Raw genomic sequence first — 57,350 nt, 5'->3', positions numbered from 1 at the left:
TGTTCGTGGTGCCGGGACTGGTCGGCGCGGAGTCGAACCTCGCCCTGTTCAAGCTGGTCGTGGACTCGCTGCCCGCCTGGGCTGTCGGGATCATCGGGGTCGCCGCCGCACTGTCCTCGATCGTTCCCATGGCCGTCTTCATGCTGGTCATCGGCACGATGTGGGGGCGCAGCGTGCTCTCGCTCGTGCCGCGCTGGGAGCAGCGGCAGAAGGGGGCCGCGCAGGTGGTCGTGGTGGTGGCGGGCGGCCTCGCGCTGCTGCTCACGTACACCGCGCCGAACACCCTCGTACGGCTCTCCCTCATCTCGTACGAGGGGATGGCGCAGCTGCTGCCCATGGTGCTGCTGGCGCTGGTGTGGCGGAGGCTGACCCTTGCCGGGGCGTTCAGCGGGCTGGCCGTCGGGGTGGCCGTGGTCTGTGTGCTCGTCTTCACGGGGAACGATCCGGTGTGGGGGGTGAACGCCGGGCTGGTCGCGCTCGCCGCGAACCTGGCCGTCGCGCTGGCCGTGACGTTCGCGGGACCGCGCGACCGGGACGAGCGGCCCGATGACGACGTGCTGGCGAAGGACGAGCTGGAGCCACCGGCGGCCCGTACGGTCCGGGCCTGAACGTCCAGCACGGCTCCGGCGTGACGGGTGCCATCGTGTATAACGAACGGAGTAGCGGATACGCGTACGCGCGTCCGGACACGTCAGACAGCGCAACGAGAGGAGGGGCCGATGCGGGACACGAACCGTCTGCACGGCGCCTTCCCGCGGCTGCTCCGGCCCATCGGCCTGCTGGTCCTCTTCCTCACCGAGGTGCTCCTCGCCGAAGGCGGCAGCCTCTCCGCCGCCGTCGCGCTCGCCGCCACCGCCGCCGCGGGCTCCGCACTCCTCGCGTGCTCCGTCATCAGCGCCCGTTGCGCCGCTCCGGTGCCCCGCACCCGGGTCCGTACCGCCATCAGGGACCGGGAGAAACGCACCGCGTTCCTGCCCCAGCGGGACCCCGACGCCAGGGGCCGCACCAGGCCCCGAGCTCCCGGCCGCGCCCTCCTGACGGCCGCCGCGTAGGGCTTCCCTTCCTCTTTTCCGCAACGGACGCACCCCGCGCGGGCCGTCATGCCGAGTTCGTCTCATCCCGGCACGACGAGACCCCCGGAGGGCTCACCCATGTCCGCTTTCATGTCCGCCTTCGCGAGCCTGGTCGGCTCGCTCGCCGATCTGCTCCAGCCGCTCTTCCAGGGCGCGTCCGCGGCCGCCGCGATCGTCCTGTTCACCGCCCTCGTACGGCTGGCCGTGCACCCGCTGTCGCGGGCCGCGGCACGCGGGCAGAAGGCCAGGACCAAGCTCCAGCCGCAGATCGCCGAACTGCGCAAGAAGCACGGCAAGAACCCCGAGCGGATGCAGAAGGCCCTCATGGAGCTGCACGCCAAGGAGAAGGTCTCGCCGCTCTCCGGCTGCCTGCCGAGCCTGCTCCAGATGCCCGCGTTCTTCCTGCTGTACCACCTGTTCTCCAGCCGGAACATCGGCGGTGAGCCCAACGAACTGCTCGGCCACCAGCTCCTGGGGGCGCCGCTCGGCGAACGCTGGCACGACGCGCTCTCGGACGGCGGGGCCTTCGGCGCGTCCGGCCTGGTCTACCTGGGGCTCTTCGCGATCGTCGCGGCCGTCGCCACCTTCAACTACGGGCGGACGAAGCGCCAGATGGCCGCCAACCCCATGACGCCCGCCACCGGCCCCGACGGACAGCCGGTGCCCGGCATGGGGGCGATGACCAAGCTGATGCCGCTGATGTCCTTCGCGACGCTGTTCACCGTCGCGGTCGTCCCGCTCGCCGCCGCCCTGTACGTGGTCACGAGCACCACCTGGACCGCCGTCGAGAGGGCCTGGCTCTACCGCGACCTGCCGGCCGCCGGTGCCGCCATGGCCCCCACGATGTAGGGCGCGGGGCGGGTGCGCGGGGAGGTACGCAGGTCCGGTGCGCGGAGAGGTACGCAGGTCCGGCGCGAAGAGGGGCACGCGGTCCAGTGTGTGAACAGGGTCTTGCGGAGTGATCCGATGTCTTGGAGGATCGACCAAGCCTTTCGCTGGCCGCAACCCACCGACGGGCTCGATCTCGACCAAGGGGAGTTGGACCGTTGAAGCTGCTTCGAGTCGGTACGGCGGGTGCGGAACGACCCGCGCTTCTTGACCGCGACGGGACCCTGCGCGACCTTTCGGGGATCATTCCGGACATCGACGGCGATCTGCTCGCCGACGACGCGGCGCTCGCCCGGGTCCGGGAGGCCGCCGCCGCGCCCGGTGAGCTGCCCGCGCTGGACGCGGAAGGGCTGCGGGTCGGTCCGCCGCTCGGCCGGATCGGCAAGATCGTGTGCATCGGGCTGAACTACCACGACCACGCCACCGAGACCGGCGCGGAGATCCCGGCCGAGCCGATCCTGTTCTTCAAGGCACCGGACACCGTCGTCGGACCCGAGGACACCGTGCTGGTGCCGCGCGGCAGCCGCAAGACGGACTGGGAGGTCGAGCTCGCCGTGGTCATCGGGCGCACCGCCCGCTACCTGGACTCCGCCGAGGAGGCGCTCGGGCATGTCGCGGGCTACGCCACGGCGCACGATGTCTCCGAGCGGGAGTTCCAGATCGAGCGCGGCGGCACCTGGGACAAGGGCAAGAACTGCGAGACGTTCAACCCGCTGGGCCCCTGGCTGGTGACGGCCGACGAGATCCCCGACCCGCAGGCGCTGCCGCTGCGGCTCTGGGTCAACGGCGAGCTGAAGCAGAACGGCACCACCGCCGACCAGATCTTCCCGGTCGGCGAAGTGGTCCGCTATCTCAGCCACTTCATGACGCTGTACCCGGGTGACGTGATCAACACCGGTACGCCGGCCGGGGTCGCCCTGGGGCAGCCCGAGCCGAAGCCGTACCTGAAGGCGGGCGATGTCGTCGAGCTGGAGATCGAGGGGCTGGGGCGGCAGCGCCAGGAGCTGAAGGACGCCTGATCGGCCCGTGGTGGACGGAGGGGGGGCGGGTACCGCGGACACATCGCGGCACCCGCCCCTTTCCCGGCCCGCCCGTACCTTGCCCGGCCCTTTCCCGGCCCGCCCGTACCTTGCCCGGTCCGCCACGCCTCTCCCGGTCCGTCCGCCTCTCCCGGTCCGGGAAAGGCGGACGGCCGCCCCCGATCAGGCGCCCAGCGACGAGACGAACCGGTCCAGCGCCTCGGTGACCAGCGCGTGGTCCTCGGCCTGCGGCAGGCCGGAGACCGTGACCGTGCCGATCACCCCCGCGCCCTCGACCGCGATCGGGAACGAACCGCCGTGCGCGGCATAGACGTCCGGGTCCAGCCGCGAGGACTCCTCGAACGTCGTCCCCTTCGCCCGGAACCGGGTGCCGACCAGGTACGAGCTCTCGCCGTACCGCTCCACGACCCGGCGCTTGCGGTCGATCCACGCGTCGTTGTCCGCGCTGGATCCGGGCAGCGCGGCATGGAAGAGCTGCTGGGCGCCGCGCCGGATGTCGATCGCGACCGGGGCGTGCCGCTCGCGGGCCAGCGCCACCAGGAGAGCGCCGAGGGCGTACGCGTCGTCGTAGCCGAAGTGCGGCAGCCGCAGGCTCCGCTCCTGGGCGATGAGCTCGGAAATGGTCGGAGCACCGGTGCTCATGCGGACAGCTCCTCGTCGGTGAACGCGTTCTCGTCGTGGTGCGGCAGCAGGGTGACGGAGACGCCCTCGCGGGCCGAACGGCGGGCGGCCTCCAGGACGTCCAGCGCGGCGGCGGCCTGCGGGGCGGTCACCGGGTTCGGGCCCGTGCCGCGCACGGCGGCGGCCACGGCGGCGTAGTACGCGGGGTAGTCGCCCGGCAGCGTACGGACCGGGTCGCCGCCGCCCGTCAGCGGGGACTCGCCCGAGCCCAGGCGGCCCCACAGCGCCTCGGGCTCCTCGCCCCAGGGCTCGCCGGCGGCCGGACGCTGGCCCGCGCGCAGGGCGGCCTCCTGCGGGTCCAGCCCGTACTTCACATAGCCGGCCGTCGAGCCGAGCACCCGGAAACGCGGGCCGAGCTGGGCCGCGGTGGCGCTGACGTACAGATGCGAGCGGACCCCGTTGGCGTGGGTGATCGCCAGGAACGTGTCGTCGTCGGCGGCGGCACCCGGACGGCGTACATCGGACTCCGCGTACACCTGCACGGCCGGGCCGAACAGGAAGAGCGCCTGGTCCACGACATGGCTGCCCAGGTCGTACAGCAGACCGCCGATCTCGTCCGGGTCACCGGACTCGCGCCAGCCGCCCTTGGGGTGCGGACGCCAGCGTTCGAAGCGGGACTCGAAGCGCCGCACCTCACCCAGCGCGCCGTCGCCGATCAGCCGGGCGAGCGTACGGAAGTCGTTGTCCCAGCGGCGGTTCTGGAAGACCGAGAGCAGCAGCCCCCGCTCCTTCGCCAGCGCAGCCAGCTCCCGGGCCTCGGCGGCGGTGCCGGCCAGCGGCTTGTCCACGACCACCGGCAGACCCGCTTCGAGCGCGGCCGTCGCGAGCGGCACATGCGTCCTGTTCGGAGTGGCGATCACGATGAGGTCCAGTTCGTCCGCACGCCCCCAGAGCTCATCGGGCGAGGCGGCGAACCGCACCCCGGGGAACTCGGCGCGGGCCTGCGCCTGCCGCTCCTCGTTCGATGTCACGACCGTGTCGAGGGCCAGGCCCTCCGTCGCGGCGATCAGGGGGGCGTGGAAGACGGAGCCGGCCAGACCGTAGCCGACAAGGGCGACGCGAAGGGGAGCGTTGGCAGTCATGCGATCCACTTAAGCAACGCTGTTGCCAAAGTGCAAGCGACAGGGACAATGGTGTGGTGAACAGGAGCGATACGAGGAACGACACCAGGAACGGAGCCGGGGCCAACCTTCCGACGCTGCGCCACCACAACGCCGCGCTCGTGCTGGACCTGCTGCGGGCGGCGGGCGCGGCGGGTATCAGCCGCCTCGAACTCGCCGAGCGCACCGGGCTCACCCCGCAGGCCGTCAGCAAGATCACCGCCCGGCTCCGGGCGGAGGGCCTGGCCGCCGGGGCGGGCCGCGGCGCCCCCACGGGCGGGAAGCCCCGCACCCTGCTGCGGCTCGTCCCGGAGGCGGGATACGCGGTCGGGCTGCACCTGGACCGCGACGAGCTGACCGCCGTCCTGGTCGACCTCGCCGGTACGGCCGTCGTGGCCCGGACGGCGCCGCTGGACCTCGGAGCCCCGGCCGACGAAGTGCTCATGGGCGCGGTCGAAGCGGTACGGGGGGTGGGCGCCGCCGGCCCGGAGCGGCGGGTGCTCGGGGTGGGCGTGGCCATGCCCGGCCCCCTGGACCACCGCGAGGGAGTGCTGCACCGCGTCACGGGCTTCCCGCAGTGGGACGGGTACCCGCTGCGGGACGTCCTCGCCCGGCGCACCGGGCTGCCCGTGGTCCTCGACAAGGACACCAACGCCGCCGCCCTGGGACTCGCGCTGGGAGCGCCGGACGCGGGTGACTTCGCCTACCTGCACCTGGGGACCGGGCTGGGCGCGGGGCTCGTCCTCGGCGGTGAGGTGCACCGGGGGGCGCGCACGGGGGCCGGGGAGTTCGGGCACCAGACCCTCCTGCTCGACGGGCCCGTGTGCGGCTGCGGCGGGCGCGGCTGCGTCGAGGCGCTGTGCCTGGCCGCAGAGGCCCGGGGTGACCGGGCGGAGGCCGCGCGGGTGCTGGGGACCGGGGCCGCCAATCTGGTCGGGCTGCTCGACATCGACCGGGTGGTGCTGGGCGGGCGCACGGTGGCCGCCGACGAGGACGCGTACGTACGCGGGGTGCGCGCCGTGATCGAGGAGCGCGCCCGGCGGGACGGGACCGGGCGGCCCGTACCCGTCACCGTCGCCGGGGGAGGCGACCGGCCGGTCGCGGAGGGCGCCGCCCAACTGGTGCTCGCGCCGCTGTTCGGACGGGTGGGCAGCGTGGGGGACTTCGCGGGGCCGGGTCCGGACCCGGGGCCGGTTCCCGGTCCGCGGCCCCTGGGTGGCACGGTGACGCGGGGCGGCCGGGCCGCCGGACGGGACACCGAGCCTATGGGGGTGGGGTCGTGGGAGTGATCGAGCGGTTGTGGGCCGCCGGGGAGATGCCGTACACCGACGCGCTCTACCGGCCGGACGACACCGCCGTGGAGGTGTGTGCCGACAGCCCCGGGGCCTACCACCCGGACGCCGGGCAGCCGATCCCCTTCCGGCTCGGCGGGCCGGTCGACGTGGCCGGCGCCATCGAGGAGGACGGCACCACCGAGGCGGACACGTACTTCGACAGCCCGCTTCCGGACGGATCGGGCTGGATGTGCGGCGGCGGCAGCGGGATGGGCAACGTCGGCTACCTCGCCCGCCTGAACGCCGACCGCTCCTTGCGGTGGGTGGCCGTGATGTGGAGCTCCAACCCCTTCCTGGGGGTGCGCTACGAAGGGGCGACCGCCGTCTTCACCAACGACTGGGGAAACCTGCTGACGCTCGACCTGACGGCCCCCGCCCTGGCCTGATCGCGCTCCGGCGGCCGGAAGGTCCCCTCCGGCCCGGTCCTGCCCGTGCCCGGTCCTGCTCCCGTCCGCTCCTGGTCCTGCTCTCCCGCCCGGTCCTGCCCGCTCCTGCCCGTGCCCGCCGTACGGGCGACGCCCCGGCATGTCGCCACCGTGTCACCGCGCGCGCGTGGCAGCGTCGCCGTCCACAGCCGGTGGCCCCCGCCCCGGCCGTTCGCGAGCAGCAAAGGGTGTCCCCCTATGCCCCCCAATCCCCCCGCACGACTGCGCGACGGCCGTGCGCTCACCACCTTCGGACTGGCCGCCGGACTCGCCGTGCCCGCCGCACTCCTCGGCGGCACTCCGGCCGCCGCCCACACCGACCGGGCCGTCCGCCCCGTCGCCGCTTCCGCCCCCGCCTCCTCCGCCGGGCGGCAGTCCGCCTGCGGTGACCGGACGGCCAAGGACTTCCCCATCGACACCCGGATCCACGGCGGCCCGGACACCTACGCCTCCGGCGGCGGCTACGGCACCTGGTACCTGGACCTCACCAACACCACCTCCGAGCCGTGCCCCGCCATCCACCCGGTGCTGGTCCTCACCGACCAGGACCGGAGGCTGACCGCCGACCAGATCCAGCTGAAGTTCTCCGAGCGCACCGGCCCCGGCACGGAGCACCGGGTGACCTGGGAGACCACGGACCGGGACGAGCAGATCGGGGTCTTCGGCGGCGGTGAGTCGGACGAGGAGTTCTCCGGCTTCACCGTTCCCGCCGGACGTACCGTCACCGTCCGGGTCCGTATGGCCTTCACCTCCGACACCCGGCCCGGCAGGGTGACCGCCAACGCCGCCGTCGTCCAGCGCCATCCCGGCAGGACCACCGGCAAGGCGACCGGCAGGGCCCCCGGCACGGTGGACGGGGACTGGGTGGGGGAGTCGGACGACTACCCGTTCGCGATCGTCGAGGGCGGCCTCGACGGCGGCCGTGAATCCGGCGGCACCGGAACCGACACCGGTGCGGACGCGGACCCGGGTACGTCGGACACGGTCACCGACCCCGGCGCCCCCCTCCGTGACGCCGCCGGAAACCCCCTGCCCGAGCTCGCCCGCACCGGGCAGAACGGGACGGTCGGCGCCGGGATCGCAGCGGGCGCGCTGTTCGTCGGCGGGTCGGCCATGGTGGTCCGGGTCCGGCGAACGCGCCGCACCCACGGCTGAGCGCGCGTACCTCCCTGTTCATATACGTCTGCCACCATCAGGCCGTGGACTACCCGAACGACCAGGCACCTGGCGCACCGATCCGCTCCGGCATCCCGGAGCACGGACGCATCCCCAAGTACTACGCCGTCAAGGCCCGTATCTCGCTCCTGGTGGACGAGTTGGGCGAAGGCGGCGCGCTGCCCACCGAGCGGGATCTCGCCCTGCGGTACGAGGTGTCGCGCGAGACGGTGCGTCAGGCGCTGCGCGAACTCCTGCTGGAGGGGCGGCTGCGCAGGCGGGGGCGGGGCACCGTGGTCGCCGGGCCCAAGCTGGAGCAGCCGCTCTCGCTGGCCAGTTACACCGAGGGCGTCCGCCGCCAGGGCCGGCGGCCCGGCCGTCATCTCATCGGCCTCGACCGCTTCCCCTGCCCGGAGGCCATCGCCACCGAGATCGGGGTCACGCGCGGCGAACCCGTCTGGCACCTGGAGCGCGTGCTGCTCGCCGACGACGAACGGGTCGGCCTGGAGAGCACCTACGTCTCCGTCGCCCGCGTTCCGGAACTGGACACGCGGTTCGACCCGGACTCCTCCTTCTACGCCTACCTCCACGACCGGCTCGGGGTCTCCTTCGGGGACGCGGACGAGCGGATCGAGACCGTGCTGGCGACCCCGCGCGAGGCGCTGCTGATCGGTACGCCGCCCGCGCTGCCGATGCTGCTGCTCCACCGGCTCTCGCGGGACACCGAGGGGCGCCCCCTGGAGCGGGTGCGGACCCTGTTCCGCGGTGACCGGTTCTCCTTCACCGCGCACCTGGGCAGCCGGGGCTGACCCGACCCGGCCTGTCGCGACCTGACCCGACCCTGCACGGCCTGACCTGCCGCGACCCGCGCCGTACGACCGGCCGTACGACCGGCACCCGTTGATAACGAGAACGTAACGGGTCTAGTCCAACCTTGGGTGGTCGTTCACCGTCCCGTTGCCGTACGGATCCGTACGGGTCACCGGCCCCGAGGAGCGTTGCCGCCGTGAGAGTCATCGTCGTAGGAGCCGGCGTGGTGGGAACCATGCACGCCTGGCACGCAGTGAACCGCGGCCACGAGGTCGTACAGATCGAGCGCGAAAGCGAGGCGCGCGGGGCATCGCTCCGCAATTTCGGACAGATATGGGTCAGCGGCCGGGCCGGTGGCGAGGAGCTGGATACCGCGCTGCGCGCCCGGGAGCTGTGGGAGGGCATCGGGGAGCGGGTTCCCGGCCTGGGCTTCCGGGCCTGCGGATCGCTCACCCCCCTCCGTAACGAGCTGGAGACCGCGGTCGCCGAGGCGGCCGTCGCCCGGCCCGACGCGGCGGCCCGCGGCTACCAGCTGCTCACCGCCGACGAGGCCCGCGCGGCCAACCCCGCCCTGCGCGGCACCTTCACCGGAGCCCTGTGGTGCGGGCGGGACGCGGCCGTCGAGCCGCGCACCGCCCAACTGGCCCTGAAGGAAGCGTTGCTGGCCTCCGGCCGGTACACCTTCCTCGGCGGCCGCGAGGTCCGGGAGGTGGTCGGCACCGCCTCCGTGCGCGACGACCACGGCGACGTCCACACCGGTGACGCCGTCATTCTGGCCACCGGCGCCTGGCTCGGCGGCCTCGTCCGCGAGCTGGCCGGTCCGGCTCTCCCCGTGCGCCGCGTCCGCCTCCAGATGATGCAGACCGACCCGCTCGGCGAGACGCTCACCACCTCCGTGGCCGACGCCGACAGCTTCCGCTACTACCCGGCGTACCGGAGCGGGGCCCTGGACGCGCTGAACGCCGGGCAGCCCCAGGACCCGACCGCCGCCGAACACCGGATGCAGCTGCTGATGGTGCAGCGCCGCGACGGCGGACTGACCATCGGCGACACCCACGAGTACGAGCACCCCTTCGCCTTCGACACGGTCGAGGAGCCCTACGAACACCTCACCCGGGTCGTGGAGTCCTTCCTCGGCCGCCCGCTGCCGCGCGTCCGGCACCGCTGGGCCGGGGTCTACGCCCAGTGCACCGACACCAGCCGTGTCGTCCACCGCCAGCAGGTGCGCGACGGCGTCTGGCTGGTCACCGGGCCCGGCGGACGGGGCATGACCTGCTCGCCCGCCATCGCCGAAACGACCGCCGACGAACTGGGCTGGTGAACCACATGAACAGCACCGACAACCCGAACCCGAACCCGAACCCGACCTTGAATCTGATCGTCCTCGACATGGCCGGTACCACCGTCGCCGACGACGGCCTCGTCGAACAGGCCTTCTCCGCCGCCGCCGGAACCCTCGGCGTCGAACCCGGCTCGGCCGACCACGCGGAGAAGCTCGACTACGTCCGCGCCACCATGGGCGAGTCCAAGATCTCCGTCTTCCGCCACCTCTTCGGGGACGAGGACCGGGCCCAGCGGGCCAACGTCGCCTTCGAGGAGGCGTACGGGCGACTCGTCGACGGCGGTCGCGTCGCCCCGGTCCCCGGCGCCCGCGAAGCCATCGAGCGGCTCCAGGCCGAGGGCCGGACCGTCGTCCTGTCCACCGGCTTCGCCCGCACCACCCAGGACGCGATCCTCGCCGCCCTCGGCTGGCAGGACCTGGTCGCGCTGACCCTCTGCCCCGCCGACGCCGGAGGCCGCGGCCGCCCCTACCCGGACATGGTCCTCGCCGCCTTCCTGCGCACCGGCGCGGTGGACGACGTGGCGCACCTCGTCGTCGCGGGGGACACCTCGTACGACATGCTCAGCGGCGTCCGCTCCGGCGCCGGGATCGTCGCGGGCGTCCTCACCGGCGCCCACGACCAGGACCAACTGTCCCGTCACGGGGCCACCCATGTCCTCGGTTCGGTCGCCGGGCTGCCCGACCTGATCGCGCGGGCCGAGGCATGACGGGCGGGGCGGACGCCGTGCGCGGCGGCATCAGGTTCGACCGGGTCAGCGTCGCGTACGGCGGCAACGTCGTCCTCGACCAGCTCGACCTGACCGTGGAAGCCGGCGAGGTCATGGCGCTGCTGGGGCCCTCCGGCTCCGGGAAGACCACCGCCCTGCGGGCCGTCGCCGGATTCGTCCGGCCGGCCTCCGGGCGGATCTGCCTCGGCGACCGCGACGTCACCGGACTGCCCCCGCACAAGCGGGGCATCGGGATGGTCGTCCAGCAGTACGCGCTGTTCCCGCACATGCGGGTCCAGGACAACGTCGCGTTCGGGCTCAAGGCCCGCAAGGTGGCGAAGTCCGAGATCCCCGAGCGGGTCGCCGAGGCGCTCGAACTCGTCGGCATGGCCGCGTACGCCAAGCGCTACCCGCGCGAGCTCTCCGGCGGCCAGCAACAGCGCGTCGCCATCGCCCGCGCGCTCGCGATCCGCCCCGGCGTCCTGCTGCTCGACGAACCGCTCTCCGCGCTCGACGCCCAGCTCCGCTCCGGCATGCTCGCCGAACTGGCGCGCCTGCACCGGGAGTTGCCGGACGTCTCCATCCTGTACGTCACCCATGACCAGGTCGAGGCGCTCACCCTGGCCGACCGGATCGCCGTCATGGACCGGGCCCGGCTCCAGGACTGCGGCACCCCGCAGGACCTCTACCGCCGCCCGCGCACCGAGTTCACCGCCTCGTTCGTCGGCAACGCCAACCTGCTGCCCGTCACCGTCGCCGACGCCGCCGGCCACGTCGACTTCGCCGGGCACCGCCTCTCCGTGCCCACCGGCCAGGTGGCGGGCGGCGTCACCGCCACCCTCTGCGTCCGGCCCCACCTGGTGGGACTCGGCGACGGGCCCAACGCCCTGACCGGGGCGATCACCGAGGTCCAGTGGCGCGGCTCCACCCACCGGCTGTACGTGGACATCGACGGCCACCGCGTCAAGGCCGATCTGCGCGAGCTGCGCGAGACCCCGGCGCTCGGCGACCGGGTCACCCTGCACTTCGCCGCCGAGGACGCGGTGCTGCTGCCGGTGGGTGCGGCGGGGGCGGCCGATGTCTAGCGCCTCGGCCACTCCTGCCACTCCCGCCACTCCCGCCACTCCCGCCACTCCGGCCACTCCGGCCACTCCCGCCGTGACCGCCGCGACCGGCGTGACCACCGCGACCACCTCCGGCACCAAGGGCTCCCGCGCGCCCCGCCCGCGCAACGGCGACGCCCCGCGCACGGGCGACTCCCGCACCGCGCCCGGCACGCCCCCCGGCCCCGGCGCCGCGGCGCACCGCGAGCCGCGGCGTGTTCCGCGCGCCGTCTGGGCGCTGCCGCCCGTCGTCGTCCTGGCGCTCGTCTTCCTCTACCCGCTGGCCCTTGTCGTCCAGCAGTCCTTCTCCCCGGACGAGGGCGGCACCTCCCTCTCCCCGTACGCCGAGGTCTTCGCGTCCCGGTCCTTCCGCGACGCGCTCACCACCACGGTGTGGCTCGCGGTCGGCTCGACCGTGGGATGCCTCGTCCTCGGCTTCGTCCTCGCGCTCGTCATCGCCTTCGTACCGTTCCCCGGCGGCAAGGCGGTCGCCAAGTTCATCGACGTCTTCCTCTCCTTCCCGTCGTTCCTGATCACCCTGGCCCTGCTGTTCATCTACGGCAGCGTCGGCATGGCCAACGGCCTCTGGACGGACGCCACGGGCGCCGCCGAAGGGCCCTTCCACTTCCTCACCACGCCCTGGGGCGTCCTGCTCGCCGAGATCACCTTCTTCACCCCCTTCGTGATGCGGCCCCTGCTCGCGGCGTTCTCGCAGATGGACACCGCCCAGCTGGAGGTCGCCTCCTCGCTCGGCGCCGGACCGGCCCGGATCGTGCGGCGGGTGATCCTCCCCGAGGCGCTCCCGGCGCTCGCCGCGGGCGGCAGCCTCGTCCTGGTGATGTGCCTCAACGAATTCGGGATCGTGCTGTTCACCGGCGCGAAAGGCGTCACGACACTGCCGATGCTCGTCTACGGCAAGGCGATCCTGGAGTCCGACTACCCGGCCGCCTGTGTCGTCGCCGTCGTCAACATCGCGATCTCCGTCGGTCTCTACAGCCTGTATCGGATGGTGAGCCGCCGTGTTGGTGCATAGCCGAACCGGGAAGTGGGCCACCTGGGCCGTCTTCCTCCTGCTCTTCGTCCCGCTCTTCGCGGTGCCGATGCTGGTCATCGTCGCCGCGTCGTTCGCCACGAACTGGTCCGGAGCCTTCCCCTCCGGGCCCACCACCGAGCACTACGCCGCCGCCACCAGCGGCGACTCCCTCCAGGCGCTCACCACCAGCCTGGTCACCGCCGTCAGCGCCAGCCTCCTCGCACTGCTCATCGGCAGCTGGGCCGCGCTGGCCGCCGCCTCGCTGCGCCGGCGCGGGAAGCGGCTCCTGGACGCGCTGTTCATGCTGCCCGTCGCCGTGCCGTCCGTCGTCGTCGGCCTCGCCGTTCTCGTCGCGTTCAGCCGGCCGCCGGTCCTGCTCAACGGAACGCGCTGGATCGTGATCCTGGCGCACACCGTTCTTGTCACGGCGTTTGCCTATCAGTCGGTTTCGGCCGCGATAGTGCGTCTCGACCCGATGTACGAACAGGCGGCGGCCAGTCTCGGCGCCCGCCCCTCGTACGTCCTGTGGCGGATCAGGCTGCCGCTCCTGCTGCCGTCGCTCACGGCGGCGGCGGGCCTCTGCTTCGCCCTGTCCATGGGCGAGCTGAGCGCCACGATGATGCTCTACCCGCCCGACTGGACACCGCTGCCGGTGCAGATCTTCGCGGCCACCGACCGCGGCTCGCTCTTCACCGGCGCGGCGGTCGCCGTGGTCCTCATGGGGACGACGCTGCTCGTCCTGCTCGGCGTCTCCCGCATCCGCACCAGGGCCTCGTACCGCTGATCCGCGGCCCCCTCCGTACGTACCGACTGTTCCCAGGAGAACGACACCCATGCGCAAGAGCCACCTCAAGCCGATAGCCGCCGTGTCCGGCGCGCTCGCCCTCGCCGTCACCCTCTCCGCCTGCGGGGGCTCCTCGGCCGCCTCCGACGAGAAGGTCGTCACCGTCTACAGCGCCGACGGCCTCAAGGGCGAGAACGGCGACGGCTGGTACGACAAGGTCTTCAAGGACTTCGAGAAGAAGACCGGCATCAAGGTCAAGTACGTGGAGGGCGGCTCCGGCGAGATGGTGCAGCGCGCCGTCCGCGAGAAGTCCAACACCCAGGCCGATGTGCTCGTCACGCTGCCGCCGTTCATCCAGCAGGCCGACGCCAAGGGGCTGCTGAAGGCGTACGGGCCGGCCGGCTCCGACCAGGTCGACGGCGCCGACAAGGCGGCCGACGCCAAGTGGACATCCGTCGTCAACAACTACTTCGGCTTCATCTACAACAAGAAGGAGCTGAAGACCCCGCCGAAGAGCTGGGAGGAGCTGCTGGACGGGAAGTTCAAGGAGAAGGTCCAGTACTCCACCCCCGGTGTCGCGGGCGACGGCACGGCCGTCCTCATCAAGGCGATGCACGACTTCGGCGGCAAGGAGCCGGCGATGGCCTACCTGAAGAAGCTCCAGACCAACAACGTCGGCCCGTCCGCCTCCACCGGCAAGCTCGCCCCCAAGGTGGACAAGGGCGAACTCCTCGCCGCCAACGGCGACGTCCAGATGAACTTCGCCCAGTCCAAGGACATGCCCAACCTCGGCATCTGGTTCCCGGCGAAGGGGAGCGGCAAGCCCACCAGCTTCGCCCTCCCGTACGCGGCCGGGCTGGTCGACAAGGCGCCGCACAGCGCCAACGGCAAGAAGCTGCTCGACTTCATGCTCTCCGAGCAGGCCCAGAAGGACGTCAGCGCGGTCGGCGGCGGCTTCGCGGCGCGCAAGGACGTCGAGGCCACCGACGCCAACGCCGTCGAGCTGACCAAGCTGATGGAGGGCGTGGAGATCTTCGAGCCGGACTGGTCGGACATCGGCACCGACCTGGACGGCTACGTCGACGCGTGGAAGTCGGCCACCGGCAGCTGACGGGCGCCCGATGTCCCGCCGCACGGTTCGCGCGCCCGCCGGACTGTCGCGAAAACGGGTCTGGACCCGCGTGCGGCCCCTCGCTCCCGGGCGGGGAGCCGTACGCCCCCAGCGCGCACCCGGCGCGGACCGACCGGCACCCCTCGCGCGGCACCCCTCTAAAATCGGGGATGTCGGCGCTGCACAACGCGGTGCCGCCGGCGTCCCGGCACCTCGCGTGCACAGCGTACGTACGGCAGGAGTCCCGTCACATGGCAGAGCGCAAGCCGATCGAATCCTGGCTCACCGACATGGACGGTGTCCTCATCCACGAGGGCACCCCGATCCCCGGCGCGGATGCCTTCATCAAGCGGCTCAGGGAATCCGGACTGCCCTTCCTGGTCCTCACCAACAACTCCATCTACACCGCCCGCGACCTGCACGCCCGGCTGAACCGCATGGGCCTGGACGTCCCCGTGCAGAACATCTGGACCTCCGCCCTGGCCACCGCGCAGTTCCTGGACGACCAGCGCCCCGGCGGCACCGCGTACGTCATCGGCGAGGCCGGGCTCACCACCGCCCTGCACGACATCGGATACGTCCTCACCGACCACGACCCGGACTACGTGGTGCTCGGCGAGACCCGTACGTACAGCTTCGAGGCGTTGACCAAGGCGATCCGGCTGATCAACGGGGGCGCCCGCTTCATCTGCACCAACCCGGACGAGACCGGCCCCTCCGCCGAGGGCCCGCTGCCCGCCACCGGGTCCGTCGCCGCGCTCATCACCAAGGCGACCGGCAAGGACCCGTACTTCGCGGGCAAGCCCAACCCGCTGATGATGCGGACCGGGCTGAACGCCATCGGCGCGCACTCCGAGACCAGCGCCATGATCGGCGACCGGATGGACACCGACGTCCTGGCGGGCCTGGAGGCGGGCATGCAGACCTTCCTGGTGCTCACCGGCCTCACGACGCCGGCCGACGTCGACCGGTACCCGTTCCGGCCGTCCAACGTCGTCGACTCCATCGCCGATCTGGTCGAGCTCGTCGACGACCCGAGCTGACGCCGGGCCGCGGTCGCCCGACCGGGCGACTGCGGATGCGGAAAGCGGCCGCACGCGTGAACCTTCGAACAGGAGGTTCACGATGCGTTCCATACCGCTCACGTTCTGTGCCGCGGCGGCGGCCGCGGCGATAGTCCTGCCCGCGTCCGCCGCTCTGGCCGTCCCGGCCGGCAACGAAGACCACGGTTCGGTCTCCGTGACCCCGTCCACCGTCGCCCCGGGCGGGGAGGTGCAACTGTGGGTCGACGTCTGCGGCAAGGGCAAGCGGGCCAAGGGAGAGTCCGACGCCTTCGTCTCCGAGGCCCACTTCTCGCCCGCCGACGGGAAGGGCCTCTTCGCCGAGGCCACGATCCGCTCCGACGCCGCCCCCCGCTCCTACGAGGTCCGGGTGACCTGCAAGGACGGTAAGGGCAGGGCCACCGGCACCCTCACCGTCATGCACCACGGCCGCCCCTCGCCCGTCGCGCCCGTCCGGGCCGGAGGCGGCGGCACCGCGACCCTCGCGGACCAGGCCGCCGAGTCGGACGGACCCGGCACCCGGCACGCGGTGACCGGACTCGTGCTCGCAGCCGTCGCGGCCGTCGCCGTTGCCTTCCGCACCGTGCGCCGCCGCCGCCCGGCCTCGGACTGACGTGTCCGCCACGGACCGCCCGGCAGGCACCGGGCGGTTGCTCACCGGAGTGGCCTGGGCGGTCCTGCTGCTCGGCCTCTGGATCTGGGGCCGCGAGGCCGGCGACGGCCCCGGCGGCAGCTCCGCCCCCACCACCGGCGACGTCGCCGCGGTCGGACGCCCCCTGGGCGTCCCGCTGCCCCCGGCGCACGACCCGCTCGACGGGGCGCCGCCGCAGAGCGTCGAGATCCCCTCCGTGGGGATCGATGCCCCCGTCGTCCCGCGCGGCCTGGACCGGGCGGGGGCGATCGACCCGCCCCCGTACGCGACACCGCAGACCGTCGGCTGGTACGGCAGCGGCACCGAGCCCGGCACCGAGGGCGCGGCCCTCTTCGTCGGCCATGTGGACACCGAGACCAAACCGGCCGTCTTCTACGGCCTCAGCGCCGCCCGCCCGGGGGAGAAGGTCCAGGTGACCAGGGCCGACGGCAGGATCGCCGAGTTCACCATCGACGACGTGCAGGTCTTCACCCGGGAACGCTTCGACGCCCGGAAGGCGTACGGGCCGCGCGAGGACGGCCGGGCGGAGCTCCGGCTGATCACCTGCGGCGGCAGGTACGACCACAGCACCCGCTCGTACACCGCGAACGTGGTGGTCTCGGCATATCTGACCGGCGAGAAGAAGGCCGGGAAGCAGACCGGGGCGCAGGCAGGGGCGCAGTCCGGGAAGCAGGCGGAGAAGAAGGCCGAAGCCGGGAGCCGCGCCTGAGCCGCGTCACCTCGGTCCCCACGCTGCCCGACGAGCCGAAGCGGCCCGTCGGGCAGCGCCGCGTGGTCTCATGGGCCCGGTGCTCCGATACCGCTGTTACCCGGACGGTGACCCCGCCGGGAGCTGGTGCGAACCCGCCGTGATCCCGTCCGCCGGCTTCTCCGGATCCCGTGCCACCGAGCACTGATCGGTGTCCGTGACATGGGTGACGCGCCGGGCCGCATCGGCTTCGCCGAGGTGACCGACGAGGCGTGCCGCGTCGTGAACATCCCCTGGCCGCCGCACCGGACGCTCTTCGGACCCGCCGTCAGCTTCTGCCCGCTGCCCCAACTGGCCGGAGAGACAGCCTTCTTGGAAGGACTGTGCGGGCGCATCCATGGGCATTCTGTGACCGTGCGGTTACTTCCTGGTGATGGTGCGGATCCTGTGAGTGGGCTGTGCGTGAACCTCGGATGCGACACGCTCCGCGAGGGGCGGTCGGGGGCGGTGGCAAACGGACAAGACCCCCTCACGTTGAGTGAGGGGGTCTTGACTGTGCGTGCGCCGTCAGGGACTCGAACCCCGGACCCGCTGATTAAGAGTCAGCTGCTCTAACCAACTGAGCTAACGGCGCCTGCTGACCTGGAGAACTCTACCCGACCTCCGGGCGTGCTCAGAACCAATTCCCAGCCGCCACGCCCCGTCAGATGGTCGTTTTTTCTCATTGGTCCGTCAAAATGCGATATGTCAGGAGGGTTGAGACACTGGCGCCCGTTGCAGATGCGCCCAAAGATCTTGACGAGTGCGGAGGGGAATCGCATGACTGTGCCGGTCTTCGAGGAGTACGAACCCACCATCGACTGCATCTGTGCGGGGTGTGCCGTGCAGCGGCGCACCGCCGCCAGGGCCCTGCCGGTACGACACGGTGGCCACCCGGCGGCGCACGGCGCACGCCGTGCGCTGGTCCTGGTCACCGCCGCCGGGGTGTGCCTGTCCAGTGGAGCCGTCGAGGCGGCGGTCGCGGCCGGCCACGCCGCCGGATCCGCACGGACGGACGAGAACGCCGATCCCGAACCGGCCACCCCGCAGGGCGAGACGGGACCGCTGATGGGTGCCGGGGCGTCCGGCCCACCGTCCTCCACCTCGGGCCTGCGCAGGACCACCCGGGCCGACATCATCGACCGGGCCAAGAAGTGGGTGTCCGCGAAGGTCCCGTACAGCATGGAGAAGTACTGGTCGGACGGGTACCGCCAGGACTGCTCCGGCTTCGTGTCGATGGCCTGGAACCTCGGCGGCAACGAATGGACCGGGAGCCTCGCCGCGTACGGGACACGGATCTCCCGCTCGGAGCTCCAGCCCGGCGACATGCTGCTCTTCCACAACCCGGCCGACCCGTCCAGGGGCTCCCACGTCACGATCTTCGGCGGCTGGACCGACCACACGCACAAGCAGTACATCGCCTACGAGCAGGCACGCCCGAAGACGCGCAAGCAGGCGACCCCCATGGCGTACTGGAACAACTCCGACCGCTACGTGGCGTACCGCTACAAGGGCCTGGCCGGCGGGTCGGGCGGCAGCGGATCGTCCACGGGATTCCCCGGCGCCGGGAAGTTCGGCCCCGGCGCCGACAACAAGTACGTCACCCAGCTCGGGAAGATGCTGGTCGAGCGGGGCGGGAAACGTTTCTACACGGTGGGCCCGGGGCCCCGCTGGGGCGACGCGGACAGGCGCGCGACCCAGGCGTTCCAGAAGGCGCAGGGCTGGAAGGGCAAGGAGGCGGACGGCCGCCCCGGCCCGCACACCTGGCGCCTCCTGGTGAACGGCACCGGGCGCGGCATCCCCGCCTCCGGCGCGGGCGGCAGCGCGAATACGGCCGTCGCGTTCCCCGGGCGAGGCTATTTCAAGCCGGGTCAGTCCAACAGCCATGTCGAGCGGCTCGGTAAACAGTTGGTGAAGAAGGGCTACGGAAAGCAGTACGTGTCGGGCCCGGGGCCGCGGTGGGGCGAGGCGGACCGCCGCAACATCGAGGCGTTCCAGCGGGCCCAGGGCTGGCGCGGCACCGCGGCGAACGGATACCCCGGCCCGGAGACCTGGCGCCGGCTCTTCGCGTGACGGAACGGACATGACGGAGGCGGGAATGCGACCCACGGCGGCGGACAGCTCCGGACCCCCGGAGGACGGAAAGGAACGCGAACCGGTGAACGCGGAAGAGAAGCGACACTCCGGGCAGCCGGACCGGACGGAACGGGCCCGTCCCGAGGCCGGGTCCGTCCGGTCCGAGGATTCCACGGCCGTGGAGTTCCCGGGCGGGAAGTCCCGGGACGGGGCCGGGATCGGGGCCGGGGCCGGGGACGGCGTCGGGAAGGGGGACAGGACCGGGGACGTGCCGGGCAACGGCAACAGGGCCGGGACCGGGGACGGGAGCGTGGATCTCGTCCTGGACCTCGCCCCCGGGCAGGCCGTCGCCTCCTCGCTCGGCGCCGCGTCGGCCACGGTCTCCGTACCGGTGCGGGGCGCTGACGGACCGTCCGCGTTCGGCGACGGGGCGCCGGAGGCCGTGACGACCTCCGTGGCCCTGCCCGTCACGGCCGGGTCCGGGCAGGGGGCCGCGGCCGAGACCCGCCGGGAGACCGGCCGGCGGCACTCCGTCATCGCCAACGAGACCACCGCCTCCATCCCCGTCCACCTGCTCTTCCGTGACGAGCGGGAGCACGCCGGCGCCACCGCGCTCCCCGCGACGGTGCCGGGGGAACAGCCCCCCGGCAATCAGAGCCCCGCACCCCGGGCGCCCGGGGTGCGGCGGCCCCCCGTACCGCGTTCGTCCCGTGCCCAGCCCCCGCCGCACCACCCGGCTCCGCGGCAGGCACCCGCGCGGGCCCGGGTGGTGCCGGCGTCCACCCGGCCCTCCCCGGTCGGGGACCCCCGGCTCGCGGAGCGCCCCGGTCCGGTGCTGCCGGGCTGGGCCGCGCTGCTGACCGGTGCCCTCGGGCTCGGCGCGGGCCTCGTCGCCCTGTGGTGGGTGGGAGCGCTGCCCGCCGCCGCGCTCGCCCGGCTCGGCATCGGCTCCCGTCCCTACGACGGCATCGGCATCGGCGTCTGGGCCGTGTTCGCCCTCCTGGTGACCGTCGTGCTCTTCGCGCTCGGCGGCCTCGGTCGGGGACGGGTCGGCTACGCCTGGGTGCTGACCCTCTTCGGCGACTACCGGGGGAGCGTCCGGCGCACCGGGCTGCTCTGGGTCTCCCCGCTGCTGCTGCGCCGCCGTGTCGACGTACGGCTGCGGCACTGGCGCAGCGAGCCGCTGCCCGCCGTGGACGCGGACGGTACGGCGCTGCGCGTGGTCGTCCTGGTCGTCTGGCGGATCAAGGACACCGTGCGGGCCACCCTCGGGGTCGCGAACCACGAGGAGTATCTGCGCGAGCAGGTCGAGGCCGCCATGGCCCGGGTGCTCTCGCAGCTGCCCGCCGACGCCTTCCACGAGGACGCCCCGACCCTGCGCGACGCGGAGGCCGTGGGGGACGCGCTGACCCTGATGCTCAAGGCGGACTGCGAGCCCGTGGGCGTCGAGGTGTACTCGGCGCAGCCGACCGGGATCGAGTACGCCCCCGATGTCGCGGCGGCGATGCAGCGCCGCCGGGTCGCCGCGATCGACGCCAAGCACCGCGACAGTGTGCTGACTTCGGTCGTGGACGCGGTCGACGACACGGTCAACCGGCTGACCTCGCGGGGCATCGTGGAGCTCGACGACTATGAACGGAAGGCGCTGGTCAAGGATCTGACGGTGGCTTTCTACACGGGGCGCGGAGGTGGGGACGGGTCCTGAGGAAGGTGGGGTGCCGCCGGAGCGGCGATTCGGAATCCGACTCCCATTGGTCTGGACATGTTCACGTCGCGTCAATAATCTAGGCCTTGGTCTAGACCGCACGACACGCGCGCACCGGTCGAGCAGTGCTCATGGAACATCCCCCACGTTCTTGAGGAGCGACAGCAATGCGGAAAAGGGCAAGCGCGGCCGTGGTCGGCCTGGCGATCGCGGGTGCTTCGGTGCTCGCCACGAGCAGCGCCAGCAGCCATGGCTACACGGATTCCCCCATCAGCCGTCAGAAGCTCTGTGCCAACGGCACGGTGACCGGCTGCGGCAGCATCCAGTGGGAGCCGCAGAGCGTCGAGGGGCCCAAGGGCTTCCCGGCCGCGGGTCCGGCCGACGGCAAGATCTGCGCCGGCGGCAACGGTGGATTCGCCCAGCTGGACGACCCGCGCGGCGGCAACTGGCCCGCCACCCAGGTCACCGGCGGACAGGGTTACAACTTCCGCTGGCAGTTCACCGCCCGTCACTCGACGAGCGACTTCCGGTACTACATCACCAAGGACGGCTGGGACTCGACGAAGCCCCTCACCCGGGCCGCCCTGGAATCACAGCCGTTCATGACCGTGCCGTACGGGAACCAGCAGCCTCCGGCGACGCTGACCCACCAGGGCACGATCCCCACCCAGAAGACCGGCAAGCACATCATCCTGGCCGTCTGGAACGTCGCGGACACCCCGAACGCGTTCTACGCCTGCTCTGACGTTAAGTTCTGACGGATTGTCAGTTACTGTGCGGGGTCATGAGGAGTACCGGCACCGTCGCGGAGCTCGTACAGCGCCAATGGGGCGACCACCGGCCAGGGCTGAAGCACGAAGCCGCCGTGCTCAGTCATCACCAGGTCGCCTCCGGCGCCGCCGCGCGGGCCGCACTCCTGGTGGATCTGCTGCCGGCGGGCAGCGAACCGCATCTCGGGGTGCTGCTCGACAACACTCCTGAATTCCCCCTGTGGTTGAGCGCGGCGGCCCTGGCCGGGGCCGCCGTCGCCGGGATCAACCCCACCCGGCGCGGGCCCGAACTGGCCCGCGACATACTGCACACCGACGCCCGCGTACTGATCACCGAGACCGCGCACCTGCCGCTGCTCGACGGTCTCGTACTGCCGGGCGTACGGGTGCTGGTCACCGACACCGACGCCTACGCGGAGCTGCTCGCGCCCTACGCCGGGGCGCGTCCGGGCGAGGCCGTCCTCGCGTCCGTGCACTCCGGCAGCCGGATGCTCCTGTACTTCACCTCCGGGTCGACCGGGGCGCCCAAGGCCGCGATCTGCACCCAGGGGCGGCTGGCCGGGGCCGGGCGGTCGCTGGCGGCCCACTTCGACGTGCGGCCCGATGACGTGCACTACATCTGCATGCCGATGTTCCACGGCAACGCGGTGCTGGCCGACTGGGCGCCCGCGCTGGCGGGCGGCGCCGCGGTCGCCCTGCGCCGCCGCTTCTCCGCCTCCGGCTTCCTCGACGACGTGCGCGCGTACGGGGCCACCTACTTCACCTACGTCGGCCGCGCCGTTCAGTATCTGCTGGCCACCCCGGAGCGCCCCGAGGACCGGGACCACTCGCTGCGGCTCGGCTTCGGCACCGAGGCGGGAGCCGCGGACGCCGCCCGCTTCCGGGAACGGTTCGGGGTACCGCTCGTCGAGGGGTACGGCTCCTCCGAGGGCGGCGCGGCCATTCAGCGCGGTCCCGGCACCCCGGCGGGCGCGGTCGGCCGGGCGACGCCCGGTGACGATCTCGCCGTCGTCGACCCCGCCACCGGCGAGGAGCGGGAGGCCGCGGTGTTCGACGGGCACGGGCGGCTGCTGAACGGTTCCGCCGCCATCGGGGAGCTGGTCAACCGGGGCGCCACCCCCTTCGAGGGCTACTGGCGCAACCCGGAGGCGGACGCCGAGCGGGCGCGCGGCGGCTGGTACTGGACCGGAGACCTCTTCTACCGGGACACCGAGGGCTTCCTCTACTTCGCGGGCCGCACCGACGACCGGCTCCGGGTCGACAGCGAGAACCTCGCCGCCGCGATGATCGAGAACATCCTGGCCCGCTGGGACGACGCGGCGGCGGTGGCGGTCTACGCGGTGCCGGACCCGGTGACCGGTGACCAGGTGATGGCGGCCCTGGCCCTGCGCCCCGGGGCCGCGTTCGACCCGGCCGCCTTCGCCGCCTTCCTGGGCGCCCAGCCGGACCTGGGGACGAAAATGGCGCCCCGGTACCTACGGATCGTCCGGCGGATGCCGGTCACGGCGACGAACAAGGTCCACCGCGTGGAGTTACGCCGCGAGGGGCTGAGCTGCGCGGACCCGGTGTGGTGGGACGCCGCCCGCAGCGGCGCGTACACCCTGCTGGACACGGCCGCGGACACCCCGGCGGGCTTGCCGCCCGGGACCGGCCCGGACCATGAAAAACACCTTGGGTGCTCGCCGTGATACGGAGAGCACCCAAGGTGGTGTCTGTGCGCCGTCAGGGACTCGAACCCCGGACCCGCTGATTAAGAGTCAGCTGCTCTAACCAACTGAGCTAACGGCGCCTGCTGACTCGAAAATAATACCTGGTCTCCGGGGGTGCTGATGACACCCGCCCGCGGCCACCGGCCGGCCCGGCCCGCGGCCACCGGCCGGCCCGGCCCGCGGCCACCGGCCGGCCCGGCCCGCGGCCACCGGCCGGCCCGGCCCGCGGCCGTCGGCCGGCCCGCCCGGCCCGGGGCTACAGCGCCAGCGACAGCAGCACCGGCGCGGCCCGCCGGTTCAGCGTCTCCGCCGCGGACCGCAGCCGGTGCACGTCCTCCACCGGGAGGGACAGCGCCAGACAGCCCGCCGAGGAACCGGCCGTCAGCGGCACCGCCGCACAGACCGTGCCCACCGCGTACTCCTGGAGGTCCAGCACGGGGACCGTCGCCGGCTGGGCGTCCAGCTTGGAGAAGAGGACCTTCTCGTTGGTGATCGTCCGCGAGGTGAGCCGGGCCGTCCTGTGCCGGGAGATGTGGTCGCGGCGGCCGTTCTGGTCGAGCTGGGCCAGCAGGCACTTGCCGACCGCGCTGGCGTGCGCCGCGGAGCGGAAGTCCACCCATTCGTTGACGGCGGGCGTCAGCGGGCCGTCGGCCACCTGCGTGACCCGGATCTCCCCGTCGACGTATCTGCTCAGATAGACCGCCGCGCCGACCGAGTCGCGCAGCTGCGTCAGGGTCTGCTGGAGCCTGGTCTCCAGTGCCTCGCGGCGGGCCGCCCCGGAGCCGAGCAGCAGCAGTGCGGCGCCGACGACATAGGCGCCGTCGGTGATCTGCTCGACGTACCCCTCGCGGCGCAGCGTCAGGAGCAGCGAGGCGAGGTGGCCGGGCGGCAGCCCCGTCTCGCGGGAGATCTGGGCATCGGTCACACCGTCGCCGTGTTTGGAGACCGTTTCGAGCACGCGAAGGGCGTGCACCACCGCGTGGAACGGCGCGGTCGGCTCGGGCTTCAGCACCACGGTTTCCCCCTGCCAGGTTGTGACCGCAAGCATTCGCCTCACGATAGCGGCCGGGACGAGCCCGCCGGGCGGCTGTCGAAGAGTTCCCGGACGCGCCCCGGCGCTGTCAGCTGGGGCGCATCCGTGCGGCATATGCCGGAGTCATGGGCGTGGTCTCAAGGGCGAGGTCACAGCACCGCGTTGAGGAATTCGCGCGTACGTTCGTGCTCCGGATCGGTAAAGATTTTTTCCGGGGTGCCGGCCTCCACCACCCGGCCCGCGTCGAACATCAGTACCTTCTTCGAGACATCACGGGCGAAGTTCATCTCGTGCGTCACACAGAGCATCGTGATGTCGGTGTTCCTGGCGATGTCGCCCAGCAGGTCCAGCACCCCCGCCACCAGTTCCGGGTCGAGCGCCGAGGTCACCTCGTCGAGCAGCAGGATCTCCGGCTCCATCGCCAGTGCCCGCGCGATGGCCACCCGCTGCTGCTGGCCGCCGGAGAGCTGGGAGGGGTGCGCGTCGACCTTGCCGGAGAGCCCGACCAGGTCGAGCAGCTCACGGGCGCGGGCCTCCGCCTCGTCGCGGTCCTTGCCGAGCACGCTGATGGGCGCCTCGGTGATGTTCTGGAGCACCTTCATGTTCGGGAAGAGGTTGAACTGCTGGAAGACCATCCCGATCTTCTTCCGGGACTCGCGCAGCTGCTTCTCACCGGCCGGCTTCAGCGATCCGTCCGGGGCGCGGACGTGCGACAGCGGGGAGCCGTTCACCCAGATCACCCCGTCGCTGACCTTCTCCAGCGTCATCAGCAGCCGCAGGATCGTGGTCTTGCCGGAGCCGCTGGGGCCGATCAAGGTGACGTGCTCGCCGCGCCGCACGGTGAAGTCCAGGTGGTCCAGGACCACATGGTCGCCGTACCGCTTCACGACACCGTCGAAGCGGACCAGCGGATGGGCGGTGTCCGGGGCCACCGGGGCCGTGCTGCCGGGCGCGGTGGCCGCGTTGCCGGGGGCCGTGGCCGCGGTCTTCTGCAGGGGGAGGGGTTCAGTGGCCAAGGCGCTTCTCCAGCTTTCTCATCAACAGCGACGTGGGGTAGCTCGCGACCAGGAAGATCAGGCCGGCGAGCGTGAACGCCTCGGTGTAGTACCCGAAGTTCTCGGCCCCGTACTGCCGGGCCTCGAAGACCATCTCGTGCACCGTGATCACGGCGAGGAACGGGGTCTCCTTGAACATCGAGATCGCGTAGTTCCCGAGCGCGGGCAGCACATTGCGCACCGCCTGCGGCAGGATCACGGCCTGCCAGGTCCGGCGGGGCGGCAGCGACAGCGCGCGGCAGGCCTCCCACTGGCCCTTCGGGACGCCGTCGATCCCGGCCCGGTACACCTCGGAGGTGTACGCGGCGTAGTGGACGCCCAGCACCACGATGCCGATGGTCAGCGGTTCCACCGAGGTGAACAGGGCAGCGGCTCCCACCAGTTGGACGAGCAGCGGGGTGGAGCGGACGAACTCCATGACGACCCGCACCGGGACCGTCACGAACCTGCTCGGCGCCCGTCCGGCCACCGCGACGGCCAGCCCCAGGACCGCCGCGACGAGGGTGCCGAGCACGGTCGCGAGCAGGGTGACCTCGAACCCTTCGAGGAGGAGGGGCAGGACCTCCCCGGCGGCATTCCAGTCGAAGCCGTTCACCGGGTACCTCCGACGGTGGTGGTGGCCGCGCTGCGGCTCCTGAACAGGCTGCCCGCGCCGGTCGCCAGGCCGAGCCGCCGCTTGGCGGTCCGCTCCAGCAGGTTCATCAGCAGCGTCAGCGCGTAGGCCAGCACGAAGTAGACGGCCAGCAGCGTCAGATACGCGGTGAGGGTCTCACCGGTGCGGTCGCGCAGCTGCTGGATGACGGTCATCAGGTCGGCCGCGGAGATCAGCCACAGCAGGGGGGTGCACTTCAGCAGCTGGATCAGCAGATTGGTGAAGGACGGGATCATCTGCACCCAGGCCTGCGGCAGGATCACCTTCCGCATCCGCCGGGCGGGGCTGAGATTGAGCGCGAGCGCCGCCTCGTACTGCCCGCGCGGTACGGAGTTGACGGCGCCGCGCACGATCTCGGCGCCGTACGCCCCGTAGTTCAGGCCGAAGGCGACGACCCCGCAGAGCAGCGGCGTCAGTTCGTAGCCGGTCAGCGGCGGCATCGCGTAGTAGAGCCAGAACAGCTGGATGTAGAGCGAGGTGCCGCGGAAGAACTCCACGACGACCCGGGAGACCCCGCGCACCAGGAGGAGCCGGCTGCCCGCCATCAGACCCAGCAGGAACGACAGGGCGAGCGCCAGCAGGGCGCCCAGGACGGTGGCCTGAAGGGTCACCCACAGACCTGCGCGGACCTGGGGGAACTCATCGACGAGAGTGGAGAAGAAGTCACTCATGTGTAGGGGACCGCCCCGTCAGCCCTTGCACAGATCTGCGGTCTTCAGCGTGGCCGGCGGGATCTCGGCCGCCCCGAATCCGTACTCCGTCAGCAGGCTCACATAGCGGGACCGGTCCGAGACGATCTTCTTCAGCTCGCGGTTGAAGGCGTCCCGCAGGTCCTCGTTGCCCTCGCGGAACACCGCGCCGCCCGGCGAGAACTGCTGCTTGCCGTTCAGCTCCGGGACGAAGGCCTCGGTGACCTCGGTGGTGGGGTTGGTCTTCGCCAGCCAGCGCAGCGAGATGCCGGTCAGCAGGAAGGCGTCGATCCGGCCGCCCTTGACCGCGTCCGCGCCGTCCTGCGGCTTCTGGAACGTCTTGATCCTGCCCTCGGGGATGCCCGCGCCCTTGGCGTACGAGCCCTCGACCGCGCCCGACATCACTCCGACGGTGATTCCGGCGGCCTTCGCGGAGGCCAGGTCGGTGATCTTCTTCGGGTTGCCCTTCCTGATCATCAGCGCGGTCGGCGAGATGAACTCCGGTTCGGAGAAGATGGCGTTGGCGCACCGCTCGGGGGTGATCGCCATGCCCGCGCTGACCACGTCGTACTTCCCGGCCTGGAGTCCGGGTATCAGGCCGTCCCACTCGGAGAGGGTGGGCTTCAGCTCGTCGACGCCGAGCGCCTTGAAGATCTCCCGGTGCAGGGTGGGCGCCTCGCCCTTGAGCTCCTTGCCCTCCAGATAGCCGTACGGGGCCTCGTTGGCGTACGCGACCCGGACGAAGCCCTGCTTGCGGAGCTTGTCGAGTGCGCCTTCGCCGCTCGCGGCACCGGCATCGGTCTTGCTGCACGCGGCGAGCAGACCGGGAACGACGAGCGCTCCGCCCACGGCCGCCGTTCTGTTGAGGAAACCGCGACGGGAAAGATTCGGGAAGTCGGCCATGGTTCGCAATCTCCTGGAGGGCTCGAACAGTCCGGACAGGGTGAGCGCCTGCCCGATCCCGTACGTCTATGCAGGAAGCGGCCGCATGTAACCGAAAAGTGGCCGGAGGGTGACCTTCCCGTGCCCCAATGCGGGCGGAGTGCTACGGGAGGTGTGCGGTGCGTATCCCCCTGGGGGCGGGGTTCATGACGCTCCGTCATCCCGGGAGGCGGGCGAATCCGGGGACGGGTCCGTCGGCGGTACGGTCGGCGGGTCCGTCGGCGGGTCGGTCGGCAGGTCTGTGGAAGGGACGTAACCGAGCCGCTTGTCCACCACGTTCGGCAACGGCTCCCCGGCCGCCCATAGTTCGTACATCCGCACGAACTGCTCGCCCAGCCGGTCCTGCCAGCCCGCCGTGTCCCCGCTCAGATGCGGTGACAGGAGCAGCCCCGGCACGTCCCACAGCCCGCTGTCCGGCCCCGGCTCCTCGTCCTGGAACACATTCAGCGCCGCTCCCGCGATCCACCGTCTGCGCAGCGCGTCCACCAGCTCGCTCTCCACGACCGTCGGGCCGCGCCCCATGTTGATGAAGTGCGCCGAGGGCTGCATCAGCCCGAAGAAGCGCGCGTCGAACATCCCGCGCGTCGCCTCGGTCAGGGGCGCCGCGCAGATCACCCAGTCGGCGCGGGCGGCCAGCCGGTCCAGATCCCCGACGCCGTGGATGGTGCGCCGCGCGGTACGGGCCACCAGCGCGACCTGGACACCGAGACCGTGCAGCAGCCTGGTGATCTCCCGCCCGATCGGCCCGGCGCCGACGACCACCGCCCGCGACCCGGCGGCCTGCTGTCCCTCCCGCCGGTGCCGGAGCCGCCGGCGCTGGTGCTCCAGCGTGCCGGGGAGGTCCTTGGCGAAGGCGAGCACCAGGGCAGCCGCGTACTCGGCCACCGGCCGCTCGAAGACGCCCCGCGCGTTGGTGACCACGGTGCCGGACGCGGTCATTTCCGGGCAGAGCAGCCGGTCCACGCCCGCGCTCGCCGTATGCACCCATCCGGGCCGCGGCCCCGCGCCGGGCCAGGCCGCGGGGACCGCGTCGGAGGCGGCGTCCCAGACCAGCAGGACGTCCGCGAGCGGGAGCCGTTCGGCCAGGTTCTCCTCGTTCGCGTACCGCACCACGACCCGGCCGGTCAGCCGGCCCAGGCGCGGCGACGGATCGGATTCGAGGACGAGAAGGACGGGTCCTGGCATCGGTGAGTCATCACTTCGCAACGTCGGGGACGCACGGATCGGCCACGCTCGCCACCCAACCTACCGCCGTCCGCGGCGCCCGGCAGGTGCCGAGAGGGATGCGCCCACTGGGGGAATACTGGGAAGGGGCCGGGGCAGCAGTGGGACACGCCGCTCGGGCGACCGCTCGCCCCGCCTCCGGCGCCGGACACGAAGGACCGGACGAAAAGGAAGGGTGGACATGACGACCGTTGGACTTCTCTACCCGGGCCACTCCGCCGAGGACGACTTCCCGCGGATCGAGATCATGCTCGACAGCGACATCAGACTCCCGCTGTTCCACACCGAGACCGGCGAGGACGTCCGGCGCGTCGAGGAGCTGCGCGCGATCGGCGCCCCCGACCTGCTCGCCGCCGGGGTGGAGGAGCTGCGGCTGGCGGGCGCCGAAGCGCTCGTCTGGACCTGCACCGGCGGAAGCTTCGTGTACGGCTGGGACGGCGCGCACGAACAGATCGCCACCCTCGCCCGTGCCGCGGGCATGCCGGCGTCCAGCACCTCCTTCGCCTTCGTCCACGCGGTACGGGAGCTGGGCGCCCGGCGGGTCGCGGTGGCCGCGACCTACCCGGAGGAGATCGCCGGGCTCTTCGCCGGTTTCCTGAAGGCCGGGGACATCGAGGTGGTCGCCACCCGGGGCAGCGGCATCATCACGGCGCAGGAGGCCGGCACCTGGGGTGTGGAGCTGCTGAAGGAACTGGCCGTCGGCGGCGACCACCCGGACGCGGAGGCGGTGCTGCTCCCGGACACGGCCCTGCACACCGCCGCGTACATCCCCGAACTGGAGGAACTTCTCGGCAAGCCGGTCCTCACGGCGAACCAGGTGACGGTCTGGGAAGGGCTGCGGCTGGCGGACCGCCGGGCCTGGTCACCGAAGCTCGGCACGCTCTTCGCCACCCGCGTACCGCCGCCGGGGACCTGGGACACCAGGGGAATCGAGGTCCGGGAGTAGCGGGAAAGCCCCCGGGAACGGCGGCCGGCACCCGGAAGGCGGCCGGCCCCCGGGAATAAACGGAGTCATCCTCCTGTTTCCTCCTTCCGATACGCGACAGCACCACCGGGAGAGGCCGACACGTGGACGAGATCCGAGGCGACGAGATTCGCGGCACCGCAGGCGGAACGGCTTCCGTGCCCCTGTCCGTGCTCGACCTGGTGACCGTGGGGCAGGGCCGCACCGCGACCCAGGCGCTGCGCACCAGCGTGGACATCGCCCAGCTGACCGAACGCCGCGGCTTCCACCGCTTCTGGGTCGCCGAGCACCACTCCATGCCCGGGGTCGCCTCGTCCTCCCCGGCCGTGATCCTGGCGCACCTCGCCGCCCACACCGAGCGCATCCGGCTCGGCTCCGGCGGAGTGATGCTGCCCAACCACGCCCCGCTGGTCATCGCCGAGCAGTTCGGCACGCTGGAGGCCATGGCCCCCGGCCGCATCGACCTGGGCCTGGGCCGCGCCCCCGGCACGGACGGCGCGACCGCCGCCGCGCTGCGCCGCACCGACCGGCCGGGCGAGGGGGCCGACGATTTCCCGCAGCAGCTCGCCGAGCTGATCCGGTTCCTGGACGACGACTTCCCCGACGGCCACCCGTACGCCCGGATCCACGCCGTACCCGGCCCGGTCCAGGCGACCGCGCCCGGCGGGGTGCAGTCCCCGGGCCGGCCGCCCGTCTGGCTGCTGGGCTCCTCCGGCTTCAGCGCCCGGCTGGCCGGTGTCCTCGGCCTGCCGTTCGCCTTCGCCCACCACTTCTCGGCCCGGAACACCGTTCCGGCCCTGGACCTCTACCGGGAGTCCTTCAAGCCCTCCGCGGTGCTCGACGCCCCGTACGCCCTGATCGGCGTCTCGGCCCTGGCCGCCGACGAGGAGCGCGAGGCCCGCCGCCAGGTGCTCACCGGTGCCCTGTCGATGGTCCGCCTGCGCACCGGCCGCCCGGGGCTGGTTCCGAGCCCCGAGGAGGCGGAGGCGTACGCCTTCAGCCCCATGGAGCAGGAGTTCGTCGACAGCTGGCTCGCCAATGTCATCCACGGCACCGCGGACGAGGTCCGCGCCGGCCTCGACGCCCTGGCCAAGCGCACCGGCGCCGACGAGCTGATGATCACCGCCAACGCCCATGGCGGCGAGGCGCGGCTGCGCAGCTACGACCTGATCGCCGACGCGTACGGACTGCCTTCCTGACCCGGCCGCCCGAGTGAGCCTCGGTGAGCCCCGGACGGCCTTCCGGGGCTCACGGGTCTCACCGGGCACATGGGACGCGCGGGGCGCACAGGTCTCACGGCACGGGCCGCGTGCGGATCAGCCCGGCGATCAGCTCCGGCGACACCGCCCGTGAGTACAGCCACCCCTGCCCCGTGTCGCAGCCGATCCTCCGCAGCCGTTCCGCCTGCCCCGCCGTCTCCACGCACTCCGCGGTGACCGTCAGCCCCAGCCGGTGCGCCAGCTGGACCATCGCCTCGACGATCGTCTCGTCGGCGGGGCTGGGGTGGGCGCCGTCGTCGTAACGGAAGCCCCGGACGAAGGAGCCGTCCAGCTTCAGCACGGAGACGGGCAGCCGGCTCAGATAGGCCAGGTTCGAGTAGCCGGTGCCGAAGTCGTCGATGGCGATCCGTACGCCCATGTCGCTGAGCTCCTGGAGCGCCCGCAGCGGCCGGCCGGCCGAACCCATCACCGCGGACTCGGTCAGCTCCAGCTGCAGCAGGCCCGGCTCCAGCCCGGTGTCGGCCAGGATCTCCGCCACATCGGCGACCAGATCGGAGTCCCAGACCTGCCGCACGGCGACGTTGACGCTGATGAACAGCGGCGGCTGGTCCGGGTGGTCCAGCTGCCAGCGCCGCGCCTGCCGGCACGCGGTGCGCAGCACCCACCGGCCCAGCTGGACGATCGAGCCGTCCTCCTCGGCGATGGAGATGAACCGGTTCGGCGCCAGGACCCCGAACTGCGGGTGATGCCACCGCACCAGGGCCTCCACCCCGTGCACGACGCCGTCGGTCATGCCCACCAACGGCTGGTACTCCAGCGTGAACTCACCGCGCTCCACGGCGGGCCGGAGCGTCGAGGCGAGCGCCTGGCGGGTCATGCGGTGGGCGTTGCGTTCGGGGTCGAAGAGGGTCCAGCGCGCCTTGCCGTCGGCCTTCGCCCAGTACAGCGTGGTGTCGGCGGCCTGCATCAGACCGGTGGGCGAGGTGCCCGCCACGGCCCGTTCCACCACCCCGATCGACGCGGAGACCGAGAGCCGCTGCCCGGCCAGGTCGAACGGCCGCTGGATCGCGGTGAGGAGCGTACGGGCCAGTTCGGTGAGCTGCTCCGTGCCCGCGGAGTCCTCGACCAGGATCGCGAACTCGTCACCGCCCAGGCGAGCTACCAGATGGCTGCCGTCGCGGTGCTGGGACCCGCTTCCGGCACAGTCGGTCAGCCGCCCGGCGACGGCCGCGAGCAGCCGGTCGCCTATGCGGTGCCCCAGGGTGTCGTTGACCGCCTTGAACCCGTCCAGGTCCAGATAGCAGAGTCCGATGCGGCCGTGCGGGGGCATCATCGAGTCGTCCTGGTACGGCGGGGTCTCCAGCGCCGTCGAGAGCCGCTCGAAGAACAGCGTCCGGTTCGGCAGCCGGGTCACCGGGTCGTGCATCTGGAGGTGGCGCAGCCGCATCTGGAGCTCGTGCCGGTCGCTGACGTCCGCGACCGAGAGCAGCACCCGGCGGGGCGCGGAATCGGCGCCCGCGGTGTCCGGTCCGGCGCCCGCGGTGTCCGGGGAGGGGGCGGCGGTGTCCGGGGCGGGGCCGGCGCCGGCCTCGGTGGTGCCGGTCATCGGTACGACGGTGATCTCGGCCCACAGGGAGTGCCCGTCGGGATGCTTGAGCCGGCGGGTGCAGTGGAACCGGGAGCGCCGGCCGTGCAGCACCTCGCGGTACGCGTGCCAGGCACGGCCGTCCGACGCGAAGTCGACCAGGTCCGACGCGGGCCGTGCGGCGAGGGCCGCGGGGTCGGTGCCCAGCAGCCCACCGAGCGAGTCGTTGGCGCGCACGATCAGTCCCTGCGCGTCGACGACGGCCATGGGGAGGGTGGTGACCCGGAACGCGGCCCGGTAGTCGCGCAGCTCGGAGGCTGTGGGTCCCGTCGCGTGACGTTCCGTGACCGGAGAGGGGGCGGAGTCGGAGATTCCGCCTGCCGGGGGCCTCGGCCCTTCGGAGGTACCGCTCACCGCTCGCTCCCGCTGTGAAGATTGTCGTGAACAGGTGGGGTCGGACAGGCCGCCGGGTGGAGCGCCTGGGTGGGGGCGGGAACCACGCGGGAAAGCGTGGTGAAGCATAGAGGGTGGTGTGGTGGCCGTTCCAGCCCGTTCAGCGTGGCGAGCCCGGTGGATGTGCCGTACTGCCCCGTCCGGCGCCGCCCCGGTTTGCCCGCTGCTGATTATTTCTGTGCGGATCTGTCGATTCGCGGGGACTGCGAGGGGTGGCCGTGACTGTCCGTGAAGGTCGGCGGAGGGGTCGGTGGCGGGATCGGCGGAGGGGGTGGCATCTGACCCGTGTGGGGCAGCCCAACAGGGCGCGACGCTCCGAACCGTCACAGGGTGGTTGAGGTGTCCCGCATTTCGCCACCCGGAGGTAGATGTGCCGCGTCAGCACGGAGCCGGGGGAGTGGAAAGGCCGAGTCTGCGCGGTGTGGCGGCCGCTCTGACCTCCCTCGCGGCGCTTGCCGCCATGTCCCTCGTCGCGGGCCCCGCCGTGGCCGCCACGGGTGACGCGGGCCCGTGCGCCCTGCCCCGTACCGCCGCGCACCACTCGCTGGGACTGGACAACTGGAACGGCTCCTACCCCCGACCCGACCGCACCCTCGACGCGGTCATGATCTTCCTCTCGTTCCCGGGCTCCGAGCCGGCCCTCACCCCGGAGGTGCTGAGCGCCGACTACTTCCCCGCGACCACCCGCTTCTTCCAGCGCGCCAGCTACGGAAAGTTCACCCTGCGCCCGCACCCCCGGCAGCGCTGGACGCGGATGCCGCACCCGGCCGGCTGGTACGGCATAGAGCGTGACTGGGACTCCGGGCGGCGCACCGCCTATCTGCGCGACGCGATCGAAGCGGCCGACAGCGAGGTCGACTTCTCCACGTACGACATCGTCTATCTCGTCGCCGACCCGGACGCTCCCGGTGTCGACTCCGACGCCACCAAGGTCGTCAACTTCGACCGTCCGCTGCGCGCCGACGGTACGGACATCCGGCGCGTCGTCACCGTCTTCGAGCAGCATCCGCCGGACCGCAACGTTCTCGCGCACGAGACCGGGCATGTCTTCGACCTGGCCGACCTCTACCACCGGCCCACGGACGGCAAGGGCGACTGGGACACGTACGTCGGTGACTGGGATGTCATGGGCAGCCAGTTCGGACTGGCGCCGGACCTGTTCGGCTGGCACAAGTGGAAGCTCGGCTGGCTCGACGGCCGCCAGGTGGTCTGTGTCCAGGGCGAGGCCGATCTCACCCTGGAGCCCGTCTCCACCGCCCCCGTCCCCGGCGGGTCCATCGGGACCCGGCTCGCCGTCGTCAGGACGGGCGAGGACAGCGCTCTGGCCATCGAGGCCCGCAGCGCCACCGGCAACGACCGGGCGACCTGCTCGGAGGGCGTCCTGATCTACCGGATCCGCAACGGGACGCCGTCCGGCGGCGGTCCCGTCGAGGTGATCGACACCCACCCGGACACCCAGTCCTGCTGGGACCGGTCGGTCTACCCGCCGCTCGCCGACGCCCCGCTCGGGGTCGGCGAGACCTTCACCGTGCCCGGCGAGCGGACCAGGGTCGAGGTCGCCGACCGCACCCCGTCGGGTTCCTGGACGGTCCGGGTCACCACCGGCACCTGACACGAAGAAGCCCCCCGCTTGCGCGAGGGGCTTCTTCTGTCTGTGCGCCGTCAGGGACTCGAACCCCGGACCCGCTGATTAAGAGTCAGCTGCTCTAACCAACTGAGCTAACGGCGCCTGCTGACGTCGTAGACATTAGCATCCGGATCGGCCGGAGGAAAAATCGGATTACCGGTGGCCGCGAGCGGTGCCGACCTCCCCACCCGTACGCATGCCCAGAGCATGACGTCGGGCCCGGGGAGCCACGGGTTACGGGTGTCCGGGGCGACCACCCAGCGGGGCCCGGAACTACGGGGAGCGCAGGTCAGGGGCGGGACCGTCACCGCGTCGCCGGTGCCGTGGCAGAGCAGCGGAGGCACGGCCCGCTCCTGCGGGTACTCCTGTTCCGGGTGCCCTTCCGGGTGCCGTTCCGGGCCCTCGGCGGCGGCGCCGCCCCACTCCTCCCAGGCCAGCAGCGAGGGCAGCCGCTGGGCGGTGCCGGGGGCCGCGAACAGCAGCATCCGGCCGCGGTGCGTGGCGACCGGGCCCGAGCCCGGACCCTCGGCCCAGAGCCGCTCCAGCATCCGGCGGCCGAAGAGGGCCGGCACATTCACCACGTCGAACGCGGAGCCGCACGGCAGCACGCCCGGCGCACCGGGACGTGCCTCCCACTGCGACAGCGTGCTGCGGGGATACGACGTGGCCCCGGCCAGCCACGCGGCACCGGCCGCGGTGATCTGAGCGGTCTGATGGGCGGCGTGGTCCCGCAACAGGGCGAAGATGTCGACGCCGTGGTGCGCGGCGGCACCGGCCTGCCGGGTCGTTTCGTCTTGCAGCCATGCGCTCATGGAGACAGGTCTACCGGGAGTGACCGGACCGATTCCGAGAGTTGCGAAAACCGGGACAGGGCGGAAGGCGAAGGGGTATCTTGCCCGACGGCATATGCCAGGGGTCATACCCGGAGTGACCGAGGAAGGCTTGGGCCCGGGGCTCGCGGACGGTCAGGACCCGGGGTTGCTGAGCAGGGACCGGCCGAACTCGATCATCTTCTTGGCGTAGTCCTCGGTCCACTGCGCGCGTTCCGCGACATCCGCCGTCGTGAGCCTGTCGAACCGGCGCGGGTCGGCCAGCTGCGCCGCCGCTATCGCCTGGAACTCGACCGCCCGGTCGGTCGCCGCCCGGAACGCGTGCGTCAGCTCCGTCGCGCGGGCCAGCAGGTCCTTCGGGTCCTCCATCGACTCCAGGTCGAAGAAGTGCTCGGGATCGGCGACCGCCTCCGACGGCTCGAAGAGCAGCGGTGCGGGACGCAGCCTCCGGCGCTCGTTCCGCTCGGGCTGTGCCATGTGGTGTTCCTCCTTCGGACGGCCGGACGGCCACCCTCCATTGTCCAACCCCGCGCAAGGGCGCTTCCCGCCCCGCGCTCCGGGGCGCGGGGCACGGACCTCCTTCAGGGCCGCCACCGGGGGCCGGCGCCGTCGGCGGATCTCAGGGCCGCCACCGGACCCGGTGCTCCGCCAGATGGGCCAGCACCGCGTGATTCGCCTCCCAGCCGTCCGGGAACTTCACCGTGACCCCCAGCTGCACCGGCTCCGTCGACGGGTGCTCGTCCAGCAGGTCCGCCACGCCCTCGCGGCACACCACGACACAGGCGTGCCGGTGGCGCGAGGCCAGGACGCAGAGGCGGCCCGTCTCCAGGTGGAAGGCGGTCGCGTCCGGGCGACCGGACAGCGGATGCAGGACCACCGTCACATCGAACTCGCGGCCCTGGAGCCGGTTCGCCGTGTCCACGGCCACGCCCGTGACGCCCAGCTCCGCGAGCGCCGCCCGGACCGCCGCCGCCTGATCGCGGTGCGCCGTGCCGACCGCCACCCGGTCCGCCGTCACCGGCACGGGGTCCGCGGACCGCTCGCTCGTCGCGACGCCGCCCCGGTCCAGCATCCGGCGCACCACCAGGGCCACCGCCCGTACCGCCTCCGGGTCGGTGCGCGGGGTGTGCCGGGCCGGAAGCTCCAGCAGCCCCCAGCCCGACTCCGCCGCCTCGTCCAGAACCCGGTCCGGACCCGATCCGTCCGACGCGACGCCGAAGGAGAGCCGCCGGTCCCCGTGGCCCGTACCGCTGCGGAACGGGGTGTACGGGTAGAACGCGGCGGAGACCAGCGGCGCGGCCGACGCCGGGAGCCGCCACGACACCGGCAGCCGGTGCTGCGGCAGCTGCGGATTGTGCGCCAGCAGCGTGGAGACCGCGCTCGCCGACGGGTCGTAGCTCAGCCCCGCCCACTGGTCCGCGCCGACGATCGAGAACGGGTCCAGCTGGCCGGGGTCGCCGACGAACAGCGCCCGCTCGAAGAGCCCGGCGACGGCCAGCAGCGCGTCCGAACGCATCTGGTACGCCTCGTCGACGATCGCGTGGCCCCACGGCTCCACGTTCTTCACATGGGCCCACTTGGCGGCCGTCGAGATGACGATGTCGAGCCCGGCCAGATCCGCCGCCTTCGCCGACTTCCGTACGTTGGCCAGGCCGTCCAGCACCTTGTCGTACGGATCGGAGTCGCTGCTGTGCAACCGGCCCACCGGCAGCTCGGGGTCCTTCTCCGCGAGGCGCACCACCAGGTCGTCGACCTGCGCGTTGGTCTGCGCGATCACCATCAACGGGTGTCCGGCGGCGGCCAGTTCGAGCGCGGCGCGGACCACGAGGGTCGACTTCCCGGCGCCCGGCGGCGAGTCCACGACGATTCCGCGCGAGGTGCCGCGCAGGGTGTCGCCGAGGATCGCTTCGGTCGCCCGTGCCGCCTCGGCACCCGGGTCGAACACGGCCTTCACAGCAGGTCCTCCGAGGTCACGGGGTCGGGATTCTCCGGATGTCCGGCCGACGCGCCCGGCGGGCCGCCGTGGGTCCACGGGGTCTCCTCCGGGTCCGGCAGCGCAGGGCCGCCGCGCTGATCGTGCTCGAACAGGGTCCAGGCGATCCGGTCGCCGGGCTCCGGCACCGAACCGGGGGCCGGTTCCCTGCCCCGACCCATCCGGTCCAGGACGCGCAGCACCAGCAGGATCTCGCCCGCCCCGTCCGCCGCCCCGTCCGTCCCGCCGGCTCCGACGCCCGCGCCGCTGCCCGTGGTGCCGCCCGCGCCGCTGCCGTCCACAGCGCCAGTGCCCGCCGCGCCGCCGTCCGCCGCGTCCCCGGCGGCGTACCACGCGAACTCCGCGGTCTGCGGCTTCCCGTCCAGCGAGCGGTAGACCTTGGTGCGCTCGCCCAGATGCGGGCGCTCGGTCGTACGGACCGTGACCAGCGGGCGCGGCGAGGGGCGCTTCGACTCGGTGTACGTCATCTCCACCTCCGTCACCTCCGCGAGGAACGCCTCACCGGAGAGCCGCCGTCCGGCGAGCACCAGCGGATCGTCCAGTGCCTCCTGCGCGTCCAGCTGCGCCTGGGCCGTCTCCCGCGCGGCCAGCTTCCGCGCCGCCGTCACCGCGTCGTCCCGGCGCGGCTGCGGCGGCTCACCGGAGCGCACCCGGTCCCGGTGTCCGGTGAACGACCAGCGGTCCCGGGTCCACCGCTCCTCCGCCCTGGCCCCCTCCGGCAGCCCGCGCAGCAGATCGAGCCCCCGCCACACGGCGTCCCAGGTGGGCAGCAGCACCCCGGCCAGCAGGGACCGGATCTCCCGCTCGGCGTCGCTCAGACCGGCCAGCCGGGCATCCGCCGCGAGCCCGTCCTCGGCCGCCGCCAGCGAGGTGCGCGCCCGGTCGTACCGCTCGATCGCGGGCGCCAGCAGCCGGTTGTCGAACGCCGGGTCGGTGGCCGGCCCGGCGGGCGGACAGAGCAACTGGCCGCCCGGGTCCCGCGCCAGCTCCGCACGGAGCGCCGCCGCCGCCCCCGACTCGCCCGGGGGCGGGTCGATCCAGGAGAGCAGCGCCCCCAGATGCTGGTCCTCCAGGCTGCTCTGCCCGGTCGCCCAGTGCCGGTTCAGCAGATCCGTGGTGGCGAGCAGCAGCGAGGAGCCCGGCACCCGGGCCCGCTCCCCGTAGTGCGTCAGCCAGCGGCCGAGCAGGGGCACCCGTACGGGCGCCGGGTAAGGGGTGTCGGGGTCGTCCTCGGCGGTCCGCCGGAACCGCATCGAACGCCCCAGCAGCCGGACGAACTCGATGCCCGCCCGGCTCGGCACGATCACCTGGGCCGCGTCCGCGCACAGTTCGACCTCGACCTTGACCTTCTTGCCGGTCCCGGGATCGGCCTCGCTGCGCTCGGCGGGCTCGACGACGTCCTCGTACCCCTCGATGTGCGGCAGGACGGTCTCGGCCAGCTCCGCGAGGAACGCGAACCGCAGATCACGGTCGCGCGGCTGGGCGACCGCGAGCAGCCGGGGCGCCTCGCGGTCCGTCCCGACGAGAGCCCCGAGCGGGGCGCCCGCCTCACCGGCCGTGGTCAGCGGCACCAGCACCAGCGGTGCGGCGGTGAGATGGCGGTGGCGGACGGTGGCCATCGGCTGCGCGCGGCCGCTGTCCACGGCCTCCAGCCGGGCCAGCGTATTGATCAGCGACATGCGGCCGTGCCCTCCAGCGCCTCCGCGTACGGAGCGGTGTTCCGCGGTGTTCCGGTCCGCAGCGCCGCCGTCTCCAGGGCTTCCGCGCGCAGCGCCGCCGCCCTGCGCAGCGCGGCGACCGTCGGATCGGCCGGGTCGCCCTTCCTGCCGGCCGCGGCGGCCAGTACCTCGGCCACCGTCGTCAGCCCGCCGAGCTCGCCCCGCACGCTGCGGCCCAGTGACTCCACCGCGCCCTCGGCCCGGGACCTGGACCGGCAGTGGAAGGCCAGCTCGCACGCCGCCAGGCACTCCGGGGCGTACGCGGCGCCGACCGATTCGACCGCCGCGTCCAGCTCCTGCGGTGAGCACTCCGGGTCGAACGTCGTCCCCTCGGGCAGGGCCGCCGCGATGTCCTCGATACGGGCCAGCCGGGTCAGCTGGCGGCGGGTGACGGCGCGCTGCTTGCGTACGTCCACGACCGAGGCGGTCGGCAGGTTGGAGAAGTCCTTCGGGCAGACCAGCAGCACCCGGTGCCCGACCTCGGCGCCCTCGGTCACCGCCGCGACCCGCTCCAGCGCCAGCACATAGACGGCGGACTGGCGGGCCGCGGCGCCGACCTTCGCCGCGTCGGCGGAGCTGTCGATCATGGGAAAGGATTTGATCTCGACGACCGTCCACCGGCCGTCTGGGTGCACCACCACCGCGTCGGGCTCCAGATAGGCGGGCGATCCCGCCACCTCCAGGGCCAGCATCGGGTGGTCCAGCAGCGTCCAGGCGTCCGCCGCCGTCGCCTCCCGCAGGGCGAGCGCGGTGCGTGCGGCCCGGCCCTCGGGCCCGGCCGCCGTCAGATCGGGCACCCGCACCTCGCTCGGCGCCTCGCCGCCGCCGCCGAGCCGCTCGTGCAGCAGGCGCAGCAGCTCCGTACCGCCGTCGGCCTTGACCTTCGCCTCGAACGCGTTGCCCCGCATGAAGGCGAACTGGGACTGGCCGAACGGGGCGGGGGAGCCGAGCGCGGCGGCGAGCACGGCCTTGTCCACCCCGGCGCCGTCGAGCAGGGCCCGGCGTCTGCAGCCGGGGTTCGCGGCGAGTGCGGCCAGCGCGCGGGCGTCGAGCGGGTGCGGTGCGACGGACGGGCCGCGCAGTTCAGCGAGCCGCTGCCGGAGCGTCGTCGCTCGCGGCTGTGTCGCTTCGTGCCGTGTCGCCTCGCTCCGTGCCGCCAAGCTCGGTGTCGCTTCGTGCCGCGTCGGTGGAATCTGCGGAGGTGGTCCGCTGGCCGGGGATTCGCTCACCCGCGGAAGTCTTGCATCCGGCACTGACAATCGGGGACTTCGTCGCGGAGACAGCCGCGGCGACGGGGGCCGAGGACGCCCGGAACCGGTCCTTGATCCGGTCGGCCAGCCGCATCACCGGCCTGGTCAGGAGCGCTCCGACGCCCATCACGGCGGCACCCGCGACGGCGTCGAGGAAGTAGTGGTTGGCGGTGCCCATCACCACCAGAGTGGTGAACAGCGGATAGGCGATGCCCGCTGCCCGAACGAGGGGATGGCGGCCGTGGCGCCACAGCAGGATGCCGCACCACACGGACCAGCCCACGTGCAGACTCGGCATCGCCGCGTACTGGTTGGTCATTCCACTGAGACCGCGCGGCGCGCTGGCCCCGGTGCCCCACCAGCCGTACGCGCTGTACTGCGCCATCGTGTCGACGAAGCCGTGCCCGGCGTCCAGCAGCCGGGGCGGACAGGTCGGCATCAGCGTGAAACCGATCATGCCGAGCAGGGTCGAGGTCATCAGCCAGGTCCTGGCCGCCCGGTAGGCGGCCGACCTGCGCCGGAACATCCATATGAGGATGGCCGGGGTGACCAGGTAGTGCAGGGAGGCGTACGCGAAGTCGGCGGGTATCCCGAGCGACGGGGTGTCGGTCAGCAGCCGGTTGAGCGGATGCTCGGCGTTGATATGGAGCGCCTTCTCCAGGCGCAGGATGGCCAGACCGTGGTCGACCGCCGTCGACACATCGCCGCGGACCACGAGCCGGCCCGCCGAATAGAGTCCGTAGACCACGGCGATCAGTGGCAGTTCCGTCCACCAGCGGGGCCGGTGGCCGGGCACGTTCGCGGCGGTGGCGTGCGGCATCCGGTAGCTCTCCCCATGTTCATACGGCTGACGGCGGGCGTTCAACCGTACGGTGGTCACGAGCCGCCACTCCCCCCGGGGGGTCCCTTTCGGACGCCCCGCGCACATGCCGTTCCGGTCGCGGACCGAGGGCGGAACGGCACTGCGGAGAGAGGGACGCGGATACGGCCCCGGAGGTTGCCCGATGGGCACGTGCGCGATGATGGAGCGGGACGAACAGGCCCCGCCCCCCGACCGGGCCCGGAACCTCGTGGCCGTCCCCCCGTCGCCGTCCCGGCCATCGCAGTCCGGGACCTGTTCACCGTTTCACCGTTTCAGGGAGAGCCGTCATGGCACCGCGAATCCTGCTCGCCCGGCATGGCCAGACCCAGTGGTCCGTCCAGGGCAATCACACCGGCAGGACCGACATTCCGCTCCTCGACACCGGCCGCGCGGGCGCCAAGCTGCTCGGGGAACGGCTGCGCCGGGCACCGTGGGCGGGACTGCCCGGGGTCGAGGTGCGGACCAGCCCGCTCGTCCGGGCCGCCGAGACCTGCGACATCGCCGGGTTCGGCGAGCGGGCCGAGCCGTGGGACGCGCTCATGGAGTGGGACTACGGGGCGTACGAAGGGCTGACCCCGGCGCAGATCAGGGCGGAGCGTCCCCACTGGCTGATCTGGCGCGACGGTGTCCCGGGGGGCGAGACGACCGCGGACGTCTCCGCCCGCGCCGACGAGATCGTGGACTGGGCGCGCTCGGCGGACCGGGACGTCCTGGTCTTCGCCCACGGACACATCCTGCGGGCCCTGGGGGCGCGCTGGCTGGGCGAGGACCTGTCCTTCGGCGCCCGGATCAGGCTGGATCCGACGTCGCTGTCGGTGCTCGGCTGGGCGTACGGGATGCCCGCCATGGAGCGCTGGAACGACACGGGCCACCTGGAGCGGTAGCGGGGCCCGCGCTCCGGGGAGCTTCGGCTGTCCACGGGCCGCCGGCCGCCCACCGGACCCGGACCGGTGACGGCCCTCCGGCGGCCCTCCGGCCGTCTCCGGGCCGTTGCTGTCTCCGGGCCGTCGCCGTCACCGGGGTGCCGCCATCACCTGCTCAGGCGCGCGTGCCCCGGTCCGCGTGGCGGGCCAGGAACGCCGCCACCCCGGCCGCCCCGCTCCGGGGCTCCAGCACCCGTGCCGCCCCCGCCAGCATTCCCCGGATCCGGGAGGACTGGACCCGGTCGAGCAGGTCCAGGACCTGGTGCCCCGTCGCCGCCGCCTCGTCGGCCAGGCCCCACCGCGCCAGGTCGCCCGTCAGCTGAGCCCGGTACAGCGCCAGGTTCCGGGTGAAGTGGGCGTCCTGGAGCGCCACCGCGCGCCGCCCGTGCCGGGCGGCCCGGGACCAGTCGCCCAGCGTCGACCAGCACTGCGCCTCCAGCAGCTCCAGCTCCGCGTCCCGGAAGAAGGTCATCCACTCCGGATCGGCGGCGGCCGGTCCGCGCTCGAAGGCCGCGCGGGCCCGGCCGATCGCCCGGTCGCACCCCGTACGGTCGCCGAGTCCCGCCCGGCCCCCCGCCTCCCGCAGTGCGAGCAGCGCCAGCAGCCGGGGCGAGCCGAGCGCGCGGGCGGCCCGTTGTCCCGCCTCCGCGGCGCGGACCGCCTCCCTCGGCCGGCCCGTGTCCCGCGCCAGGAACGACGCGTTGCAGAACGCGTGCGCCTCCAGCGCGGAGTCACCGGCCAGCCGGGCCGTGGCGAGCGCCTCCGCGTAGTGCGAGCGGGCGTCCTCGAAGCGGCCCGAGTCATGGGCCAGCCAGCCCACGGAGATGGCCAGCTCACCCGCGCCCGCGTGCAGCCGGTCCGCGGTGGCCCGCCGGGCGGTGCTCCCGGCGTCCAGCAGCGCGTAGGCGGCCCGCAGCGGCTGGGCCGCCCGCCGGTAGAGCCCGTCGCCGCCGTGCCGGTCGTCCAGCAGCCGGATCTGCCGCACCGCTTTCTCCACGGCGCTCACCTCGGCCTCGCCGACCCGTCGCTGTGCGGGCAGGGAGATCGGGGCGGCGGACGCGTGGGTGCGGCCGAGCCCCAGGGACGCGGCCGCCACCGTGGTGGTGCCGCTCGTCATGAACACGCGACGCAGCACGTCGCTCTCCTCGTCGATGTCGCTGTGGAGCGTGGGGGGCGGGGAATGGGCCGGGGGCAGGGACAGGGACAGGGGCGGGGACAGGGGCGCGGTCGGCCCTGGTGCCCGGCCGGCCGGGACCGTCGGGCACTCTGCCGTCCCCGCCGTCCCCGCCGTCTCCCGCGCCCCCCTCCCGCGCACGCTCTCGCGGGCCGAGAACCCCAGGTCGGCCAGGGACGCCCCGGGGAACATGTGCAGGAAGACCCGCTCGTACGCGTAGTTGGGACAGCGGATCTCGCCGGACTCCACGCGGCCGATGTACCGGGCGTCGCACGCGACCTGTTCGCCGATCTCGCGGGCGGCCCTGCGCACGGCCGCCGCGAACTCTCCCGCCGAACGCGGGCCGCGCAGTTGCCGGAAGACAAGGTTGGGAACTGCCCGTGTCGACACCATGACGGGGCCCTTTCTGGTGCGGCCGGACTCCTGGTTCCGGTGTCCCGGCGGGGCAAGAACGTACCCGCTGTGACAAGTCACACACGCTGCGTTTCACGGCAAAAGGGATAACTCGCCTCTGATCCGCCATGAACTGCCACCCTTTGCGGCGGCGTGGCGCCGTAGCCCTTGACGGGGTCGGCGCGTTGGTACATGTGGAGACGGAGTGTGGCTCCGTCGGGCGATGAGAGGAGGGGTTCCCTTGCTGCATCCCGGCTCGGAGACCGGCTCACGGACGACCGCGACGACCCCGACAGACACGACCACGACCCCGGCAGACCCTACGGCGACCTCGCCCGGCCCAGCGACTTCGCCCGGCACGGCGACTTCGCCCGGCCCAGCGACCTCGCCCGGCGCCGCGCCCCCGGCGGACACGACCGCGACCGGCTCGGCGCCCGATCCGGCGCCCCCGGCCGCCGGAGCCGCCGAAGAGCCCTGCGACCTCGTCACCGTCCCCGCCCGCCACGGCCTGGAGGCCGTCGACATCCTGCGTCGCGGTGCCGACCAGGAGGCGGTCGGCCCGGTGCTGCACGACGGTGCCTGCGACACCCTGGGGTTCCTGGTGCCCCCGGGTACCGCCGAGGCCTGGGACGTACCCGGCAGCGCCTGTACGTCCTCGAACGGCCGGGGGCTGCGCATCCCCGTCCCCGCCGAGCCGTCCGTCTCCGGCAGCGGCTGGCTGCTGCCGCCCGCCGAGGACGCCCACGTCACCGATCCGTCCGCGCTCCGGGCCGCGCTCGACGAGGCGGCCCGGGTGATCGAAGCGGCCGACAAGTGCAGCTGAGACCGGCGGGCACAGGGGGGGCGACGCCACCCCCCCTGTGCCCGCCGGTCTGCGCCCATAATGGGAGGACGGGAGGGATTCCTCCCGCCGCAGGCGGTACGCCGCGGCATCCCATGAGCGAGGATCAGCGAAAGTGGCACGTCGAGGAGGGCCGGCCGGAGGCTCGGGCGCACGGAAGGACTCCGGGCGCAAGCAGGAGCGCCGGGCCGGCAAGGGCGAGCGGGCCGGGGCGGCCGAGACGGTCGACGGCGGCCGCGCCGAGCTGATACCCGACCGGGAACGGCCGCACGGCTGGACCCTGCTGCTGGACGGCGCCCCGCAGTCGCACGTGGACCTCGACGACCCCACGTACCTCTCCTTCGAGTACCAGCGCAGGATCGGCCACATCATCGACCTGGCCGCCCCTCCGCAGCAGCCGCTGCACGTCGTCCACCTGGGCGGCGGCGCCTTCACCCTCGCCCGCTACGTCGCCGCGACCCGCCCCCGCTCCACCCAGCAGATCGTCGAGCTCGACGCCGCCCTCGTCCAACTGGTGCGCCGGGAACTCCCGCTGGACCCGCAGGCCCGGATCCGGGTCCGTTCCGCGGACGCCCGCGCCGGGCTCGGAAAGATCCAGGACGGCTGGGCCGACCTCGTCATCGCCGATGTGTTCAGCGGGGCCCGTACCCCCGCCCATCTCACCTCCGCCGAATTCCTCGCCGAGGTACGCCGGGTGCTGAAGCCCGGCGGGCAGTACGCCGCCAACCTCGCCGACGGTCCGCCGCTGGCCCATCTGCGCGGCCAGGTCGCCACCGCCGCGGCGGCCTTCCCCGAACTGGCGCTCGCCGCCGACCCGACCGTGTGGCGCGGACGCCGCTTCGGTAACGCCGTACTGCTCGCCTCCGACCTGCCGCTCGCCGTCGCCGAACTGACCCGCCGGGTCGCGAGCGATCCGCACCCCGGCCGCGTCGAACACGGCCGGGTGCTCGCCGACTTCACCGGCGGCGCGGCGGTCGTCACGGACGAGGGCGCCAAACCCTCCCCGGCCCCGCCGCCCGGGGTCTTCACATAGACCCCGGGGACACGGAGCCCCCAACGTCCCCTGCCCGTACACGGCACACGACCCACGGCCCACGGCATACGGCCCACGGCATACAGCCCACGGCCTACGGCTCGACGACCTGCACCGTCGGCGGATGGCCGTTCCAGGTGCAGAACACCGAGTCCGTCCGCCCGTTCCCGTCGCTGAAGTCCACCCGGATCCAGGCGTCGTTCGTCCACACCTGCATCGACCAGCCCGGCTCCGGCGTCGCCGTGACCAGCTTCGCCGAACTGCGCCCCAGTTCGAGGACGACCCGGCCCCCGTCCGTGCGGTACCCCTTCACCTCGCCCGCGGGTGCCGAGGGCTTCGCGGCGGTGGGGGACGGCTTCCGGGGCGGCCGGGGGGACGGCGACGACGAAGTGGCTCCAAGGCCCGAGGTGTTCCGGCCGGTCCCGTCCCCACCGCCCGTACCGGTTCCGCCGCCCCCGCCGTCCCGGCTGCCGGATGCGCGTGGTGGGGCGGAGGGCGAGGCCCGGCGCGTCGAGGACGCCACCGGTTCCCGCTCCGCGTCGGCCGGCCCGGTCCGCTCCGGGCGCGCGCCCACCGCGATCGGCACGGCGAGCGGAGGGTCGTACGCCGACTCCGCCAGCACCGTGTGCACACCCCACCACGACAGCGTGACCGCCGCCCCGGTGGCGAGCGTCCACGCGATCGCGTGTACGAGTCCTCGTCGCATCCGGGACATCCTGCACCACCCGGACCCGTCCTGTCCCCGTACCTGCGGCGGGCGGGACCGGGCGGGGGCCGATGGCGTACGGTGCCGCCCATGGCAAGTGTGCTCGTGGTCGAGGACGACCAGTTCGTACGTTCCGCCCTCATCCGGCACCTCAGCGAGGCATCCCATACGGTACGGAGCGTGGGCACCGCGCTCGAAGCGCTGCGCGAGGTCGCGCACCTCCGCTTCGACGTGGTCATACTCGACCTCGGGCTGCCCGATCTGGACGGTGCCGAGGCGCTGAAGATGCTCCGCTCCATCACCGACGTGCCGGTGATCATCGCCACCGCGCGGGACGACGAGAGCGAGATCGTACGGCTGCTCAACGACGGCGCCGACGACTATCTGACCAAGCCGTTCTCGGTCGAGCACCTCTCGGCACGGATGGCCGCCGTGCTGCGCCGCTCGCGCGCCTCGGCCGGTGACGGGCCGCCGCGGCGGATCATCAGGGTCGGCGGGCTGTCCATCGACCCACTGCGCCGCCTGGCCGAACTGGACGGCGTGGCCGTCGATCTGACCCGCCGTGAGTTCGACCTGCTGACCTACCTCGCGGGACGGCCGGGGGTCGTCGTCCCGCGCAAGGAACTCCTCGCCGAGGTCTGGCAGCAGTCCTACGGCGACGACCAGACCATCGACGTCCATCTGTCGTGGCTGCGCCGCAAGCTGGGGGAGACCGCGGCCCGGCCGCGCTATCTGCACACCCTGCGCGGCGTCGGCGTGAAGATCCAGCCCCCGGCGCCGGAGCCACCGGCGTGAGATGGGCCCTGGTCAAGGTCTGCCTGGCGGTCACCGCCATGGTGGTCATCGCGTTCGCCGTGCCGCTCGCTCTCGTCGTCAAGGAGATGGCCGGCGACCGGGCCTTCTCCGACGCGGAACGGCAGGCCGCGATGATCGGCCCGACCCTCTCCATCACCACCGACCGCAAGGAACTGACCCGGGCCGTCATGTCCACCGAACCGGGTCAAGAGGGGCACCTCGCCGTCCATGTCCCCGCCGCCGACGAGCCGGAGCACCCGGCGCTGGAGATCGGGACCCGGCGTGCGCCCCGCAAGGACGTCGAGACCGTCAGGAAGGCGGGCCGCGCCTCCATCACCGCGGTGCGGGGCGGCTCCGTGCTGCTCCAGCCCACGGCCCTGGGCTCCGGGGACATCGCCGTCGTCGAGGTGTTCGTGCCCGAGGGCGAGGTCTCCAAAGGGGTCACCACCGCCTGGTTGATGCTGGCGGGTGTCGGCCTCGCCCTGATCGTCGGCTCGGTGGCGGTCGCCGACCGGCTCGGCGTGCGGATGGTGGAACCCGCCCAGCGGCTCGCGGGCGCCGCCCAGAACCTCGGCGAGGGCAGGCTCGGCACCCGGGTCCCGGAGGAGGGCCCCACCGAACTGCGTTCCGCGGCCGTCGCGTTCAACTCGATGGCCGACCAGGTCGTACAACTCCTGGCCAACGAACGGGAACTGGCCGCCGACCTCTCCCACCGGCTGCGCACCCCGCTCACCGTGCTCCGGCTCAACGCCGCCTCGCTGGGCGAGGGACCGGCCGCCGAGCAGACCCGGGCGGCGGTCGAGCAGCTGGAGCACGAGGTCGACACGATCATCCGCACCGCCCGCGAGCAGCGCCCGCAGACACAGGGGGTGCAGACGGGGGCGGGCGCGGGCTGCGACGTCTCCGAGGTGATCCGGGAGCGGATGGGCTTCTGGTCGGCGCTCGCCGAGGACGAGGGCCGCGAGGTGCGCCTGGCGGGGGTGGGCCGTACGGTGCGCATCCCGGTCGCCCGGCCCGAACTGGCCGCCGCGCTCGACGCGCTGCTCGGCAATGTCTTCCGGCACACCCGGGAGGGCACCGCGTTCGCGGTCGACGTGCACCACAGCGGCGACGCGGTGATCGTGCTGGTCTCCGACGCGGGCCCCGGCATCGCCGACCCGAAGGCGGCCCTGGCCCGCGGCTCCAGCGGCCGGGGCGGGGCGGCGGGCGCACTGGGCTCGACCGGGCTCGGCCTGGACATCGTGCGCAGGGTGGCCGAGTCCACCGGCGGCGACCTGCGGATCGGCCGTTCGGTCCTCGGCGGTACGGAGGTCCGGATCCGGATCGGGCTGCACCTGAGCGCGCCGGAGCGGATCGGCCGGGGCCACGGCCGGCGGGTGGGCCGGCAGCGGCGGCGAACGGCCCGCCGGGACGCGGAGGCGGGGAGCGGGCGCGGCGGGAGCGGGCGCGGCGGGGGCCCGTGCGGCGGGGGCCCGCACCATTAACCCGTGCCGATGGGCTCCTTAAGCCCGCCCTAAGAACCCCGACCCGGGCCCGAATCGCCCCGTTTGCCGGAACCTGTGCCGCTAGCGTGCTTCCACGTCCTCACTTCCGCCGGCCCCCACCGCCCGCGCACCCCGGCCGGACCCCAGGCCCCCCACCACCGGCCGGGGCGCGCGCCCCCCCATGGCACGCGAGGACGCTCTCCGGCCCGGAGCACAACCCCGGGCCGGAGCGGACCCCCGGCCCGGAGGCCGCCCCTCCCGGCCGGAGAGGCCGACGGCCCGGAGGCAGCCCCCTCCGGGCCGGACCGGCTCAGCCGCGGTTCACCGCCGAGAGCACGGCCATCACCGAGGCGGTCAGCACGGAGGTGTCCTGGCCCGCTCCCCAGCGCCGCTGACCGCCGACCAGGCACTCCACGTACGCCATCGCGGGGCTGCCCCGGCCCCGCCGCGTCGCGTGCTGGACGAAGTCGAGGATCTCGACCTCGATTCCCGCCCCGGCCAGCGCGTGCGTGAACGCCGACACCGGGCCGTTGCCCGTGCCCTCGTAGTCGCCCTCGCCCCCGACCCCGCCGTCGTCCGTCCGCAGCGTGCAGACGAAGCGGTGCTCGCCCGCCGGGGTGCGGTCCGTCGTCCAGGAGGAGAGGGCGACCGCGCCGTCCCGGCCCGGTGCCAGATACGTCGCCCCGAACAGTTCCCACAGGTCCTTCGGCGTGGCCTCCGTCCCGCTGTCGTCCGTGGCCGACTGCACCGTACGGGAGAAGTCGGCGCGCATCGCGGGCGGCAGGTCCACCCCGTAGTTGCTGTGCAGCAGATGGGCGATGCCGCCCTTGCCCGACTGGCTGTTGACCCGGATGACCGCCTCGTAACTGCGCCCCACATCGGCCGGGTCGATGGGCAGGTACGGCACCGACCAGAACGCGGACCCGCTCGCCTCGTGATGGGCCAGGCCCTTGCTGATGGCGTCCTGGTGGGTGCCGGAGAACGCGGTGTAGACGAGGTCGCCGCCGTACGGGTGGCGCGGCGGCACCGGCAGCCGGTTGCAGTGCTCGACCGTGCGGCGGATCTCGTCGATGTCGGAGAAGTCGATCATCGGGTCGACACCCTGGGCGTGCAGGTTGAGCGCCAGGTTCACCAGGTCCACATTGCCGGTGCGCTCCCCGTTCCCGAACAGGCACCCCTCCACGCGCTGGGCACCCGCCAGCACGGCCAGTTCGGCGCAGGCGACCCCCGTACCGCGGTCGTGGTGCGGATGCACCGAGAGGATCACGGAGTCCCGGCGGGCCAGATTGCGGTGCATGTACTCGATCTGGTCCGCGTACACGTTCGGCGTCGCGATCTCCACGGTGGCCGGCAGGTTGTGGATCACCGGCCGGTCGGGGGAGGCGTCCCACAGCTCCGTCAGGCTGTCGCAGATCTCCAGGACGAAGTCCGGCTCGGTGAGGATGAAGACCTCGGGGGAGAACTCGAACCGGATGTCCGTCCCCGGCATGGTGTGCGCGAGCCGCGCCATCAGGGTCGCCGCCTCCCGGATCACCGCGTGCACCTCCGCCCGGCCGCGCCCGAGCACCACATCGCGCCAGACCGGTGCCGTCGGGATGTAGAGGTGGACGACCGCGCGGTCCATGCCCGCCACGGAGGCGAAGGTCCGCTCGATCAGGTCCGCCCTGGCCGGGGTGAAGACGACCGGGGTGACATCGCCGGGCACCGCCCCGCTCTCCACCAGATGCCGTACGAAGTCGAAGTCCGTCCGGCTCGCGGACGGGTAGCCGATCTCGATCTCCTTGAACCCCATCGTCACGAGCAGGTCGAACATCCGGCGCTTGCGCGGGGTGTCCATCGGCTCGGCCAGTGCCTGATTGCCGTCCCGCAGGTCGACCGGCACCCAGAGGGGAGCCTGTTCGATCCGGGCATCGGGCCAGCCGCGGTCGGTCAGCGGCAGTTCGACTCGGTCGAAGGCGGAGCGGTAGCGGTGGGACGGCATATCGCTGGCGCGCTGCGGATTCCAGGCGGGCGCACCGGCGGGGACGGGGCCGCGCGGCGTACGGAGGGTGGGGAAGCTGTGCGTCGTTGACGGGGAGCCGGACATGACGTCGGACATGGAAACGGTCTCTTCTCGGGTCGCCGGACGCGACCGGCACAGCACGGCACCCCGCGGCGGGGTGCCGGTCGCTTCAGGCCCCGCCGCGGCAGCCGAGAAGAAGGAGACCGCTGTGCGTCATGCCGGTACAGTAGCCACTCCACAAGTCCTCAGACAACCTGACAGGTGAAACTCGTGTCGTCGCCCGGCCCGCTCGGCAGCCCCCTCGGTCCACTGCGCCCCAGCCCTCTCGTCGAACAGGCCACGGACCATCTGCGCGGGCAGATCACCGGCGGGCAGTGGCCGGTCGGTACGAAGATCCCCGGCGAGACCACCCTCGCCAAGACCCTCGGGGTCGGCCGCTCCACGGTCCGCGAGGCCGTGCGCGCGCTGGCCGCGACCGGACTGGTCCAGGCCCGGCAGGGCTCCGGGGTCTTCGTCATCGCCGACCGCCCGCACGAGGACTGGCCCACGCGGCTGCGCCGGGCCGCGGTCACCGATGTGTACGAGGTGCGCATGCTCATCGAGGTCGAGGCCGCCCGGCTGGCCGCCGAACGCCGCACCGAGGACGACCTCGCGGCCCTGGACGAGGCGATGGCGGCCCGGCGGGCGGCGAGCGGCCGGGGGGACGCGGAGTTCGTCGACGCGGACATCGCGCTGCACCGGGCGGTGGTGGCCGCCGCCCACAATCCCGTACTCACCGATCTGTTCGGGGAGTTCGCGCCCGCCCTGCGGCAGGGCCTGATCGACCTGCTCGACCTGCGCGCCACCCACCCCGGCCACGGCGAGGACACCCACGCCGCCCTCGTCCGGGCCGTCGTGGCGGGCGACGGGCGGGAGGCGGCCCGGACGGCCAGGACCGAGCTGGAGACCACGCTCGCCATGCTGCGGGACACGGCCTGACGGGACGCGCCCGCCCCCGTACCCGCCGCCGCGCCGCCGGACGCGCCTGCCCCGTACCCCCCCGCCCCGTACCCGCCGCCGCGCCGCCGGACGCGCCTGCCCCGTACCCTCCCCGCCGCGCCGCCGGACGCGCCTGCCCCGCGCGTCCGGACGCGCCGCCCCCGTACCTCCGGGGCGCGCCCCGTCGCCGCCCTCCTACTGCGCCTTCCACTCCTCCGCGTACTCGTTGAAGATCGCCCGCAGATGGTGGCCGATCTTCAGATAGTCCAGGTCGTCCAGGTTGGCCAGCGACACGCGTACCGACCACTCCGGACCGTCGAACCCGCCCCCGTTCAGCAGCACCACCGACGTCTGCTCGGCCAGCCGGAACAGCGGGTCGACCGGCTCGTAGTTCTTCTCCAGGAAGTCGGCGAACGGCTTCCCGTGGACGCGTTCGGCCTCCGCGAGCAGGTCCAGTTCGATGTAGTAGGCGGCCCGCTTGGAATCCTCGGAGATCTTCATGTGCACGCCCTCCAGCAGGAGGTCCAGGCGCTGCTGGACGATGGCGCGGATGCGGTGCTTGTACGCCTGGCCCTCGTCCAGCATGTCGAAGAGCGAGAAGAGCGTCATCATCACCTGGAGGGGGAGGGACAGGCCGGCGGTGTGGTTCAGCGCCACCTGCCGGGAGTCCGCGACCAGCCGGTCGATGAACTTGATCTTCTCCGGCTCCAGCGACAGCGTCCCGTACCGCTTGTTCAGCGCGGCCTTCCGCTCCGGGCTCTGCGCGGCGAGCATCTCGTCGATCACGTTGTCGTCGTGCAGCCCGATCACCCCGAGCCGCCAGCCCGTGGCGCCGTAGTGCTTGGAGTAGGAGTACACCAGCAGCGTGTTGCGCGGCAGTTCGGCCGCGAGCGAGCGGAAGCCCTCCACGAAGGTGCCGTACACGTCATCGGTGACGACGATCAGGTTCGGGTTCTGTTCGGCGACGATCGACACGATCTGCTCGGCGACCCGCGGCGCGAGCGCCAGCGAGGGCGGGTTGCTGGGGTTGACGCAGCAGACCAGCCTGACCGTCGGGTCGGCGAGCTTGGCGACCTCCTCCGGCGGGTAGCGCCACTGCCGCACCCCGGTCTCCGTGAACAGGTTCGCCTCGACATGGACGACGTCGAAGCCGTACGTGTCCAGCTCCGGGATCTCCAGGTACGGGGTGAACACCGGGACCATCAGGGCGATCCGGTCGCCCTTCTTCAGGATCCCGTTCTTCAGCAGCGAGTCGAAGATGTAGCACATGGCCGCCGTGCCGCCCTCGGTGGCGAACAGGCTCAGGTTCTGCCCGGCGGGCGGCCGGTGGTCGAACATCTCGTCCGCGACATAGCCGCGCACGATCTCCTCCGTGTGGCGCAGCATCCGGCCCGGCACCGGGTAGTTGTCGCCGATCGAGGAGTCCGTCAGCTCATGGACGAACGCGTCGCGGTCGAAGCCGAACCGCTTGACCGCCAGATCGACGCTCGCCTTGAGCAGTTCGATGCCGGGCAGCTCCGGGTGCGTACGGGTGAAGTGCTCGAAGCGGTCCGCGCAGCCGACCTCCTCCGGCATCCCGCCCAGGTTGTCGGCGGTCCACACCCGGCGGGACTCGGCGATGGCGAAGTAGCCCAGCGCGTGGTACGCCTCGCGGGGGCCGGTGGCGACCCAGTTCGGGTTGCCGCGGCCCGCGTTGAGCATGGCCCGGGTCGTCTTGCCCTTCTGGCCGGGCTTGTCGCTCTGCGCGGCCTGGGCGATCTTGATGAACTTGTCCTTCAGCTCGAACGGGCTGAGCTGCGCGAAGGACCGGATCTCTTCACGGCTGAGGGTGGTCTTGGGCATGCTGGTCTCCGCTCCCGGGCGATTCAGTGGTTGAGGATGACGATCACGGCGCCCCACACCGTCAGCAGGACGTTGCCGACCGCGTAGGGGATGGTGTAGCCGAGCGTGGGGATCTGGGACTTCGAGGTCTCGTTGATGGCGCCGATCGCGGCGGTCGTGGTCTGACCGCCGGCCAGCACACCCATCAGGATCGGGAATCTGATCCTCTGGACGTAGTGCCCGACCAGGAAGCCGACGATCAGCGGTACGACGGTGGCGACCGCCCCGAGGACGAGCAGCCCCCAGCCGGCCGTGGACAGTCCGCTGGTGAAGCCGGGCCCGGCGTTGATGCCGACGACCGCGACGAAGAGGCACAGTCCGAACGTGTCCATGAACCACTGGGCGCCGGGCGGCACATTGCCGTACGTCGGGTACTTGCCGCGGATCCAGCCGAAGACCAGACCCATGATCAGGCCGCCGCCGGAGGTGGACAGCGAGATCGGCACCCCGCCCGCGGTCAGCGCCGGAATACCGAGACAGCCGCCGAGGAAGATGCCGAGGCCGACCCAGATCATGTCGGTGGCGAAGCTCGTCGGCACGGGCTTGCCGAGCTCCTTGCCCGCCGGGCCGACGAGCCGCTCGGGACCGGTGAGGATCAGCGTGTCACCGCGCTCCAGCTCCGTGGAGAGCCGGTAGGGGAATTCGGCCCCGGCCCGGTACAGCTTGTCGATGTAGACACCGACCATGAACGGCTCCCGGCGCAGCTCCTCGATGGTCCGGCCGAGCTGGGCCTTCTCCGAGGCCACGACATGGAGCGTCTCGGTGCGGTAGCCGAGCAGTTCGACATCGTCGGCCTCGGCGCCGATGTGCGTACGGGCGTCGAAGTCGACCAGGTCGTGGCGCAGCGCGCTGACGGCGACGGTGTCGCCGAGCGCCAGGGCCCGTGACTGGTCGTGCTCCAGCACCGTCCCGCCGCGGCGGACGCCGGTGATGTAGACCCGACGGCCGAGCGCCTTCTGCTGGTTCTCGAAGTCCTCGACCGTGCGGCCCACGAGGTCGGGGCGCTGGACCGTGTACGCGCGCAGCACCACCTCGTAGTAGCCCTCGCCCTCGTCGGGGCTCTCGTTGGGGGCGTCCAGCTCCGCGGCGAGCTCCGCGCTCTCCTCGGCGAGGTCCTTGCGGTACAGCCGGGGCAGGACGTTGGCCAGCAGCATCGCGCACAGGATCGTGCCGAGCGGATACGTCACCGCGTACCCGACCGCGACCAGGTTCTCCTGGGTCTTCACCTCGGAGGAGGAGAGGCCGGGCAGCGTACCGATGGCGTCCTGGGCGACACCGATGGCCGCCGACTGGGTGAGCGCGCCGCTCATCAGACCGGCGCCGAGCCCGGGGCCGTAGCCGAGCAGGGCGGCGAACAGCCAGGAGACCAGCAGCCCGGTGACGCAGACGACGACCGCGTTGACGACCTGGGGCAGGCCGTCCTTCCTGAGGCCGCGGAAGAACTGCGGGCCGACCCGGTAGCCCAGCGCGAACAGGAACATGATGAAGAAGAGGTTCTTCACCGTGTCGTCGATCTGGACCTTGAACTGGGCGCCGAGCACGAGCCCGGCGACCAGACAGCCCGTCACCGCGCCGAGCGCGATCGCCTTGTAGCGGATCTTCCCGAGCAGGAAGCCCAGGGCGATGACGATGAAGACGAGCAGTTCGGGGTGGGGATGGAAGATGTTGCGGTTGAGGAAATCGATCACATCAGGCTCCTAGGACGCCGACGAGGATCGGCCCGGTGAGGGGCAGCAGGAAGTTCGAGAGCGTGTACGTGATCGTGTAGCCGAGCAGGGGAACGGAGCTCTGGGCCACCTGGGTGATGGAGGTGATCGCGGGGGTCGAGCACTGCTGTCCCGCGATGGCACCGATCAGCAGCGGCTTATCGATCTTCAGCAGCTTGTGCCCGACGACCAGCGAGACCGTCGCGGGGACCAGCACCATGGCGATGCCCGCGAAGGGCAGCAGCGCCCCGTACTCCTTGAGCAGCGGCCAGGCCTGCGGCCCGGCGGTCAGCCCCGTGCAGGCGATGAAGACCGCCAGGCCCAGGTCCTTGAGGGTGGTCGCGGCCTGCGGCGGGAACGCGCCGAAGGTCTGCTTGCGGGAGCGGAACCAGCCGAAGACCAGCCCGGAGATCAGACAACCGCCGCCGGTACCCAGGGACATGGGGATGTCTCCGGCGTTGACGACGATCTGGCCGAGCAGCGAGCCCGCCACGATGCCGAACCCGATGTAGATGAAGTCGGTCGTGTCGTTCTTGACCACGGCGCCGATCTTCGCGACCAGCTTGTTCAGCCCGCCGCGCGCACCGACCAGGGTCAGTACGTCGCCGCGGTAGAGCGTGGTGCGGCCCGAGGCGGGCAACTGCTGCTCGTTGCGCACCACCTCGGTGATGTAGACCCCGTCCTCGCGGAACTCGGGATGGGTCTTCTCCAGCTGGTCGATGGTCGAGCCATGGGTGGACTTCTCGGTGACGGCGACCTGTTTGGTGGCCAGCGGGGTGTCGAGGCCCGGAATCGCGGGCGTCTCGGGGCCGATCTCCCGGCCCGCCGCGATGATGGCCGAGCGCCGCCCGACGACCTGGATCAGATCGCTGAGCGTCAGCTCCAGGTCGGGCGCGGGGGTCAGCAGCTTGCTGCCGCGTTTGACGCCCTCGACCGTCACATGGCCGCCGAGCGCGGTCTCCAGCTCACCGATGGTGCGTCCGTCGGCCAGTGTCACCAGGTAGGTGCGCCCGACCGTGCCGGGCAGGGCCTCGCGCTCGTCGGACTCCAGCCCCGCCGCGCCGCCGCGCATCTTCTCCCAGAGTTCGCGCGAGGCGTCCGCCAGGTTGATGCGCAGCAGCATCGGCATGATCTGACTGGTGTAGAGCACGATGGTGATCAGGCCGAACAGGTAGCAGACCGTGTACGCGGTGGCGACATGTCCCTGGTACTGGGAGATCTGGTCGGCGGTCAGATCGCTGAGCTTGCCGATGGCCTCGGTGGCCGTACCCACGACGGCGGACTCGGTGGCCGCGCCCGCCAGGATGCCGGCGGCGGTCCCCACGTCCAGGTCGAAGGCCTTGGCCAGTCCGTAGGCGATACCGAGTACGCAGACCAGTTCGATCAGACAGAGCGTGAAGAAGCGCAGGCTCTTGCGGTTGAGGTTGGCGAAGAACTGAGGGCCCGCCATGTAGCCGAGCGAGAAGATGAACAGCGCGAAGAAGACGGTCTTGACGTCGTCGTCGACGCTGATGTGCCGGGTGCCGAGCAGCAGCGAGACGATCAGCGTCCCGCAGATGCCGCCGAGCGTGATCGGTCCGACGCGGAGCTTGCCCACCAGATATCCGGCGGCAAGGCAGAGGAAGAGTGCCAGTTCGGGATGGTCGCGGAGGACGCCCATCCCGCCTCACTCACCGATCAGGGAGTTGGTGACCAAAAAGGACATAAGGGTGAAATTAGCAGGGGTTGGGTGTGCGGGCACTTCACCGCGACGGCCCCATGTCCGCCCGCCTTTCCCGTGGGTGGGTCCTTCGCCTCCCGGGAGGCGGGTCCTTCTCCACCCCGGATGTGCGCGAGGGGAGTGCGGGGACGGCCCGAGTGCGGCGCCCCGTCGGGCGGTTCGTTCACCTTCCGGTGGCCGTGCCGCCGTCGCGGCCTCGCCGTGAGGGGCTGTTTCCGGACGGCGGGCGGTCCGGTTGTGCGCGGGCTCCCGTTCCCGCCGGGAAGGGTGCGGCCGCAGTGGACGGGCCCGTGACCTGCGGGCGTTCGCGGTGCGGCGGGGCGGGGGCCGG

At 72.5% G+C, this 57,350-nt stretch carries 50 protein-coding genes, 3 tRNA genes and 1 pseudogene (1 of these 54 running past the window's edge); 30 read left to right on the top strand and 24 right to left on the bottom strand.

Annotated features, from left to right (window positions below; translation table 11 throughout):
* From OHA98_RS33435 to OHA98_RS33420, 4 genes are all read left to right on the top strand, one after another.
* Positions 1-608: the end of a sodium:solute symporter gene (locus OHA98_RS33435; protein WP_266932509.1), read on the top strand. The gene continues 895 nt to the left of window position 1, outside the view; only the last 608 of its 1,503 coding nucleotides appear in the window; the start codon falls outside the window, past its left edge; it ends in the stop codon at positions 606-608.
* A gap of 111 nt (positions 609-719) precedes the next feature.
* Positions 720-1,052 carry a DUF6412 domain-containing protein gene (locus tag OHA98_RS33430; protein ID WP_266931341.1) on the top strand — a complete coding sequence of 111 codons (333 nt, stop codon included), beginning with the start codon at positions 720-722 and terminating at the stop codon, positions 1,050-1,052.
* Positions 1,053-1,151: 99 nt separating this feature from the next.
* The gene (locus OHA98_RS33425; protein WP_266931340.1) at positions 1,152-1,922 is read left to right on the top strand and encodes a YidC/Oxa1 family membrane protein insertase; all 771 of its coding nucleotides are present in this window, start codon (positions 1,152-1,154) and stop codon (positions 1,920-1,922) included.
* A 197-nt stretch (positions 1,923-2,119) separates the two neighbouring features.
* On the top strand, positions 2,120-2,980 hold the full coding sequence (locus OHA98_RS33420; RefSeq protein ID WP_266931338.1) for a fumarylacetoacetate hydrolase family protein: 861 nt from the start codon (positions 2,120-2,122) through the stop codon (positions 2,978-2,980).
* A gap of 183 nt (positions 2,981-3,163) precedes the next feature.
* Here OHA98_RS33420 and OHA98_RS33415 read toward each other — a convergent pair whose 3' ends face one another.
* Positions 3,164-3,643 carry a heme-degrading domain-containing protein gene (locus tag OHA98_RS33415; protein ID WP_266931337.1) on the bottom strand — a complete coding sequence of 160 codons (480 nt, stop codon included), beginning with the start codon at positions 3,641-3,643 and terminating at the stop codon, positions 3,164-3,166.
* Positions 3,640-4,764: a Gfo/Idh/MocA family oxidoreductase gene (locus OHA98_RS33410; protein ID WP_266931336.1), complete on the bottom strand. Its 1,125-nt coding sequence runs from the start codon at positions 4,762-4,764 to the stop codon at positions 3,640-3,642. Before OHA98_RS33410 ends, OHA98_RS33415 begins: the two co-directional genes overlap by 4 nt.
* 53 nt (positions 4,765-4,817) lie before the next feature.
* On the opposite strand from OHA98_RS33410, the gene OHA98_RS33405 reads away from it, so the two are divergent.
* From OHA98_RS33405 to OHA98_RS33345, 13 genes are all read left to right on the top strand, one after another.
* On the top strand, positions 4,818-6,071 hold the full coding sequence (locus tag OHA98_RS33405; RefSeq protein WP_266931335.1) for an ROK family transcriptional regulator: 1,254 nt from the start codon (positions 4,818-4,820) through the stop codon (positions 6,069-6,071).
* Complete coding sequence (locus OHA98_RS33400) at positions 6,062-6,502, top strand: hypothetical protein (RefSeq protein ID WP_266931333.1); 441 nt, start codon at positions 6,062-6,064, stop codon at positions 6,500-6,502. Before OHA98_RS33405 ends, OHA98_RS33400 begins: the two co-directional genes overlap by 10 nt.
* 237 nt (positions 6,503-6,739) lie before the next feature.
* The gene (locus tag OHA98_RS33395; RefSeq protein WP_266931331.1) at positions 6,740-7,696 is read left to right on the top strand and encodes a hypothetical protein; all 957 of its coding nucleotides are present in this window, start codon (positions 6,740-6,742) and stop codon (positions 7,694-7,696) included.
* Between the two features lie 44 nt (positions 7,697-7,740).
* Positions 7,741-8,505, top strand: a complete 765-nt coding sequence (locus OHA98_RS33390) for a GntR family transcriptional regulator (RefSeq protein ID WP_266931330.1) — start codon at positions 7,741-7,743, stop codon at positions 8,503-8,505.
* 197 nt (positions 8,506-8,702) lie between these two features.
* The gene (locus tag OHA98_RS33385) at positions 8,703-9,827 is read left to right on the top strand and encodes a TIGR03364 family FAD-dependent oxidoreductase (RefSeq protein ID WP_266931329.1); all 1,125 of its coding nucleotides are present in this window, start codon (positions 8,703-8,705) and stop codon (positions 9,825-9,827) included.
* 5 nt (positions 9,828-9,832) lie between these two features.
* A complete protein-coding gene (locus OHA98_RS33380) occupies positions 9,833-10,555 on the top strand; it encodes a phosphonatase-like hydrolase (protein ID WP_266931327.1) in 723 nt (240 codons plus the stop codon).
* Positions 10,552-11,640, top strand: coding sequence for an ABC transporter ATP-binding protein (locus OHA98_RS33375; protein ID WP_266931326.1), 1,089 nt, complete (start codon positions 10,552-10,554; stop codon positions 11,638-11,640). Before OHA98_RS33380 ends, OHA98_RS33375 begins: the two co-directional genes overlap by 4 nt.
* Positions 11,633-12,691, top strand: a complete 1,059-nt coding sequence (locus OHA98_RS33370) for a 2-aminoethylphosphonate ABC transporter permease subunit (protein ID WP_266931324.1) — start codon at positions 11,633-11,635, stop codon at positions 12,689-12,691. The genes OHA98_RS33375 and OHA98_RS33370 overlap by 8 nt, the downstream gene beginning before the upstream one ends.
* On the top strand, positions 12,678-13,475 hold the full coding sequence (locus OHA98_RS33365; protein WP_266931322.1) for an ABC transporter permease: 798 nt from the start codon (positions 12,678-12,680) through the stop codon (positions 13,473-13,475). The genes OHA98_RS33370 and OHA98_RS33365 overlap by 14 nt, the downstream gene beginning before the upstream one ends.
* A 49-nt stretch (positions 13,476-13,524) precedes the next feature.
* Positions 13,525-14,586 carry a 2-aminoethylphosphonate ABC transporter substrate-binding protein gene (locus OHA98_RS33360; RefSeq protein WP_266931321.1) on the top strand — a complete coding sequence of 354 codons (1,062 nt, stop codon included), beginning with the start codon at positions 13,525-13,527 and terminating at the stop codon, positions 14,584-14,586.
* Positions 14,587-14,837: 251 nt separating this feature from the next.
* Positions 14,838-15,629: an HAD-IIA family hydrolase gene (locus OHA98_RS33355; RefSeq protein WP_266931319.1), complete on the top strand. Its 792-nt coding sequence runs from the start codon at positions 14,838-14,840 to the stop codon at positions 15,627-15,629.
* 82 nt (positions 15,630-15,711) lie between these two features.
* Entirely contained in the window at positions 15,712-16,260 is a 549-nt protein-coding gene (locus tag OHA98_RS33350) for a hypothetical protein (protein WP_266931317.1), read from the top strand.
* A 1-nt stretch (position 16,261) separates the two neighbouring features.
* Entirely contained in the window at positions 16,262-17,008 is a 747-nt protein-coding gene (locus OHA98_RS33345; RefSeq protein ID WP_266931315.1) for a class F sortase, read from the top strand.
* Positions 17,009-17,547: 539 nt separating this feature from the next.
* Here the strand turns inward: OHA98_RS33345 and OHA98_RS33340 are convergent.
* A tRNA-Lys gene (locus OHA98_RS33340) sits at positions 17,548-17,621 on the bottom strand.
* Positions 17,622-17,806: 185 nt separating this feature from the next.
* On the opposite strand from OHA98_RS33340, the gene OHA98_RS33335 reads away from it, so the two are divergent.
* The 4 genes and pseudogenes from OHA98_RS33335 (at position 17,807) to OHA98_RS33320 (ending at position 23,265) form a co-directional block, all read left to right on the top strand.
* Complete coding sequence (locus OHA98_RS33335; protein WP_266931313.1) at positions 17,807-19,099, top strand: peptidoglycan-binding protein; 1,293 nt, start codon at positions 17,807-17,809, stop codon at positions 19,097-19,099.
* 313 nt (positions 19,100-19,412) lie between these two features.
* A pseudogene (locus OHA98_RS33330) lies at positions 19,413-20,807 on the top strand (SPFH domain-containing protein); the annotation flags it as partial.
* A gap of 167 nt (positions 20,808-20,974) precedes the next feature.
* Positions 20,975-21,565, top strand: coding sequence for a lytic polysaccharide monooxygenase (locus tag OHA98_RS33325; RefSeq protein WP_266931311.1), 591 nt, complete (start codon positions 20,975-20,977; stop codon positions 21,563-21,565).
* 26 nt (positions 21,566-21,591) lie between these two features.
* On the top strand, positions 21,592-23,265 hold the full coding sequence (locus OHA98_RS33320) for an AMP-binding protein (RefSeq protein WP_266931310.1): 1,674 nt from the start codon (positions 21,592-21,594) through the stop codon (positions 23,263-23,265).
* A 27-nt stretch (positions 23,266-23,292) separates the two neighbouring features.
* On the opposite strand, the gene OHA98_RS33315 is transcribed toward OHA98_RS33320, so the two are convergent.
* The 7 genes from OHA98_RS33315 to OHA98_RS33285 all read right to left on the bottom strand — a co-directional run bounded on the left by OHA98_RS33315 (position 23,293) and on the right by OHA98_RS33285 (position 28,842).
* A tRNA-Lys gene (locus tag OHA98_RS33315) sits at positions 23,293-23,366 on the bottom strand.
* Positions 23,367-23,542: 176 nt separating this feature from the next.
* A complete protein-coding gene (locus OHA98_RS33310) occupies positions 23,543-24,301 on the bottom strand; it encodes an IclR family transcriptional regulator (protein WP_266932507.1) in 759 nt (252 codons plus the stop codon).
* A gap of 167 nt (positions 24,302-24,468) precedes the next feature.
* A complete protein-coding gene (gene ehuA / locus OHA98_RS33305; RefSeq protein ID WP_266931308.1) occupies positions 24,469-25,335 on the bottom strand; it encodes an ectoine/hydroxyectoine ABC transporter ATP-binding protein EhuA in 867 nt (288 codons plus the stop codon).
* Positions 25,325-25,969, bottom strand: coding sequence for an ectoine/hydroxyectoine ABC transporter permease subunit EhuD (ehuD, locus tag OHA98_RS33300; RefSeq protein WP_266931306.1), 645 nt, complete (start codon positions 25,967-25,969; stop codon positions 25,325-25,327). The genes ehuA and ehuD overlap by 11 nt, the downstream gene beginning before the upstream one ends.
* Positions 25,966-26,697, bottom strand: coding sequence for an ectoine/hydroxyectoine ABC transporter permease subunit EhuC (ehuC, locus tag OHA98_RS33295; protein ID WP_266931304.1), 732 nt, complete (start codon positions 26,695-26,697; stop codon positions 25,966-25,968). Before ehuC ends, ehuD begins: the two co-directional genes overlap by 4 nt.
* An 18-nt stretch (positions 26,698-26,715) precedes the next feature.
* A complete protein-coding gene (ehuB, locus tag OHA98_RS33290; protein ID WP_266931302.1) occupies positions 26,716-27,618 on the bottom strand; it encodes an ectoine/hydroxyectoine ABC transporter substrate-binding protein EhuB in 903 nt (300 codons plus the stop codon).
* 183 nt (positions 27,619-27,801) lie between these two features.
* The gene (locus OHA98_RS33285) at positions 27,802-28,842 is read right to left on the bottom strand and encodes a D-2-hydroxyacid dehydrogenase (RefSeq protein WP_266931300.1); all 1,041 of its coding nucleotides are present in this window, start codon (positions 28,840-28,842) and stop codon (positions 27,802-27,804) included.
* A gap of 220 nt (positions 28,843-29,062) precedes the next feature.
* On the opposite strand from OHA98_RS33285, the gene OHA98_RS33280 reads away from it, so the two are divergent.
* A complete protein-coding gene (locus tag OHA98_RS33280) occupies positions 29,063-29,827 on the top strand; it encodes a decarboxylase (RefSeq protein WP_266931298.1) in 765 nt (254 codons plus the stop codon).
* 122 nt (positions 29,828-29,949) lie between these two features.
* Positions 29,950-31,044, top strand: a complete 1,095-nt coding sequence (locus OHA98_RS33275) for an LLM class flavin-dependent oxidoreductase (RefSeq protein ID WP_266931296.1) — start codon at positions 29,950-29,952, stop codon at positions 31,042-31,044.
* 94 nt (positions 31,045-31,138) lie between these two features.
* Here the strand turns inward: OHA98_RS33275 and OHA98_RS33270 are convergent, their stop codons facing one another.
* On the bottom strand, positions 31,139-33,064 hold the full coding sequence (locus tag OHA98_RS33270; protein ID WP_266931294.1) for a bifunctional diguanylate cyclase/phosphodiesterase: 1,926 nt from the start codon (positions 33,062-33,064) through the stop codon (positions 31,139-31,141).
* A 409-nt stretch (positions 33,065-33,473) separates the two neighbouring features.
* Between OHA98_RS33270 and OHA98_RS33265 the strand changes: the two genes are divergently transcribed.
* Positions 33,474-34,715, top strand: coding sequence for a M6 family metalloprotease domain-containing protein (locus OHA98_RS33265; protein WP_266931292.1), 1,242 nt, complete (start codon positions 33,474-33,476; stop codon positions 34,713-34,715).
* Between the two features lie 43 nt (positions 34,716-34,758).
* On the opposite strand, the gene OHA98_RS33260 is transcribed toward OHA98_RS33265, so the two are convergent.
* From OHA98_RS33260 to OHA98_RS33230, 7 genes are all read right to left on the bottom strand, one after another.
* Positions 34,759-34,832 (bottom strand) — tRNA-Lys (locus tag OHA98_RS33260).
* A complete protein-coding gene (locus OHA98_RS33255) occupies positions 34,823-35,542 on the bottom strand; it encodes a bifunctional DNA primase/polymerase (RefSeq protein WP_266931290.1) in 720 nt (239 codons plus the stop codon). The genes OHA98_RS33260 and OHA98_RS33255 overlap by 10 nt, the downstream gene beginning before the upstream one ends.
* A 153-nt stretch (positions 35,543-35,695) precedes the next feature.
* Positions 35,696-36,037, bottom strand: coding sequence for a hypothetical protein (locus tag OHA98_RS33250; RefSeq protein ID WP_266931288.1), 342 nt, complete (start codon positions 36,035-36,037; stop codon positions 35,696-35,698).
* A gap of 142 nt (positions 36,038-36,179) precedes the next feature.
* Entirely contained in the window at positions 36,180-37,514 is a 1,335-nt protein-coding gene (locus OHA98_RS33245; RefSeq protein WP_266931286.1) for an AAA domain-containing protein, read from the bottom strand.
* Positions 37,511-39,232 (bottom strand): hypothetical protein, encoded by a 1,722-nt coding sequence (locus OHA98_RS33240; RefSeq protein WP_266931284.1) that lies wholly within the window; start codon positions 39,230-39,232, stop codon positions 37,511-37,513. Before OHA98_RS33240 ends, OHA98_RS33245 begins: the two co-directional genes overlap by 4 nt.
* Positions 39,223-40,248 (bottom strand): hypothetical protein, encoded by a 1,026-nt coding sequence (locus tag OHA98_RS33235; protein ID WP_323179706.1) that lies wholly within the window; start codon positions 40,246-40,248, stop codon positions 39,223-39,225. The genes OHA98_RS33240 and OHA98_RS33235 overlap by 10 nt, the downstream gene beginning before the upstream one ends.
* Before the next feature lie 106 nt (positions 40,249-40,354).
* Positions 40,355-41,341, bottom strand: a complete 987-nt coding sequence (locus tag OHA98_RS33230) for a phosphatase PAP2 family protein (protein ID WP_266932503.1) — start codon at positions 41,339-41,341, stop codon at positions 40,355-40,357.
* Positions 41,342-41,670: 329 nt separating this feature from the next.
* On the opposite strand from OHA98_RS33230, the gene OHA98_RS33225 reads away from it, so the two are divergent.
* Complete coding sequence (locus tag OHA98_RS33225; RefSeq protein ID WP_266931282.1) at positions 41,671-42,267, top strand: histidine phosphatase family protein; 597 nt, start codon at positions 41,671-41,673, stop codon at positions 42,265-42,267.
* Between the two features lie 154 nt (positions 42,268-42,421).
* On the opposite strand, the gene OHA98_RS33220 is transcribed toward OHA98_RS33225, so the two are convergent.
* Positions 42,422-43,873 (bottom strand): tetratricopeptide repeat protein, encoded by a 1,452-nt coding sequence (locus tag OHA98_RS33220; protein ID WP_266931280.1) that lies wholly within the window; start codon positions 43,871-43,873, stop codon positions 42,422-42,424.
* A gap of 241 nt (positions 43,874-44,114) precedes the next feature.
* Between OHA98_RS33220 and OHA98_RS33215 the strand changes: the two genes are divergently transcribed.
* On the top strand, positions 44,115-44,696 hold the full coding sequence (locus OHA98_RS33215) for a hypothetical protein (RefSeq protein ID WP_266931278.1): 582 nt from the start codon (positions 44,115-44,117) through the stop codon (positions 44,694-44,696).
* Between the two features lie 133 nt (positions 44,697-44,829).
* Positions 44,830-45,747, top strand: a complete 918-nt coding sequence (locus OHA98_RS33210; protein ID WP_266931276.1) for a spermidine synthase — start codon at positions 44,830-44,832, stop codon at positions 45,745-45,747.
* Positions 45,748-45,841: 94 nt separating this feature from the next.
* Here OHA98_RS33210 and OHA98_RS33205 read toward each other — a convergent pair whose 3' ends face one another.
* A complete protein-coding gene (locus OHA98_RS33205) occupies positions 45,842-46,453 on the bottom strand; it encodes a hypothetical protein (RefSeq protein ID WP_266931274.1) in 612 nt (203 codons plus the stop codon).
* 90 nt (positions 46,454-46,543) lie between these two features.
* Here OHA98_RS33205 and OHA98_RS33200 point away from each other — a divergent pair, with 90 nt between their 5' ends.
* Positions 46,544-47,248, top strand: coding sequence for a response regulator transcription factor (locus OHA98_RS33200; RefSeq protein WP_266931272.1), 705 nt, complete (start codon positions 46,544-46,546; stop codon positions 47,246-47,248).
* Positions 47,245-48,732, top strand: a complete 1,488-nt coding sequence (locus OHA98_RS33195) for a HAMP domain-containing sensor histidine kinase (RefSeq protein WP_266931270.1) — start codon at positions 47,245-47,247, stop codon at positions 48,730-48,732. Before OHA98_RS33200 ends, OHA98_RS33195 begins: the two co-directional genes overlap by 4 nt.
* Positions 48,733-49,042: 310 nt before the next feature.
* Here the strand turns inward: OHA98_RS33195 and leuA are convergent, their stop codons facing one another.
* Entirely contained in the window at positions 49,043-50,830 is a 1,788-nt protein-coding gene (gene leuA / locus OHA98_RS33190) for a 2-isopropylmalate synthase (RefSeq protein ID WP_266931268.1), read from the bottom strand.
* Positions 50,831-50,995: 165 nt separating this feature from the next.
* On the opposite strand from leuA, the gene OHA98_RS33185 reads away from it, so the two are divergent.
* Positions 50,996-51,712, top strand: coding sequence for a FadR/GntR family transcriptional regulator (locus OHA98_RS33185; RefSeq protein ID WP_266931267.1), 717 nt, complete (start codon positions 50,996-50,998; stop codon positions 51,710-51,712).
* A gap of 195 nt (positions 51,713-51,907) precedes the next feature.
* Here OHA98_RS33185 and OHA98_RS33180 read toward each other — a convergent pair whose 3' ends face one another.
* The 3 genes from OHA98_RS33180 to aspT (OHA98_RS33170) are packed head-to-tail and all read right to left on the bottom strand — an operon-like array spanning position 51,908 to position 56,959.
* Positions 51,908-53,554 carry a bifunctional aspartate transaminase/aspartate 4-decarboxylase gene (locus tag OHA98_RS33180; RefSeq protein ID WP_266931265.1) on the bottom strand — a complete coding sequence of 549 codons (1,647 nt, stop codon included), beginning with the start codon at positions 53,552-53,554 and terminating at the stop codon, positions 51,908-51,910.
* 23 nt (positions 53,555-53,577) lie between these two features.
* On the bottom strand, positions 53,578-55,281 hold the full coding sequence (gene aspT, locus OHA98_RS33175) for an aspartate-alanine antiporter (RefSeq protein WP_266931263.1): 1,704 nt from the start codon (positions 55,279-55,281) through the stop codon (positions 53,578-53,580).
* Between the two features lies 1 nt (position 55,282).
* Positions 55,283-56,959 (bottom strand): aspartate-alanine antiporter, encoded by a 1,677-nt coding sequence (gene aspT / locus OHA98_RS33170; RefSeq protein WP_266931261.1) that lies wholly within the window; start codon positions 56,957-56,959, stop codon positions 55,283-55,285.
* Positions 56,960-57,350: the final 391 nt, after the last annotated feature.

Source organism: Streptomyces sp. NBC_00654 (assembly GCF_026341775.1).
Taxonomy (GTDB): domain Bacteria; phylum Actinomycetota; class Actinomycetes; order Streptomycetales; family Streptomycetaceae; genus Streptomyces.
Note: the sequence above shows the minus strand (reverse complement) of the source record. Positions and strands in the feature narration are given on the sequence as shown.

Coding starts and splice junctions, on each gene's coding strand:
- ehuC (WP_266931304.1), bottom strand. CDS start 26,697: ATGAGTGACTTCTTCTCCACTCTCGTCGATGAGTTCCCCCAGGTCCGC.
- OHA98_RS33375 (WP_266931326.1), top strand. CDS start 10,552: ATGACGGGCGGGGCGGACGCCGTGCGCGGCGGCATCAGGTTCGACCGG.
- OHA98_RS33370 (WP_266931324.1), top strand. CDS start 11,633: ATGTCTAGCGCCTCGGCCACTCCTGCCACTCCCGCCACTCCCGCCACT.
- OHA98_RS33410 (WP_266931336.1), bottom strand. CDS start 4,764: ATGACTGCCAACGCTCCCCTTCGCGTCGCCCTTGTCGGCTACGGTCTG.
- ehuB (WP_266931302.1), bottom strand. CDS start 27,618: ATGGCCGACTTCCCGAATCTTTCCCGTCGCGGTTTCCTCAACAGAACG.
- OHA98_RS33350 (WP_266931317.1), top strand. CDS start 15,712: ATGCGTTCCATACCGCTCACGTTCTGTGCCGCGGCGGCGGCCGCGGCG.
- OHA98_RS33220 (WP_266931280.1), bottom strand. CDS start 43,873: ATGGTGTCGACACGGGCAGTTCCCAACCTTGTCTTCCGGCAACTGCGC.
- aspT (WP_266931261.1), bottom strand. CDS start 56,959: ATGGGCGTCCTCCGCGACCATCCCGAACTGGCACTCTTCCTCTGCCTT.
- OHA98_RS33240 (WP_266931284.1), bottom strand. CDS start 39,232: ATGTCGCTGATCAATACGCTGGCCCGGCTGGAGGCCGTGGACAGCGGC.
- OHA98_RS33325 (WP_266931311.1), top strand. CDS start 20,975: ATGCGGAAAAGGGCAAGCGCGGCCGTGGTCGGCCTGGCGATCGCGGGT.
- OHA98_RS33395 (WP_266931331.1), top strand. CDS start 6,740: ATGCCCCCCAATCCCCCCGCACGACTGCGCGACGGCCGTGCGCTCACC.
- OHA98_RS33430 (WP_266931341.1), top strand. CDS start 720: ATGCGGGACACGAACCGTCTGCACGGCGCCTTCCCGCGGCTGCTCCGG.
- OHA98_RS33360 (WP_266931321.1), top strand. CDS start 13,525: ATGCGCAAGAGCCACCTCAAGCCGATAGCCGCCGTGTCCGGCGCGCTC.
- OHA98_RS33280 (WP_266931298.1), top strand. CDS start 29,063: ATGACGACCGTTGGACTTCTCTACCCGGGCCACTCCGCCGAGGACGAC.
- OHA98_RS33200 (WP_266931272.1), top strand. CDS start 46,544: ATGGCAAGTGTGCTCGTGGTCGAGGACGACCAGTTCGTACGTTCCGCC.
- OHA98_RS33380 (WP_266931327.1), top strand. CDS start 9,833: ATGAACAGCACCGACAACCCGAACCCGAACCCGAACCCGACCTTGAAT.
- OHA98_RS33230 (WP_266932503.1), bottom strand. CDS start 41,341: ATGCCGCACGCCACCGCCGCGAACGTGCCCGGCCACCGGCCCCGCTGG.
- OHA98_RS33180 (WP_266931265.1), bottom strand. CDS start 53,554: ATGCCCAAGACCACCCTCAGCCGTGAAGAGATCCGGTCCTTCGCGCAG.
- OHA98_RS33250 (WP_266931288.1), bottom strand. CDS start 36,037: ATGGCACAGCCCGAGCGGAACGAGCGCCGGAGGCTGCGTCCCGCACCG.
- OHA98_RS33225 (WP_266931282.1), top strand. CDS start 41,671: ATGGCACCGCGAATCCTGCTCGCCCGGCATGGCCAGACCCAGTGGTCC.
- OHA98_RS33355 (WP_266931319.1), top strand. CDS start 14,838: ATGGCAGAGCGCAAGCCGATCGAATCCTGGCTCACCGACATGGACGGT.
- OHA98_RS33285 (WP_266931300.1), bottom strand. CDS start 28,842: ATGCCAGGACCCGTCCTTCTCGTCCTCGAATCCGATCCGTCGCCGCGC.
- OHA98_RS33425 (WP_266931340.1), top strand. CDS start 1,152: ATGTCCGCTTTCATGTCCGCCTTCGCGAGCCTGGTCGGCTCGCTCGCC.
- OHA98_RS33320 (WP_266931310.1), top strand. CDS start 21,592: ATGAGGAGTACCGGCACCGTCGCGGAGCTCGTACAGCGCCAATGGGGC.
- OHA98_RS33335 (WP_266931313.1), top strand. CDS start 17,807: ATGACTGTGCCGGTCTTCGAGGAGTACGAACCCACCATCGACTGCATC.
- OHA98_RS33415 (WP_266931337.1), bottom strand. CDS start 3,643: ATGAGCACCGGTGCTCCGACCATTTCCGAGCTCATCGCCCAGGAGCGG.
- OHA98_RS33205 (WP_266931274.1), bottom strand. CDS start 46,453: ATGCGACGAGGACTCGTACACGCGATCGCGTGGACGCTCGCCACCGGG.
- OHA98_RS33255 (WP_266931290.1), bottom strand. CDS start 35,542: ATGAGCGCATGGCTGCAAGACGAAACGACCCGGCAGGCCGGTGCCGCC.
- leuA (WP_266931268.1), bottom strand. CDS start 50,830: ATGTCCGACGTCATGTCCGGCTCCCCGTCAACGACGCACAGCTTCCCC.